This window comes from Streptomyces anthophorae (genome assembly GCF_049310305.1).
GTDB lineage: Bacteria > Actinomycetota > Actinomycetes > Streptomycetales > Streptomycetaceae > Streptomyces.
The window spans coordinates 1-57,671 of sequence record NZ_JBLWQQ010000001.1 but is presented as its reverse complement, the minus strand read 5'-3'; the positions used below and the strand labels follow the sequence as shown (position 1 = coordinate 57,671).

The 57,671-nt window shown below is 71.0% G+C and carries 42 protein-coding genes and 1 pseudogene; 16 read left to right on the top strand and 27 right to left on the bottom strand.

Features of this window, described 5'->3' with window-relative positions:
* Window positions 1-11 precede the first annotated feature (11 nt).
* The gene (locus tag ACNYS0_RS00215; RefSeq protein WP_422470542.1) at window positions 12-1,184 is read left to right on the top strand and encodes an acyl-CoA dehydrogenase family protein; all 1,173 of its coding nucleotides are present in this window, start codon (window positions 12-14) and stop codon (window positions 1,182-1,184) included.
* Complete coding sequence (locus ACNYS0_RS00210) at window positions 1,181-2,533, top strand: MFS transporter (RefSeq protein WP_422470541.1); 1,353 nt, start codon at window positions 1,181-1,183, stop codon at window positions 2,531-2,533. Before ACNYS0_RS00215 ends, ACNYS0_RS00210 begins: the two co-directional genes overlap by 4 nt.
* Before the next feature lie 6 nt (window positions 2,534-2,539).
* Here the strand turns inward: ACNYS0_RS00210 and ACNYS0_RS00205 are convergent, their stop codons facing one another.
* The 12 genes from ACNYS0_RS00205 to ACNYS0_RS00150 form a co-directional block, all read right to left on the bottom strand.
* On the bottom strand, window positions 2,540-3,523 hold the full coding sequence (locus ACNYS0_RS00205) for a glycoside hydrolase family protein (RefSeq protein ID WP_422470540.1): 984 nt from the start codon (window positions 3,521-3,523) through the stop codon (window positions 2,540-2,542).
* Window positions 3,524-3,548: 25 nt separating this feature from the next.
* A complete protein-coding gene (locus ACNYS0_RS00200; RefSeq protein WP_422470539.1) occupies window positions 3,549-4,832 on the bottom strand; it encodes a TRAP transporter large permease in 1,284 nt (427 codons plus the stop codon).
* Between the two features lies 1 nt (window position 4,833).
* On the bottom strand, window positions 4,834-5,424 hold the full coding sequence (locus ACNYS0_RS00195; RefSeq protein WP_422470538.1) for a hypothetical protein: 591 nt from the start codon (window positions 5,422-5,424) through the stop codon (window positions 4,834-4,836).
* A complete protein-coding gene (locus tag ACNYS0_RS00190; RefSeq protein ID WP_422470537.1) occupies window positions 5,421-7,547 on the bottom strand; it encodes a hydantoinase/oxoprolinase family protein in 2,127 nt (708 codons plus the stop codon). Before ACNYS0_RS00190 ends, ACNYS0_RS00195 begins: the two co-directional genes overlap by 4 nt.
* 42 nt (window positions 7,548-7,589) lie before the next feature.
* The gene (locus ACNYS0_RS00185) at window positions 7,590-9,188 is read right to left on the bottom strand and encodes an FAD-dependent oxidoreductase (RefSeq protein ID WP_422470536.1); all 1,599 of its coding nucleotides are present in this window, start codon (window positions 9,186-9,188) and stop codon (window positions 7,590-7,592) included.
* A gap of 66 nt (window positions 9,189-9,254) precedes the next feature.
* Window positions 9,255-10,343 (bottom strand): LacI family DNA-binding transcriptional regulator, encoded by a 1,089-nt coding sequence (locus ACNYS0_RS00180; RefSeq protein WP_422470535.1) that lies wholly within the window; start codon window positions 10,341-10,343, stop codon window positions 9,255-9,257.
* A 243-nt stretch (window positions 10,344-10,586) separates the two neighbouring features.
* Window positions 10,587-13,712 carry a discoidin domain-containing protein gene (locus ACNYS0_RS00175; RefSeq protein WP_422470534.1) on the bottom strand — a complete coding sequence of 1,042 codons (3,126 nt, stop codon included), beginning with the start codon at window positions 13,710-13,712 and terminating at the stop codon, window positions 10,587-10,589.
* A 167-nt stretch (window positions 13,713-13,879) separates the two neighbouring features.
* A complete protein-coding gene (locus tag ACNYS0_RS00170) occupies window positions 13,880-15,676 on the bottom strand; it encodes a sugar-binding domain-containing protein (protein ID WP_422470533.1) in 1,797 nt (598 codons plus the stop codon).
* A 47-nt stretch (window positions 15,677-15,723) separates the two neighbouring features.
* The gene (locus ACNYS0_RS00165) at window positions 15,724-16,335 is read right to left on the bottom strand and encodes a hypothetical protein (RefSeq protein ID WP_422470532.1); all 612 of its coding nucleotides are present in this window, start codon (window positions 16,333-16,335) and stop codon (window positions 15,724-15,726) included.
* 6 nt (window positions 16,336-16,341) lie between these two features.
* Window positions 16,342-17,178, bottom strand: a complete 837-nt coding sequence (locus tag ACNYS0_RS00160; protein ID WP_422470531.1) for a carbohydrate ABC transporter permease — start codon at window positions 17,176-17,178, stop codon at window positions 16,342-16,344.
* Complete coding sequence (locus ACNYS0_RS00155; protein ID WP_422470530.1) at window positions 17,175-18,143, bottom strand: carbohydrate ABC transporter permease; 969 nt, start codon at window positions 18,141-18,143, stop codon at window positions 17,175-17,177. Before ACNYS0_RS00155 ends, ACNYS0_RS00160 begins: the two co-directional genes overlap by 4 nt.
* Complete coding sequence (locus ACNYS0_RS00150) at window positions 18,140-19,477, bottom strand: ABC transporter substrate-binding protein (RefSeq protein ID WP_422470529.1); 1,338 nt, start codon at window positions 19,475-19,477, stop codon at window positions 18,140-18,142. The genes ACNYS0_RS00155 and ACNYS0_RS00150 overlap by 4 nt, the downstream gene beginning before the upstream one ends.
* A gap of 257 nt (window positions 19,478-19,734) precedes the next feature.
* On the opposite strand from ACNYS0_RS00150, the gene ACNYS0_RS00145 reads away from it, so the two are divergent.
* Window positions 19,735-20,778 (top strand): LacI family DNA-binding transcriptional regulator, encoded by a 1,044-nt coding sequence (locus ACNYS0_RS00145; protein WP_422470528.1) that lies wholly within the window; start codon window positions 19,735-19,737, stop codon window positions 20,776-20,778.
* A 15-nt stretch (window positions 20,779-20,793) separates the two neighbouring features.
* Here the strand turns inward: ACNYS0_RS00145 and ACNYS0_RS00140 are convergent, their stop codons facing one another.
* Window positions 20,794-21,471, bottom strand: a complete 678-nt coding sequence (locus tag ACNYS0_RS00140) for a GntR family transcriptional regulator (protein ID WP_422470527.1) — start codon at window positions 21,469-21,471, stop codon at window positions 20,794-20,796.
* Between the two features lie 134 nt (window positions 21,472-21,605).
* Between ACNYS0_RS00140 and ACNYS0_RS00135 the strand changes: the two genes are divergently transcribed.
* The 3 genes from ACNYS0_RS00135 to ACNYS0_RS00125 are packed head-to-tail and all read left to right on the top strand — an operon-like array spanning window position 21,606 to window position 25,792.
* Window positions 21,606-23,018: an amino acid permease gene (locus ACNYS0_RS00135; protein ID WP_422470526.1), complete on the top strand. Its 1,413-nt coding sequence runs from the start codon at window positions 21,606-21,608 to the stop codon at window positions 23,016-23,018.
* A 25-nt stretch (window positions 23,019-23,043) separates the two neighbouring features.
* Window positions 23,044-24,318, top strand: coding sequence for an aminotransferase family protein (locus ACNYS0_RS00130; protein WP_422470525.1), 1,275 nt, complete (start codon window positions 23,044-23,046; stop codon window positions 24,316-24,318).
* Between the two features lie 4 nt (window positions 24,319-24,322).
* The gene (locus ACNYS0_RS00125; protein WP_422470524.1) at window positions 24,323-25,792 is read left to right on the top strand and encodes a purine-cytosine permease family protein; all 1,470 of its coding nucleotides are present in this window, start codon (window positions 24,323-24,325) and stop codon (window positions 25,790-25,792) included.
* Here the strand turns inward: ACNYS0_RS00125 and ACNYS0_RS00120 are convergent.
* Genes ACNYS0_RS00120 through ACNYS0_RS00110 form a run of 3 tightly spaced genes read right to left on the bottom strand, consistent with a single transcriptional unit; the run spans window position 25,732 to window position 30,640 of the window.
* Window positions 25,732-27,840, bottom strand: coding sequence for an acetate--CoA ligase family protein (locus ACNYS0_RS00120; RefSeq protein WP_422470523.1), 2,109 nt, complete (start codon window positions 27,838-27,840; stop codon window positions 25,732-25,734). The genes ACNYS0_RS00125 and ACNYS0_RS00120 overlap by 61 nt on opposite strands.
* Window positions 27,837-29,003, bottom strand: coding sequence for an acyl-CoA dehydrogenase family protein (locus ACNYS0_RS00115; protein ID WP_422470522.1), 1,167 nt, complete (start codon window positions 29,001-29,003; stop codon window positions 27,837-27,839). Before ACNYS0_RS00115 ends, ACNYS0_RS00120 begins: the two co-directional genes overlap by 4 nt.
* A 56-nt stretch (window positions 29,004-29,059) precedes the next feature.
* Window positions 29,060-30,640 carry an APC family permease gene (locus ACNYS0_RS00110; protein ID WP_422470521.1) on the bottom strand — a complete coding sequence of 527 codons (1,581 nt, stop codon included), beginning with the start codon at window positions 30,638-30,640 and terminating at the stop codon, window positions 29,060-29,062.
* A gap of 145 nt (window positions 30,641-30,785) precedes the next feature.
* Here ACNYS0_RS00110 and ACNYS0_RS00105 point away from each other — a divergent pair, with 145 nt between their 5' ends.
* The 4 genes from ACNYS0_RS00105 (at window position 30,786) to ACNYS0_RS00090 (ending at window position 36,444) form a co-directional block, all read left to right on the top strand.
* A complete protein-coding gene (locus tag ACNYS0_RS00105) occupies window positions 30,786-32,180 on the top strand; it encodes a flavin monoamine oxidase family protein (RefSeq protein ID WP_422470520.1) in 1,395 nt (464 codons plus the stop codon).
* A gap of 6 nt (window positions 32,181-32,186) precedes the next feature.
* Window positions 32,187-33,065, top strand: coding sequence for a TetR/AcrR family transcriptional regulator (locus ACNYS0_RS00100; protein ID WP_422470519.1), 879 nt, complete (start codon window positions 32,187-32,189; stop codon window positions 33,063-33,065).
* A 165-nt stretch (window positions 33,066-33,230) separates the two neighbouring features.
* Window positions 33,231-34,604, top strand: coding sequence for a cation:dicarboxylate symporter family transporter (locus tag ACNYS0_RS00095; RefSeq protein ID WP_422470518.1), 1,374 nt, complete (start codon window positions 33,231-33,233; stop codon window positions 34,602-34,604).
* A 166-nt stretch (window positions 34,605-34,770) separates the two neighbouring features.
* Complete coding sequence (locus ACNYS0_RS00090) at window positions 34,771-36,444, top strand: APC family permease (RefSeq protein WP_422470517.1); 1,674 nt, start codon at window positions 34,771-34,773, stop codon at window positions 36,442-36,444.
* 411 nt (window positions 36,445-36,855) lie between these two features.
* Here ACNYS0_RS00090 and ACNYS0_RS00085 read toward each other — a convergent pair whose 3' ends face one another.
* The 5 genes from ACNYS0_RS00085 to ACNYS0_RS00065 form a co-directional block, all read right to left on the bottom strand.
* On the bottom strand, window positions 36,856-37,932 hold the full coding sequence (locus ACNYS0_RS00085) for a glycoside hydrolase family 130 protein (protein ID WP_422470516.1): 1,077 nt from the start codon (window positions 37,930-37,932) through the stop codon (window positions 36,856-36,858).
* An 83-nt stretch (window positions 37,933-38,015) separates the two neighbouring features.
* Window positions 38,016-41,078, bottom strand: coding sequence for an alpha-mannosidase (locus tag ACNYS0_RS00080; RefSeq protein ID WP_422470515.1), 3,063 nt, complete (start codon window positions 41,076-41,078; stop codon window positions 38,016-38,018).
* A 70-nt stretch (window positions 41,079-41,148) separates the two neighbouring features.
* On the bottom strand, window positions 41,149-42,057 hold the full coding sequence (locus ACNYS0_RS00075) for a carbohydrate ABC transporter permease (protein WP_422470514.1): 909 nt from the start codon (window positions 42,055-42,057) through the stop codon (window positions 41,149-41,151).
* The gene (locus tag ACNYS0_RS00070) at window positions 42,057-42,974 is read right to left on the bottom strand and encodes a carbohydrate ABC transporter permease (RefSeq protein WP_422470513.1); all 918 of its coding nucleotides are present in this window, start codon (window positions 42,972-42,974) and stop codon (window positions 42,057-42,059) included. Before ACNYS0_RS00070 ends, ACNYS0_RS00075 begins: the two co-directional genes overlap by 1 nt.
* Entirely contained in the window at window positions 42,971-44,347 is a 1,377-nt protein-coding gene (locus tag ACNYS0_RS00065) for an extracellular solute-binding protein (protein ID WP_422470512.1), read from the bottom strand. Before ACNYS0_RS00065 ends, ACNYS0_RS00070 begins: the two co-directional genes overlap by 4 nt.
* A gap of 275 nt (window positions 44,348-44,622) precedes the next feature.
* Between ACNYS0_RS00065 and ACNYS0_RS00060 the strand changes: the two genes are divergently transcribed.
* A complete protein-coding gene (locus tag ACNYS0_RS00060; protein ID WP_422470511.1) occupies window positions 44,623-45,864 on the top strand; it encodes an ROK family transcriptional regulator in 1,242 nt (413 codons plus the stop codon).
* Between the two features lie 42 nt (window positions 45,865-45,906).
* On the opposite strand, the gene ACNYS0_RS00055 is transcribed toward ACNYS0_RS00060, so the two are convergent.
* The 3 genes from ACNYS0_RS00055 to ACNYS0_RS00045 form a co-directional block, all read right to left on the bottom strand.
* Window positions 45,907-46,377 (bottom strand): DUF3291 domain-containing protein, encoded by a 471-nt coding sequence (locus ACNYS0_RS00055; RefSeq protein ID WP_422470510.1) that lies wholly within the window; start codon window positions 46,375-46,377, stop codon window positions 45,907-45,909.
* 78 nt (window positions 46,378-46,455) lie between these two features.
* On the bottom strand, window positions 46,456-47,091 hold the full coding sequence (locus ACNYS0_RS00050; RefSeq protein WP_422470509.1) for a helix-turn-helix transcriptional regulator: 636 nt from the start codon (window positions 47,089-47,091) through the stop codon (window positions 46,456-46,458).
* Between the two features lie 62 nt (window positions 47,092-47,153).
* Entirely contained in the window at window positions 47,154-48,692 is a 1,539-nt protein-coding gene (locus ACNYS0_RS00045; protein ID WP_422470508.1) for a serine/threonine-protein kinase, read from the bottom strand.
* A gap of 253 nt (window positions 48,693-48,945) precedes the next feature.
* Here ACNYS0_RS00045 and ACNYS0_RS00040 point away from each other — a divergent pair, with 253 nt between their 5' ends.
* Window positions 48,946-49,737 carry an SDR family NAD(P)-dependent oxidoreductase gene (locus ACNYS0_RS00040; RefSeq protein ID WP_422470507.1) on the top strand — a complete coding sequence of 264 codons (792 nt, stop codon included), beginning with the start codon at window positions 48,946-48,948 and terminating at the stop codon, window positions 49,735-49,737.
* 96 nt (window positions 49,738-49,833) lie between these two features.
* Here ACNYS0_RS00040 and ACNYS0_RS00035 read toward each other — a convergent pair whose 3' ends face one another.
* Window positions 49,834-51,405: an amidase family protein gene (locus tag ACNYS0_RS00035; RefSeq protein WP_422470506.1), complete on the bottom strand. Its 1,572-nt coding sequence runs from the start codon at window positions 51,403-51,405 to the stop codon at window positions 49,834-49,836.
* 177 nt (window positions 51,406-51,582) lie between these two features.
* Here ACNYS0_RS00035 and ACNYS0_RS00030 point away from each other — a divergent pair, with 177 nt between their 5' ends.
* Both ACNYS0_RS00030 and ACNYS0_RS00025 read left to right on the top strand, forming a co-directional pair.
* Window positions 51,583-52,218, top strand: coding sequence for a hypothetical protein (locus tag ACNYS0_RS00030; RefSeq protein WP_422470505.1), 636 nt, complete (start codon window positions 51,583-51,585; stop codon window positions 52,216-52,218).
* Between the two features lie 485 nt (window positions 52,219-52,703).
* Window positions 52,704-53,228: a hypothetical protein gene (locus ACNYS0_RS00025; RefSeq protein ID WP_422470504.1), complete on the top strand. Its 525-nt coding sequence runs from the start codon at window positions 52,704-52,706 to the stop codon at window positions 53,226-53,228.
* Between the two features lie 305 nt (window positions 53,229-53,533).
* Here the strand turns inward: ACNYS0_RS00025 and ACNYS0_RS00020 are convergent, their stop codons facing one another.
* Together ACNYS0_RS00020 and ACNYS0_RS00015 are read right to left on the bottom strand one after the other, a co-directional pair.
* Complete coding sequence (locus tag ACNYS0_RS00020; RefSeq protein ID WP_422470503.1) at window positions 53,534-54,289, bottom strand: alpha/beta hydrolase family protein; 756 nt, start codon at window positions 54,287-54,289, stop codon at window positions 53,534-53,536.
* Between the two features lie 598 nt (window positions 54,290-54,887).
* Window positions 54,888-55,073: a hypothetical protein gene (locus tag ACNYS0_RS00015; protein ID WP_422470502.1), complete on the bottom strand. Its 186-nt coding sequence runs from the start codon at window positions 55,071-55,073 to the stop codon at window positions 54,888-54,890.
* Window positions 55,074-55,825: 752 nt separating this feature from the next.
* Here ACNYS0_RS00015 and ACNYS0_RS00010 point away from each other — a divergent pair.
* Window positions 55,826-56,176, top strand: coding sequence for a hypothetical protein (locus tag ACNYS0_RS00010; RefSeq protein ID WP_422470501.1), 351 nt, complete (start codon window positions 55,826-55,828; stop codon window positions 56,174-56,176).
* 386 nt (window positions 56,177-56,562) lie between these two features.
* Window positions 56,563-56,951, top strand: a pseudogene (locus ACNYS0_RS00005) (hypothetical protein).
* The last annotated feature ends 720 nt before the right edge of the window (window positions 56,952-57,671 follow it).

Below are 57,671 nucleotides of genomic sequence, written 5' to 3'. Positions count from 1 at the left end.
GGGGCACTTCCATGGTCGACTTCTCGCTGTCCACCGAGGAACGTCAGATCAGGGACACCGTCCGCGCGTTCATCACCAAGGAGGTGATGCCGCTGGAGCAGGACGTGCTGCGCAATGAACGGGCCGGTCGGCGGGGTGTCGAACCCGAAGTCGTCGCCGAGCTACGCGCCAAGGCCCGCAGGTCGGGCTTCTGGGGTGTGAACACCCCGGAGGAGTACGGCGGGATGAACCTCGGCGCCGTCATGTCCGCGATCATCGCGATGGAGCTGGGCCGGACCTTCGTCCCCTTCAGCTTCGGCGGCGGCGCCGACAACATCCTCTACGCCTGCGACGAGGAGCAGAAGCGGCAGTACCTGCTGCCCACCATCGAGGGCGAGCGCCGCTCCTGCTTCGCCATCACCGAACCCGGCGCGGGCTCCGACGCCCGCAACATCCGCAGCCGCGCCGTCCGCGACGGCGACGACTGGCTGATCACCGGCGAGAAGACGTTCATCACCGGCGGCAACGAGGCCGACTTCGTGATGGTGTTCGCGGTCACCGACCCGGACAAGGGTGCCGACGGTGGTGTCACCTGCTTCCTCGTCGACCGCGACATGGGCTGGAAGTCGGAGCCGATCGAGACCATGGGGGAGTGGGGCCCGGCCGCGCTCGTCTTCGACGAGGTGCGTGTCCCCGGCCGCAATGTCCTCGGCGAGGTCGGCAAGGGCTTCCAGCTCGCCATGCAGTGGATCGGCCAGGGCCGCTACCTCATCCCCGCCCGTGCCATCGGCTCCGCCGAGCGCATGCTCCAGATGGGTGTCGACTACGCCCGCCAGCGGCACTCCATGGGCCGCCCCATCGCCGACTACCAGGCCATCCAGTGGCACATCGCCGACTCGCAGGTCGAGATCGAGTCCGCGAAGTGGCTGACCCTGTACGCCGCCTGGCGCGCCCAGCAGGGGATGGACGCCCGGCACGCCTCTTCCATCGCCAAGCTCAACGGCGCGGTGATGGCCAACCAGGTCGTCGACCGCGTCCTCCAGATCCACGGCGGCATGGGCTACACCAAGGAACTGCCCATCGAACGCTGGTACCGCGAACTGCGCCTTCTGCGCATCTTCGAGGGCACCGACGAGATCCAGAAGCGCACCATCGCCCGCAACCTCATCAAGGGGCACGTCCGACTCGGCGGGATCGGCGAGTGACCGGGCGGCGCCCGCGCATCCGGCTCTTCCGGGTGCGCGAGCTCGACCAGTACCCGGAGTCCGGACAGCGGATGCGCATCCTGTCGATGGCGGTCCTCGCGGTCCTCATCGCCTCCTACGAGGGCCAGATCGCGCCCGTGGTGCCCCTGCTCCTCGACGACCTGGACATCTCGCTGACCACCTACGGCGGTGTCTCCGCCCTGGCGCTCGTCGCCGGGGCCGTCGCGTCGATGATCGGCGGGCGGCTCACCGACACCGTGGGCCGGGTGCGGCTCATCGTGCCGCTCCTGATGCTCACCGCGGGCTGCTGCTTCCTGATGACGACCGTGCACTCGGCAGGCCAACTCCTCGCCGTACGCGCCGTGTTGTCGGTCGTCGACGGCATGGCCATGGCGGGCACCGCGCCGCTCGTGCGGGACTTCTCGCCGCGGATGGGCCGCGCGCAGGCCTTCGGCTTCTGGACCTGGGGCCCGGTCGGGGCGAGCTTCCTGGCCGCCGCGGTCGCCAGCCTCACGCTGCCGCTGTTCGACGACTCGTGGCGCTCGCAGTTCGTCATCATGGGCTCGGTGTCCCTCGTGCTCTCCGTGGTGATCGCCTTCAACATCGCGGACCTCTCACCGGAACTGCGCGCCCGGATCGTGCAGTCCGAGCGGGAGACCCTCGGCCGCGCCGACCACACCGCACCGGCCCGCGCCCGGGACCTGTTCGCGCACCGGAACATCTGGGCCCATGTCGTCGGCATCGCCTGCTGGCTGGTGCTGTACGTGACACTGGTCGTGTACGGGCAGACGATGCTCGCGGAGAGCTTCCACCTCGACGCCGCGACGGCCTCGAAGATCATGGCCGCGTTCTGGACGCTGAACATCCTCACCCTCGTCGCCTCCGGACGGCTCTCCGACCGGCTGCAACTGCGCAAACCCTTCTGCGTGGGTGGCACGGTGGGCAGCGTGCTCCTCACCGCGTACCTGGCGGGTCTCGTCGGCCGCGAGGACGTCTCGCACCTCCACATCGCGGTCACCGGGGCGCTCCTCGGCGGCGTGATGGGCTGCGCCTACGGGCCCTGGATGGCGAACTTCTCCGAGAACGCGGAGGACGTCGACCCGCGCCTGCAAGGCACCGCCTGGGGCGTGTTCACGTTCCTGACCAAGGCGATGGGCGTGGTGGTGCTCATCGCCGTGCCCCGTGTCGTCGAGTCCGACGGCTGGCGCGCCTGGCTCGTCGTGTGCGGCTGCTGCATGGCCGTGTTCGTCCCGGCGTCGCTGTTCTTCCGCGGACCGTGGCGCCGGGCGAGGACGGTGCCCGTGGCGTCCCCGCAGGACACCCCGGCCGCCGCCCCCGCCGGCGACTGACCCGGATCAGCCGCGGGCCACCGCGATCGCCCCGGCGAGCCGCTCCCCGGCCTCGTACACCATGTACGGCACCCCGCTCTGCGTGCCGAAGGAGGGGGCGGCCGCCCGGCCGTTCTCCGGGGCCGCGGCGCCGGAGTCGTAGAAGACGCCGAGGTGCTTGCGAAGGGAGAAGTCGGCGCCGACCTCCGTGATCATGAGGTCGCCGCCGCTCTCCTTGTCCTTGTTGTAGACGACGAAGGCGGAGCCGCCGCGCGTGAGCAGGTGCGGGCCGCCCACATTGACCGCGTTGACGTCCGAGTGCCGCACCAGCGGTGTCTGGTCGAACGTCCAGCCGCGGCCGTCGGCCGACCAACCCCAGCAGATGTCACGGTGGTTCGTCGTGTTGTTCAGCATGAACAGCATCACGTAGTGGGCACCGCGCGACGGCAGCTCGTGCGCGAAGACCCGGGCGTACGAGGTCTCGGTGGTGCCCGCCGGCATCATCGACGTCGACAGGACCACCTTGTCGTACGTGAAGTGGATGCCGTCCTTCGAGCGGGCGAGCCGCGTCGTGGTGTTCTCGCCGTGGAAGTACAGCCAGAACTCCCGGTGCTGCGGCATCCACATCACGTGCGGGGAGGAGACATGGCTGACCGAGTAGTGCGGCGACCAGTCGTTCGACACGATCGGGTTGTCCGCGTACTCGGTGAACGGGCCCTCCAGCGAGTCCCCGTACGCGAGGCAGATCCCGCCGGGCGCGTCGTGCGGGGCGTAGTACAGGTAGTAGCGGCCCAGCGGCTTCGCCAGCTTGTCGTAGACGCCGCGCACGGTCGGGAAGATGATCTCGCCCGTCGGGTTGTACTTCAGATCGGCGGGGGAGAGCAGCGTGCGGACGTAGGTGTAGTCGGGGAATCCGCCCGGCGCCGCCGAGGCGGAGGTGGCCGGGAGTCCGCCCAGGGCGATGGCGGGACCTGTGACGGCGGCGGCGCGCAGGAACGTACGACGTTGCATGGTCAGCTCCTCAAGTGCGTTGATGTCAGAGGTAGGTGGCGGCCGTGACGCACAGCCCGCCGAGCGCCACCGCCCACACGTACGGCAGCGTGCGCACCATCACCTGCTGCGGCGAGACGCCCGCGTACTGGGCGGCCCACACGGTCTGGGTGCTGGTCGGGTCGGCGACGCCGAAGACCTGGTTGTACGAGGTGGTCATGCCGAGCACGGCGACGGCCGGGTAGACGCCCGTGGCGATGAGGACGCCCGCGATGCCGGCGCCGAGGCCGAACACATTGAGCGGCCCGCGGTACAGACACAGCGGTACGAGCAGAGTGAAGACGAGGACGAACAGCACCGCGTTCTGCGGGCTGACGGCCTTCACCAGCGGCTCCAGCGCGTCGACAGCGCCGGGCAGGTTCACCGCGGCGAGCAGGATGCCGATCGCCACGAACAGGGTGATCGGCGGGGCGGCCACCTCGAAGCCGCCGTACAGGGTGCGCAGCAGGCGACGGTTCATCTCGCGCGGCCGCGTCGTCGTCACCAGCGCGTACAGCACACCCGCCAACAGCGAGGGAATGATGGCCAGTTCGAAGCCGAGGGCGAGGACCAGCGGAACGACCGGGGTGAGCAGCGCGTACCAGGGGGCGTCGCCCAGCGGCTTGCGCGCGCGGGCCCGCGGCCGGTCCTGCACCGAGCGCAGCGACCACGTGTGCTCCACCCCCCGCCGCCGCGACTCGATGAGCACGTACGCGAGGGCCGCCACGAGGGCGAAGGGGAACAGCTTCACCATGAAGCCGCGCACCGTCGGGATCGGCAGGTCGAGGGCGGTGGAGAAGAACTGCCACACCGGCAGCTCGAACGGAATGCCCACGGCGATGCCCATGAGGATCGTCCCCGCGGCGGTCACCTTCGGGACGCCCACCGCGATCATCGCCGGGATCCCGATGAGCCCGGCGAGCATCGCCGCGGGCGCGGACCCGGTGACCGTGCCCACGAGCGCCGACACGGCGAGCACGCCGAGCGCCACGAACACCGGCCGGTCACCGCCGAATTCGACGATCTTGCGGACCAGGGTGCCCGCGATGCCGGTCTCCTCCAGGAGCTTGCCGAGCCACGAGCCGAGCAGGATCGCGATCATCGTCGAGGCGAGCGCCGGGGCGCCCTCCTGGAGGACCGTGTCCAGCACGCTGTTCTTGCCGGTCAGCGGGGCGCCCGCGAGGAAGGCGATCACCACGGCGAGCAGCACGAGCGCGAACGCGGTGGGGAGCTTGCGGCTCAGCATGGCGGCCACTCCGGCCGCCATGACGAGCAGGATGACGACACCCATGTCACTTCTCGCTTCTGTCGGGGTGTACGGCTCTGTCGGGAGGTGTCACGGCGACAGCCACGGCCTCCGTGAGCAGCAGGGGACTGCGGCCCAGACCGCAGGCGACGCGGGCGTAGGCGTGCGCGGCCAGCTCGTCGGCGCCCGCGACGTGCGCGTACACGCGGCGCCGCCCGAGCCGCAGCGCCGTGTGGCCGAGCGCCCGCTTGAACTCGGCGCGCACGCGCGCGTGGTGAAGATGTTCGTGGGCCCGCTCGTGGGCGAGCGCCGCGGCCCGCACCGAGCCCTCGGGGAACCAGGCGCGCCAGCCCCGTTCCTCGACGAGCCGTTCGGCGCGCTCGATGGTGTCGACGAACAGCTCGATCTGCGCGGGCCGCGACCGATAGCGGGCCAGGAGCCCTTCGGCGAGGCCGCCGCCTTGGTGCTCGACGACCCGCGCGCTCATCGGACCGGGGGAGAGACGCGCCCCGAACTCCTCGGCGGCGAGCGCCCATTGACGCAACAGGAGGGGATCCCGGACCTCGTGCGTCGGGGTGCCCGCGAGCAGCCGAACCGCCAGGTCCAGGTCGTGGTCCCGGTCGGCGCCGCCGCTCATGCGCGGGACTCCACGACCGCCACCACCGGCTCGTCGGCCGCCCGCGCCCGCAACTCGCTGCGCGCCAGGGCAAGGAGCGCCTCCGGTTCGAGCACCCCCGACAGATCGGCGATCCGGCCGCCGACCAGCAGCCGCACCGCGGGCGCCCGCGTTCCGCCGTCCCCGTACGCGGTGGCGTCCCGCACCAGCGCCGCGAGGGCCTCGCCGGCCGCGCCCACGGTCGTCGTCTCCACCCGGGCGTCCGACGCCCCGAGCCGTACGACACCGTCCGCGTCGACCACCCGCACCGGCCGCCGCGTCGCGCGAAGGCGGCGCTTCACTTCGGTGCCGTACACGGTGTACGCGTCGGTGCCCGCCAGCACGTCGACCCGTGCCTGCTGCGTCTTGAGGCTGGTGGCGGCCGCCTTCAGCCGCTCCGTGTCGTCGGCCCGGTGCGCCCGGTCCTGCGTGCGCAGTTCGGTGGCGCCGGTGGCGACGGCCCGCACGGTGCTCGTCTGCGGGTCGACTGTCACCTCGACCTCGACACCATCGGCCGCCGCGCCCTGCGCGACCACCGCCCGCTCGGCCTCGGCGCGCACGGCGAGGATCTGCTCCTGCGTGGCGCCGGGCACGATCCGTTCGACCTGCTCGCGCACCAGCGCGAGGGCCACGCCGATCGGGCTGATCACCTCGTTGTGCCGGGCGATGCGCCCTTCCATCCCGCAGGTCGCCGCGAGGTGCGGGGTGACGGACGCGGCGCCGCCGCCCCCGCCGACCAGGACGGCGGTGTCACGGTCGAGCCGGTAGTCCTTGACCATCGCGTCCACGACCGTCCGCACCTGTGCGGCCCCCGCGTCGAGCACGGCACGCGCCGCGCCCGCCACATCGGTGCCGAGCCGGTCGGCCAGCGGTGCGAGCGCGGCTCGCGCCACCTCCCGGTCGCAGCGCGCGAAGTCACCTTCGGGCACCCGCCCGAGCGCGTTCGCCGCGCAGGTCATCGTGAGCGCGAACCGGCCGCCCGCGGCGTCGAGCACCACATGGTCGTCCGGATCGCCGGCCATCGGCGCCACCGTGTCGAGCTTCGCGTCCCGCAGCTCGTCGAGCGTGGCGAAACACGCGTACGGAAGGCCCGCGATGTGCGCGCTGCGCGGTCCGACACCCGTCACCTTCCCGTCCCCGATGCGCACCATCGAGCCACCGCCGACGCCGACGGTGCGCACATCGAGCGCGTTCAGATACGAGGTCTTGCCGAGGATGGTCGCGTGCCGCACCGCGACCTTGCCGCGCCGCACCACACTGATGTCCGTCGACGTGCCGCCCGTCTCCAGGAACACCCCCTCGCTGATCCGTTCCTGCATCAGCGCACCCGCGACCCCGGCCGCCGGACCCGACAGGACCGTGAGCAGCGGCCTGCGCCGCATCTCGGCGAGCGACATGACACCGCCGTCGCAGCGCATCACCATCAGCGGCGCGCTCACCCCCGCCTTGGTGATCGAGGAGTCGACGAGTTCCGCGGTCGCCAGCATCCGCGGCAGGATCGCCGCGTTCACCACCGCCGTCCGCGTCCGCTTGTGCAGCCCGTACAGCGACGTGATCTCGTGCGCCGCCGCCACCGGCAGGCCCGAGGGCCGTGCCGTGTCGAGCACGGCCTGCTCCCCGTCGGGCCGGTCGACCCCGAACGGCTCGGTGGCGACGAGGACTTCGGCACCCTCCTCCAGCACGCGGGTCACCGCGGCCCGCACCGCTTCGGTGTCGAACGGGTCCGGGACGTGCGCGTAGGCGAGCGGCAGCTTCTTGCCGGGGGTGAGGTCCAGCTTGCCGAGCGCGGCGAGCCGCCGGGTGAGCACCGCGCCCGCACCGGTGCCGATGCCGATGAGCCCGACCGTCGCCACGTCGCCCTCCAGGAGCGCGTTCGTGGCCTGTGTCGTTCCGTGTGCCAGGAAGGTGACATCGGCCGGGGTGCGGTCGACCTGCGCCAGGAGCCGGTCGAGCGCCCGCACGATGCCGTGTGCGACCCCGTCCTCGTGATGATGGCTCGTGGGCACCTTCACCTGGCCCACCAGGTCGAGCGTCGCGGCATCGACGGCCACGGCGTCCGTGAACGTACCGCCCACGTCGATCCCGACGCGTATCCGTGTGCTCATGTCGTACGCACCTCCTTGTGCGTTCGCGTACCGGATGGAGAGTCAGTAGCCCCGGACGTCGGGCCAGTGCCGCTGCACGCCCGAACGGTCGAGCAGCCGCCCGAACTCGTCGAACCGCTTGTCCTCCGCCTGCACCTGATGCGGCGTGACGTCCTCGGCCAGGCAGTGCGCGGCCAGCGCGCCCGCGACCTCGCCGATGTTCCACTCCACCGGGTGCAGCCGGTAACAGCCGTTGGTGACGTGGGTGGTGCCGATGTTCTTGCCGGCCGGCAGCAGATTGCGCACCCGCCGGGGCACCAGCGCGCCCAGCGGGATCTCGAACGGCACCGAGCCGACGTCGATGTAGTTGTCACCGCCCGTAGAGGGGTGCAGGTCGATGCGGTAGCCGCCGACACCCACCGAGTCCCGGTAGCGCGTCCTGCCGTACGGGCCGACGACATCGATGGAGACGTCCTGCTCCACGACCGTCGTCACCGCCTTGATGCGGCGGGACTCGCGCACGTACGGCGCCTTCGCGAGGCCGTCCGACGTGCCGGTCACATCGGGACGGATGCGCAGACCGGGGAAGCCGGTGCCGCCGTCCGCGCGCGGGGCCTTCGTCTGAAGCCAGTACAGGACGGACAGCGACAACTGCCGCGCCTCGCGCAGCGCTTCGGCCTCCTGCCCGATGTACGGCTTCAACCAGTAGTCGTTGAGCGGCCAGTTGACGAGCGTGATGTCCGAGTCGAAGGCGCCCGGCTGGTGCAGCTTGCGGGCGAGGATCCGGCGGAAGCCCCACAGTTCCTTGTCGCCGGCGTCGGCGCTCTGGTCGGCGCTCACGGCGAGCGGGTCGAGCTCCGGGTTCGGCACGAAGGTACGGGGGACCGGTTCGAGAGTGCGCGGGTCGGGGGCCTCGAAGCCGAGCAGCGGGCCCGGCCAGAAGTCCGGCCGGTAGGAGCGCCAGAAGTCGTAGTCCTCCGGCCGCTCGATGGTGTGGTCCTCGCCCTCGTGGTGCGAGAGCGCGAAGCAGACGGTGATGCCCTGCTGGTTCTCCGGCTGCGCCTCGGCCGGCGCGTGCGGCTCGCCGAACTCCGCCTGCGCCTCGGCGCCATTGGCGTGCTCGACGTCCGCGAGCGCGAGCAGCTCACCGGTCTCGGTGGCGTCGATGACATAGGGAGGGGTGAAGCCGCGGACGATGCCGGTGCGCAGATCGCGCACGGAGACGTCCGTGATGACATCGTTGTCGGACTCGGCGGACACGGCCTTGTGCTCCGTCAGAACGGTCAGCAGCCCGCTCGCCCGGTGCGGCGCGAGCATCCCCTCCAGGACCGCAAGGGCGATCCGCGGCTCGTGGCACAGCTTGCTGACCCGGCCCGCGCCCGGATTGAACTCGGGCAGCGCGAGCGCCTCGCCGCGCAGCGGATACCACTGCCGGTAGTACGCGCGGATGCCCTCCCGCAGCGCCCGGTACGAGGCCGTCGCGCCGAACCGCTCCACCCACGGGTGCTCGTCCGGCGGCACGGCCTGCGAGGTGAGCTGCCCGCCGATCCAGTCGGTCTCCTCGGTGAGGACGACACGGCGCCCCGCGCGGCAGGCGGCAAGCGCCGCGGCGACACCGCCGAGGCCGCCGCCGACGATGAGGATCTCCGGTTCGGGAAACACATGACTCCTTCGTGCTGTGCTTGTCGTCGTGTCGATGTCGCTCTGTGTGTGCCGTACGTGGGTGGTTCAGGCGCGGGGCGCGGGCCCGGCCGTAAGGCCCGCCCGGAACTCGCAGGCCACCAACGGCTCGTCCGCCTCCTCGCCGGCCACCTGGGCGGACAGCAGACGCACGGCCGCCGCGCCCAACTCGTGCCGTGGCACGTCGAAACCGGTCGGCACGGGTCCCGTGGCCAGTTCCGGCGGCGGACTGCCGAGCAGTGCCAGGGAGACATGACCCGGACACGAGAGCCCAGCCTCCGCCACCGCCCCCTTCAGCGCCTGCCACGCCGCCCCGGTGTCCGTCTCCTCCGCGACGAACGCGGTGACACCGTTCGCGACCAGTGCCCTGACCCGCTCGGCCGTCATCTCGGCCACCGGGTCGGCGCACCGCAGTACGGCGTCGGGTCCGCCCGCGAGCCCCGCCCCGTCGAGCCCGTCGAGGAAGCCCTGCTGACGGTCCGTGGAGGCGGGCGCGTCGTCGTCCTCGCGCACGAGCACGATGCGGCGATGCCCAAGGCCGGCGAGATGCGCCACCACGTCACGGCTCGCGCTCACGTAGTCGGCGCCCACCCACGCGAGCCCCTCCAGCTCCTCCCTGCGCCCGAGGTGCACGACCGGGAACCCGTCGGCGACGAGCCGCTTCAGCTCGGCGCGCGGCACGTGCCGGCCGAGGAAGAGACACCCGTCGGCGAGCCGCACACGGCTGAGCGCGTCGGGACCGCCACCGCTGGACGCGGTGAACAGGACCAGGTCGTAGCCGCGCGCGGCGGCCTCCTGCTCCACGCCCACCAGGAACGGGTAGTACGAGTGCTGCACATCCGTCGGGAACGTCGACGTGAAGCTGAAGACACCGAGCAGGTTGTTGCGGGCGGCCGCCAGGCGGCGGGCGGCGGGATCGGGAACGTAGCCGAGGCTGCGCGCGGCGTCGAGGACCCGCTGCCGCGTCTCCTCGGAGATCGTCGCGCCCTTGCCGTCGCGGCGGGCGTTCAGGACCAGCGAGACGGTCGCCTGCGAGACACCGGCGAGCCGCGCCACCTCGGCCTGCCGGGGACGGGACTTCCGGCCCGCCGGAGCGGGGGCACGCCCCGGCTTCGCCCGCTTCCTGGGTTGCTCCACGCCTGCCGCTCCTCGGGTGTGCGTAGGTGGTAATGCGTATTAGCTAATGCGCATTAACGGGTACTCTGCGGGCCCTGCCCGCGTGGGGTCAAGGGGTCGTGCGGAGAATTCCGAGGTTCAACGAGGCGGCCGGGCCTGCCGGTCGAGGCCGCCACGAGACCGCGTTGAGCCCGCCTTCAGGTACGCCGATGAACCCGGCCGCACGCGGGCGACCGGGTTCATCGAGCGGCGGCGATACGCAGGTCAGCGCACGGAGAGCCGCACCAGACGGGCGTCCGTGGCGCGCTCGCCGGTCACCTTGAAGGCGACGTAGCGGGCCTCGGCCGAGCCGAGCGGCAGCGTCCGGTCCGGCCGCTTGCCGTCGAGCCGGCCCGCGACCCGGTAGTCGAGGCCGTCGGCGCTGAGTTCCACTTCGGCGGCGGGTGCGCCGCCGCCCGTCCACTCCGCCTCCACGCTGCGCAGCGCGGCCACCTCGCCCAGGTCGACGACCAGGCGCCCACCGGGCCCAGGACGCCAGGAGCTGCCGCGGTCGCCGTCCACCACCGCGGCCGGATCGGACATGCCCTCGGGCAGCGGGCTGGTCGGGAACACGGTCCGGCCGAGCGCCCGGTCGTCCAACGGGAAGGCGGTCGCGCCGGGGAGGTGCAGCGTCGTCTCCCGCGCACGGGACACCGTGGCCACGGCGCCGCGGCCCTGCGCCTCGACCCGGACGCGGCACGCTGCGCCGGAGAGCCGGAGGGTGGCGCCGTCGACGACGCGGACGCGCAGACCGGCGGGCAGCCTCTCGCCCGGCAGCGGAGCCAGCGTGAACCGGGGAGCGAGCAGCACCGCCTCGGCCGCATCGAGGTTCGCCCGGTAGGTGACACCGTCGTCGGTGACGCTCTGGTCGCCTTGGAAGGCCGTCCGACGGTCACCGGACTGCGGGACCCGGACCGTGGCGGTGACCCGCCCGCCCGACAGATTGAACAAGCTCACGTAGCCGTCGGTGAGCGCCGCGTGCACCTCGTCCGACTCTGTCGTGGCTGAGGGTGTGCCGGCCAGTTCGCGCAGGGCGTTCGCCGACGAGTCCGCGAAGCCCTCGACCACGACGGGCGCCGCCGGGCCGTCCGAGGCCACGATGGTGTCCCCGTAGACCGCGAGCGGGTGCTTGCCCCCGCGGACGACGAGTCCGGCCCGGCCGTCGATGTCGAGCCACCCGCCACGGCTGCTCACGTCGGGCTTCGGCCACGTGGCGAGGTCCTTCCAGGTCTCGCCGTCGGCCGAGCCCTGGACGTGGTAGGCGCGGCCCGCCGCGGCCTCCCAGCGCAGTGTCACCCGGTCGACGTCGTGCGTCGCGCCGAGGTCCACCGCGAGCCAGCTGTCGGCGCGCGGGCGGTCGGCCTTGGACACGGCCCACCGGGTCGCCGCGTCACCGTCGACGGCCAGTCCCGGCCCCTTGCCCGTTTCGCTCGACGAGGCGGTCGCCGTGCCGCCGCGCGCGAGATCCGTCCCGTCGGCGCCGTCGCGCACTTCCAGGGCGAACAGCGAATACCCGTACGTCGGGTCGGGCCGTACGCCGAGCATCCGGATGTGCCGCACCGCCGTGCGCGGGACAGCGACCGTGTCGACGCGTGCCGTCGAACCCGACCCGTCCTGCGCCCGCACGGAGGCGCTGCCCTCCTCGAAGCGGTACGTGCGCGACCCGTCGAGCCCCGCCATGCCCGGCATCGTCAGGTTGTGGATCTCCAGGTGGCCCTCGCCCGCGCCGGTCCCGCTCGTCGCGTAGACGACCGAGCCCGTCGGCAGCGTTGCGAACCCCGCGTAACCGGCGTCGAGTTGGAGGACGCTCGCGCTGCCGTCGAAGCCGTCGCGCAGGGACTCGTAGAGCCGCACCGAGCGCCGGGTGACCTTGCCCTTGGAGGAGGGGAGGAACATCGGGGTGGCGCCGCTCAGCTTGAACAGCCAGTCGTCGTGCGCCGGTTGCCAGGCGAACTTCACGAAGCCGGGCTTGCTGACGGCGCCCGCCCACGCGGCCCGTGTCTGGTGCGAGACGAGACCGGGCCCGGTGCCGAAGTCCGTGACCCCGGACGCGTGGGCGAACAGCTCCTCCTGCGTGTACGGGCGGACCGGGGCACCTCCCGCCTCGGCCGCCCACACATGCAGCAGATAGCTGATGGCCAGCTCGGCGCGTGCCTCCGGCTCGTACTTCGGCTCCCCGGAGAACTTGGCGAGGCGGTGCTCCGGCGGATACTTCTGGTAGGCCTCCAGCCGCTCCGCGAGGGCCTGTTCGGCGCGCGCGGCCGCCCGGTCGCCCACCACCTGCGCGAAGAACGCGAGCGGGACGACGTCCCGGCCGTACAGGTGCTCGCGGTCGTTCACCATCGGCATCAACGGCTCACCGGCGTCGCTCATGACACCAAGGAGCGTGCGCCACAGCGGCTCGGCGTTCGGCTGCCTGGTCAGCACCTCGGGCAGGGGCCTGCCCGCCGCGAGGAAGTGTGCGGCGTTCCGCCCCGAGGTGCGCCACAACTCCTCCTGGTAGTGCGGGCCGAAGGAGCCGTGGTTCTCGACGATGAACGTGTCGTACAGGTTCCGCGCGGTGTTCCGCGAGACACGCACCCCGTCGACGAGCGCCGGGTTGGCGAGGTCCGCGGGCGGGAGCCCGGCCTCGTTGCGCGACCATGTGCCGTAGCCGGACTCCCAGTCGGAGTGGCGCGGATCGTCGGGGGCCCAGGCCAGGGCGGGCGCGAGGGTCTGCGCGTACAGGCCCATCTCCTCCAGCTTGGTGTCACCGACATGGCCGCCCTTGAGGCCGTTCGGCGTCCAGTCGCCCGAGTCGGGGTCGTCCCCCGTTCCCAACGATGTGGTGTACGCGGCCTGTTCGCGCGTGATGGTGTCGACCCGGTCGCGCGTGGCGTCGTCGAGCTCGTCCCACAGGAGGCGCGCGGCGAGCACGAAGTACGACTGGAAGGTGGTGTCGAAGAACAGCTTGCGGCCCCACTCGGTGCCGCCCGTGAGCCGGTTCGACGCCGCGAAGTGCCGGAGGGTGGCGAGCGTGCGCGCCTTCAGGGTGTCCCGGTCGATGCCGGCCCGTTCGGCGTCGTACGTGCCCTGTGTCAGCAGGACGGCGTTGCCGAGGACGACGGCGAAACCGAAGTCCTTCGCCGTGTAGTGGCCCTGCGCGGCGTCCCACTGGGTCTCGGACCAGCGGGTGTGGTCGAGCAGGACCCGGTGGTAGGTGGCCGCGATGTCGTCCGGGGGAGCGGACGAACGGCCCGCCGCCCGCGCCGGGTTCACCCCGGCGAGGGTCGGGAGGGCGGTCATGGCGCCGGTGAGGCCGACGGCCTGGAGGAATCTGCGGCGGTGCAGCCGCGGGAGGTGGTGCGGCATGGGCGGGACCTCTTTCGGGAAACACGAGACAACGTTGTCAGGTGGAAGGGGCTCAGTATTCGATCCGTGATCCGCCGGCGTCAACGGTCGTGCGGGGAGGGCGCGACGGCCGGTGAGGGCCCGAGGATGCTGCGTCGTCCGCGGTCCCACACCGGCCGTCACCGGGGTCAGCCGCGGGTCCGCGTGAGGATCGCGCGGAGTTCGGGAACGGGGAGCTTCGGTGTGCGGTCCGCCGTCAGCAGGCCGTTGACCTCCTGCTCGGTGTCGGTGAACTGGGTGTAGCAGAAGCCGGCCAGTCCCGATTCCACGGCGGCCCCCACCAGGGAGGACAGCCGCTCGGCGAACTCCTTGTCGGTGGCGACGGTGTCGTAGCCGAACCACTCGGCGCCCTCGGCCGGTTCGAAGGTGGCGCCGCCGAACTCGCTGAGCACCACCGGCTGCCCTTGGTGGCGCACCCCGTCCAGCGTGAGGCGCCGGACGCCCGGCCACCGCTCGGTCAACTCGCCCCGGCGCAGCGACGCATGGCCGTAGCGCTCGCGCAGCACATCGGCGCGCTGCGTGTAGTCGTGCACGCCCCACATGTCGGCGGCGGAGATCTCCCAGCCGTCGTTGGAGACGGCGGGCCGCGAGGGGTCGAGGGCCTTGGTCAGGTGGTACAGGGCGTCCATGAAGTGCCGTTGCTCGGGCACGAGCGCCGGGTTGGGCACGGACCAGGACTCGTTGAGGGGGACCCAGGCGACGATCGAGGGATGGCTCAGGTCGCGCGAGACCGCCTGTGTCCACTCGGCGACCACCCGCTCGACGGTGGTCGTGCCGAACGCGTACGCCGACGGCATCTCGCCCCACAACACGAGGCCGAGCCGGTCCGCCCAGTACAGGAAGCGCGGATCCTCGATCTTCTGGTGGATGCGCAGCCCGTTGAGCCCGATCTCCTTGGCCAGTTCGGCCTCGCGGCGCAGCTCGTCCGCCGACGCCGCGAGGTGCGAGCCCGGCCAGTAGCCCTGCTGGAGTGCGAGCCGCAGGAAGTACGGCTTGTGGTTGAGAAGGAAGAGCCCGTCGTCCCAGCCGATGTCACGCAGCCCGATGTACGAGGAGAACCGGTCGACGGTCGTACCGTCCGCCGGGTCGATCACCTCGACGGCCGCGTCCACCAGGTGCGGGCGCTCCGGGCTCCACAGCACACCGTCCAGGTCCTGGCCGTTGCGCAGCGCGGGCACCGCGATGTCGAACGTCGTCTCCTGGCCGTCGGCGAGGATCCGCTGGTCGGCGAGGACGCGTTCGCCGAGCGCGAGACGCACCGACACGTGCACGGGCGACGCGGGCCACCGGCTCAGGCGCACCCGGCACCGTACGCGGGCGTTCGCGACGTCGGGCGTCCAGTGCAGCGTCGTCACGTGCAGCTCCGGCACCTCCTCCAGCCACACGGGCTGCCAGATCCCCGAAGTGCGGTGGTACCAGATGACGTGCGGGTCGTGGTGCCAGTCCTGCTTGCCGCGCGGCTGAGTGGCGTCGAGCGGCTGGTCCTCGGCCCGCACCACGACGACGTGCGCGCCGTCCCGGTCGAGGACGTCGGTGACATCGCAGGAGAAGCCGGTGTGACCGCCCTCGTGGCGGCCGACCAGACGGCCGTCCACCCAGACCTCCGCGCGGTGGTCGACCGCGCCGAAGTGCAGCAGCAGACGGCGGCCCGCGGCGGGCCGGGTCACGTCGAGCGTGCGCCGGTACCAGAGCACGGGGTGGAAGCCGGCGTCGCGCACCCCGGACGCCTCGGACTCGGGCGGGTAGGGCACGGTCACCACGTCGGTGTACGGCGCGGTGACGTCGGGGTCCATCCAGCGCTCCGTGCGACCGCGGTCGGCGTCGTCCCGGGCGAACCGCCACGGACCGCCGAGGTCGTGCCAGTCCGGGTCCCGGACGAGTTGCGGCCGGGGGTGTCCTGCGAGGTCGAGGTGGGTGTGAGACAAGGAGAACTCCGGTGGTGTGGTGCGCTGTTCGGGGGAGGGGCGAGGCGTCAGGGCGCGGGGGAGCGGAGGTCGACGGCCGTGGCGGCGAACGCCAGCGGCCCTGGCAGCAGCGGGACGAGCGTCGGCATCGCCCACGCGAGGAGCACGGCCAGCACCACGGCGCCCGCGAGGAGCAGGCTGCCGCGCGGATCGGCGAGCGAGCGGACGAGCCCCTCCCGCGCGGACAGCCGGTCCGGCTCCTCCAGCGCGGTGGTCCGCAGTCCCACGACCGCGGCGCCCAGGGCGAGCAGCAGAAGCGCGGGGGCCAGGATCCGTGCTCCGGGCAGTCCGCTGCCGACCAGTTGACTGTCGAGGAACAGGAGCAGGGCGAAGAGCGGTGGCACCAGCCCGGCGAGCAGGGAGCGTCCGCAGAGTCGTGCGCGCAGCTCGCCGAGGTATCCGCGGACACTGATCTGGACGCCGCTGCGGGCCGTGCCCCGCAAGGTCGCCGACGCCGCCGAGAAGGCGGCCGGCGCCGTGATGACCGGCAGACAGGCGAGGGTGGTCAGCAGGCCGACGAGCAGCATGTCCGCGAAGAGCGAGAAGCCGCCGCCGAACACCTCACCGGGCTCCCGGCGCCGGCGTCCCGCGCCGCGCGGCGCGACGGGTGTGTGCGTCATGGTGTCTCAGCCCTTCAGCCCGGAGGTCGCCATGCCCTGCACGAGATAGCGCTGGAAGACGAAGAAGAACAGCATGATCGGCAGCACCGAGATCACCGACATGGCGAACATCGGCCCGTACGCGGAGGTGCTGCCCTGGTCGACGAAGCTGCGCAGAGCCAGGGTGATCGTCGACTTCTCCGGCGAGAACAGATAGATCATCTGCGTGAAGAAGTCGTTCCACGTCCAGATGAACGTGAAGATGGCGGTGGTGATCAGCGCCGGACGGCTCAGCGGCAGCGTGATCGCCCAGTAGGTGCGGAACGGGCCGCAGCCGTCGATCCGCGCCGACTCCTCCAGCTCCCGTGGCAGACCCCGCATGAACTGCACGATGAGGAACACGAAGAACGCCTCGGTGGCGAGGAACTTCGGCAGGATGAGCGGCCAGAACGTGTCCGTGAGGCCGAGCCGGTTGAAGATGATGTACTGCGGGATCAGCACGACGTGGTGCGGCAGCATCAGCGTCGCCACCATGAAGCCGAACATCGGCCTGCTCATCCGGAACCGCAGTCGCGCGAAGGCGTACGCGGCCAGCGAGCAGGAGAGCACGTTGCCGAGGACGGCGCCTCCGGCGATCAGCAGGGTGTTGCCGAGCAGCCGGCTCACCGGAACGCCCGACACACCTTCGAGGGCGGTGGTGTAGTTGCCCCACTCCAGATGACTCGGCCACAGGTCGAGGCTGGCGATGACCTCGTCCGCCGGCTTCAGCGACGTGGCGAGCAGCCACGCCAGCGGATACAGCAGCACCAACAGGCACACGGCGGCGATCGTGTGCGGCACCCACCGCTTCGCGGCGATGTTCATTTGCCCTCCTCGTCCGCGTAGAAGACCCAGGACCGGGACGTCCGGAAGAGGATCAGGGTGACCACGCCGATCGCGATCAGCAGCAGCCAGGCCATCGCCGAGGCGTAGCCCATGTGCGAGGCCGTGAAGCCGCGCTCGTACAGGTACAGCGTGTAGAACAGCGTCGAGTCCGCGGGCCCGCCCTCGCCGCCGCTGACGGCGAACGCGGGGGTGAACACCTGGAAGGAGTTGATGACTTCGAGGACCAGGTTGAAGAACACGACCGGGGACAGCATCGGCACGGTCACCGAGACGAACTGTCGCCAGCGGCCCGCCCCGTCGAGCGCTGCCGCCTCGTACAGATCGGGCGAGATCTGCTGAAGACCCGCCAGGAAGATCACCATGGGCGCGCCGAACTGCCACACCGTCAGCAGCACGATGACGTAGATGGAGAGGTCGGCGTTGCCGACCCAGCCGCCCGTGTGGATGCCGATCGAGCCGAGGGCGCGGGAGACGGTCCCGCCGTCGTTGAACAACGCCCGCCACACCAGCGCGATGGACATGCTCGCGCCGAGCAGCGACGGGGCGTAGAACGCGGAGCGGTAGAAGGCCCGGCCCCGGCTGAGGTTCTTCAGGAGCATGGCCACACCGAGGGCGAGCCCCAGCTTCAGCGGGACGGCCACGACGACGTACAGCATCGTGGTGCCGACCGACCGCCAGTAGCGGGGGTCGTCGGTGAGCATGTCGGTGTAGTTGCGCAGGCCGATCCACTGGGGCGGATCGAAGAGGTTGTAGTCCGTGAACGACAGATACAGCGACACCGCCATCGGGACGAGCGTCAGCACGACCGCGCCGATCATCCACGGTGACAGGAACACGTAGGCGGGCCACTGCTTCTCGCGCACCCGGCGGATCCGCCTGCCGGACGTCGGTCCCTCGGGGTCGTGATGTGCGGGGGCCGGCGCCTTGGTGGTGAGTGCGCTCATGACCTCAGCTCCTTGGTGGCCTCGTCGATGAGTTCGCGCGCCGCCTGCCGGGGCGTGGCCCGGCCGTACATCACGCGCTGGTACACGCGGTTGAACGTGGGCTGGATCGCCAGGTCGGCGGGCGGCGGCGCGGTCGGCGGAGCGTCGAGGCCGTACTTCTCCATCGTCTGCGCGTACTGGTAGATCTCCAGCTCGGGGCCCTTGAGGGTCCTGCCGACGCGGGCCGCGATCGACCGGTTGGGCGGGGTGGAGCGGGAGAACCCGAGGATGTCTCCCGCCCGCCGGTCGTTGAGCAGGAAGTCCACCAACTGGGCGGCCTCCTTGGGATGTGGGGTGTGCGAGCCGATCCCGAGGAGCATGCTCGGCTTGAAGTACGCGCCCTGTCTGCCGTCGGTCGTGGGAACGGGCGCGTAGTGCACCTGCTCGCCGAGCAGGTCGACATAGCCCGGGAAGGGCGCGTCCCACGTGAAGTCGGACGCGGCGAGCCCCCGGCCCATCGGGCACATCTCGGTGTTCGTGGCCTGCACGGTGTCGCGCGGTTCGGCGACGGCGCCGTCCTTGCGGAGCCGGTCGTAGAGCGTCCAGAACTCGGTGAGGTCGTCCTCGGTGAAGGCGCGTTCGGTCTGGCTCTTGTAGAGCTTCCCGCCGCGGCTGCGCAGCCAGTCCTCGAAGATGTCCTCGTTGCCGCCGCCGTCGTTGGCGCCGCGCAGCGGGCGGCCGTCGGGGGTCTTCAGGCCGAGCGCGGTGATCTTCTTGTTGGCCTCGGCCCACTCCTGCCAGGTCCAGTCGGGGCGAGGTGCGCCGATCCCGGCCCGCTTGAAGACCTTCGAGTCGTAGGCGAATCCGGTGATGCCGCGGCCCATCGGCAGGGCGAACTGGCCGCCCCGGTACGTGCCGGTGCGCAGGAAGCTGTGGTCCATGTCGGACGTGTCGATGGTCCCGCGCTCGATGGCGTCGTCAAGAGACATCAGGGCGTCACCGCCGGCGTACTGGGACACCTGCCGGTAGTCGAGCTGCACCACGTCGGGGACGCCGCCGCCCGCGGCCTGCGTCGCCAACTTCTGGAGATACGCACCGAATTCGCCGTTGGACGTGCGGACGGTGACGCCGGGGTGCTCCTTCTCGAAGAGGCGCACCGCCTTCTCGGTGCGCGCGGCGCGGTCGTCATTGCCCCACCAGGAGAACCTGAGGGTGACACCGCGGGACGTGCCGCCGCTCGCGGTGGAACAGCCGGACAGCGTTCCGGTCAGCGCGGCACCGACGCCGGCGGCCGCGGTGGTCAGGACGGCCCGGCGGCTGGGGCGGGGGCGCGGGCCGCTTCGGGGCTCGGGCATGGGGGCCTTCCAGGAAAGGAGGGATGGGTGAGGTGCGGTGGGGCCAGGTGACCTCTCGTGAGGCAGGCGGGTGGGGCACCGCGGTGGGCGTACACCTGCTCCGGTGCTCCTCGACTGCGACGGATTCCAACGTTGTAACCAGTGGGTGTCATCGAGGTCAACCCTCTGTCGCAAATGAACTCGGACCGGGCCCGGGGGCTGTGAATGGCCGGTGTCACATGCATAATCGGAGAGAACCAGGTGAGGGGAGTCGGCCGGTGGCAGCAGTGACGCTCAAGGACGTCGCCGAGCGGGCGGGGGTGTCGATCAAAACCGTTTCCAACGTTGTACGCGACGCCCCGCGGGTGTCGGAAGCGACGCGGACCCGTGTCATGCGCGCCGTGCAGGAGCTGGGGTACCGGCCGAATCCGTCGGCCCGCCGGCTGCGGACCGGGCGCAGTGGTCTGATCGCCCTCGCCGTCCCCGACCTGGCGACGCCCTACTTCGCTGAACTCGCCCACCACGTACGCACGGAGGCGGCGGCTCTCGGCTTCACCGTCCTCATCGAGGAGACCCTCGGTGACACCAAGGAGGAACTTCGCCTCGCGACCGGCGTCGGCGCGTCCCTCCTGGACGGAGTGATCCTCTCGCCGCTGCACGTCTCACCGGACGAACTCGCTCCCGTCACCGACCAGTTCCCCCTGGTACTCCTCGGTGAGCGCAGTTACGAAGGCGACCGGGTGGTGGCGGACCACGTCCTCATCGACAACGTGGCGGCCGCCCGCGAGGCGACCGCTCACCTGGCGGGCCTCGGCCGCACCCGCATCGCCGCGATCGGGGTCGACAAGTTGGGTTCCGCGACCAGCCGCCAACGCCTGGAGGGCTTCCAGCAGGCGCTGCACGACGCGGGCCTGACCTACGACCCGCGCCTCGCGCCCCAGATCAAGGACTTCGACCGCCGCAACGGCCTCCAGGCGATGCGCACCCTGGTCGAACTCCCCGCCGACCAGCGCCCGGACGCCGTCTTCTGCTTCAGCGACCTCCTGGCCGTCGGCGCCCGCCGCGCCCTGCACGAGGCGGGTCTCACCATCCCCGGCGACGTGGCCCTGGCCGGCGTCGACGGCTCGGAGGAGGCCCGCTACGGCACGCCGTCGCTGACCTCGGTCGTCCCCGACAAGTCGGCGATCGCCGCACTGGCGGTGAAGTGTCTCGTCGACCGCGTCCGCGCGGAGGTACCCCCGCCGTTCGAGGTGCATGTGGCGCCGCACTGGCTGGAGGTGCGGGAGTCGAGCGGGGGCGACCGGGAACCGTTGGACCCCTGAGCGCGCCCCCGCCCTTCACCCCTCGAAGGACGCCGCCAGAATCTCCTGCACCCGCGCCCCGTTCGACGCGATGTGATGCCGCACCTCCCGCTGCGCGCGCTCCGCGTCACCCGCGCGGATCGCCGCCATCAGCGGTTCGTGCTCTCCGAGCAGCCTGCGCGGATTCTCGTTCTCCCGCTCGTGGGCGGACAACGCCATGAGGTAGAAGCGCAGTTCACGGGTGAGGCCGGCGTAGAACGCGTCGAGGCGCGCGTTGCCGAGCGTCGCCACGATCGCCCCGTGGAAGGCCAGGTCGGCGGCGACGATGTCGGCGCGGCGCAGTGAGGCCGTGACCGTGACGAGATGCTCGTACGCCGCCTCCACGGCCGCGAGTTGGGCCGCGCCGAGGGGCGCAGCGAGGGCCGCCGCCTCCAGGTGCTCGCGCGCCGTGTAGAGCTCGTCGACGCTGCGCGGCGTGGGGGAGATGACCACGGCCCCGCGGTTGGCCTGGAACCGGATCAGCCCGCCGTGTTCGAGGAGCCGGACGGCCTCGCGCACCGTGTTGCGGGCGATGCCGAGCTCGGCGGCGATGGCGCTCTCGCGCAGCCGCTCGCCCGGCCGGAAGGACCCGGCGAGGATCCGCTCCGACAGACCGTCAGCGATCTGCTGCGCGGTCGTGGTTCGCTGGGCCACCAGCCCCTCAAGTGCCGTCATGGCGTCATCGTAGCCACCCGGTGACCTCTGGTGCCGAACAGTAGAACTGTTCTACAGTTGCGCACTGCTTCGGCCGATCACGGCCCGTCGCCTGCGTGACCCACTGAACCGATGCGGCAGGAGGGCCCTCAACAGTGTGGACAACTCGCGAGAACGACAGGATCGATCCGGGAGACGGCACGGCCCCGGAGCAGCGGCCCTCCGACGCGCCCCGCACCCTCAGGCAGCGCCACGTCCGGATGATCGCCCTCGGCGGCATCGTCGGCGCCAGCCTCTTCGTCGGCAGCGGCGCCGTCATCCACACCGTCGGCCCGGCCGCCATCCTGTCCTACGCCCTCGGTGGCCTCCTGGTCATCCTCGTGATGCGGATGCTGGGCGAGATGGCGACCGCATCGCCGACCCTCGGCTCCTTCATGGAGTACGCCAGGACGTCGCTCGGCGGCTGGGCCGGCTACACCATCGGCTGGCTGTACTGGTACTTCTGGGTCGGCGTCGTCGCCTTCGAGGCGGTCGCGGGCGCCAAGCTGCTGATGCTGTGGATACCCGGCGTACCGCAGTGGCTCTTCTCGCTGATCCTGATGACCTTGCTGACGGCCACGAACCTGGTGTCGACCCGTTCGTTCGGCGAGACCGAGTTCTGGCTGGCGTCCATCAAGGTCGTCACGATCGTCGTGTTCCTCGTCGCGGGCACCCTGTTCGTCCTCGGACTGTGGCCGGACGCGACGCTCTCGGTGGGCAACGTCGCCCTCGACGGCTTCGCCCCGAACGGCCTTTCCGCCATCCTGCACGGTGTCGTCCTCGTGATCTTCTCCTACGTCGGCACCGAGATCGTCACCATCGCCGCCGCCGAGTCCGACAACCCGGTGAAGTCCGTCGTCAAGGCGACCTCCTCCACGGTGTGGCGCGTCATCATCTTCTACGTCGGGTCCGTCACGCTGTTGGTGATGATGACGCCGTGGGACCGGATCCCGGTCGAGACCAGCCCGTACGCGGCGGCCTTCGGCAAGATGGGAGTCCCCGCGGCGACGACCGTCATCAACGTCGTGGTCCTCACCTCCGTCCTCTCCGTGCTCAACTCGGGCCTCTACACGGCCTCCCGGATGCTCTTCGCCCTCCAGCGCAACGGGTGGGCACCCCGCTGGGTCGCCCACCGCGGCCGCAAGGGCACCCCCTGGAAGGCCATCCTGGCCTGCACCTCCGTCGGCTACGTGGCCGTTGCCATGAGCTATGTCGCACCCGACACCATCTTCAACTTCATCATCAACTCGGCGGGCGCCGTAGGCCTGTTCGTCTACGCGATCATCGCCGGCTCGCAACTGCGCATGCGGCGGCAGCTGGAGCGCGAGGCCCCCGACCGGCTCAAGCTGCGCATGTGGGGCTACCCGTACCTGAGCTGGGCCACCCTCGCGGCCATCGTCGTCGTCCTCAGCTCCATGCTCCTGGTCCCCGACGCACGTTCGCAGCTCTACCTGAGCGTCCTGAGCCTGGCCGCGATCCTCGCCACCTACGTGCTCGTACGGCCCCGGCGACACGGCACCACACACTGACCCGCCACCCCTTACGGAGATCCCCATGGCCCAGGAGAACCCGCCCGTCCTGTCAGGACCCGCCCTGTGGAGCGCGCAGGCCCACCTTCCGTCCGTCCTCGGACGCCAGCTGACCATCGAACGCGCCGAAGGCAGCTACCTGTACGCGACGGACGGCCGCCGCCTCTTCGACGGCACCGCCGGACTGTGGCACGCCAACGTCGGTCATTCGCGCCCCGAACTCGCCGACGCCGCCCACGACCAGATGCGGCGCCTGGAGACGTACCACGTCTTCGGCCGCTACCTGAACGACCGCGCGGTAGCCCTCGGCGAACGTCTCGCCGGCCTGTCACCCATCGACGACCCCAAGGTCATCCTCAACAGCGGCGGCAGCGACGCCATCGACGTCGCCTGCAAGCTCGCCCGCCGGCACTGGCAGCGCGAGGGCCGCGCGGACAAGACCATGATCCTCAGCCGCGAGTACGCCTACCACGGCCTGCACGCCTACGGCACGAGCATCGCGGGCCTCGACTTCAACCGGACCGGCTACGGCACCGAGTCCCTGGTCCCGGAGACCGCGCGCGTGTCCACGGACGACATCGACGCCGTCGAACGCACCGTCCGGGAGATCGGCCCGGAACACATCGCGGCGATCGTCGCCGAACCCGTCCAGGGCACCGGCGGTGTCATCCCGCCCGCGCCCGGCTACCTCGAAGGCCTTCAGCGCATCTGTCGCGAGAACGACATCCTGCTCATCATCGACGAGGTGATCACCGGATTCGGGCGCACGGGCCACATGTTCGCGACCCAGCGCTACGGCCTCACACCCGACCTGATCACCTTCGCCAAGGGCGTCACCTCCGGCTACGCGCCGCTCGGCGGCGTCCTCGTCGCCCCGCACATCTGGCAGCCGTTCTACCGGGACGCCGACGACACGCCCGTGTTCCGGCACGGCGCCACCTACTCCGGGCACGCCACCGCCTGCGCCGTCGCCCTGCGCAACCTCGACATCCTCGACGAGGAGAAGCTGGTGCCCCGGGTGGCCGAGCTCGAACAGGTCCTCGCCGACGAACTGCGGGTCCTGAACACCCGGGAGTCCGTCGTCGAGACACGGGTCGCGGGACTGCTCGGCGGTGTCTCCCTCGTCGACGACATCAACGCGGAGGCGGTCACCGACGAACTCGTCGAGCACGGCTTCGTCACCCGCCCGCTGCGCGGCAACACCGTGCAGATCAGCCCGCCGTTCATCACCACCGACGACGAACTGCGCGGGCTCGTCGCCGCCATCGGCACGGTGCTCGCCGCACACGAAGGCCGGTGACGCGATGCCGACAGCGCAAGAGGAATCCTCGGGCGGCCTGGTCGAATCGCGCTCGATCGACGTGGTGCCCGACGAGGAACGCCACGGCACCGCGTTCAGCCAGTTCACCCTGTGGGTGGGAGCGAACCTTCAGATCACGGCCGTGGTCACCGGCGCCCTCGCGGTGGTCCTCGGCGCGACCGCGTTCTGGGCGGTCATCGGACTTCTCGTCGGGAACCTGCTCGGCGGTGCGGTGATGGCCCTGCACTCGGCGCAGGGGCCCCGGCTCGGCCTCCCGCAAATGATCTCCTCGCGGGCCCAGTTCGGGGTCCGCGGCGCCGTGGTGCCCCTGGTCCTCGCGGTGTTCATGTTCATCGGCTGCACCGCGAGCGGCACCGTTCTCGCGGGCGAGGCGGTCGGCGAACTGACCCACCTGGGCCCCGTGGCGGGCATCCTCGTCTTCACGGCGGTCACCGCGGTGGCAGCCGCCGTCGGCTACCGCCTGATCCACTTCCTGGGCCGCCTCGCCGGCGTGGTGTGCGGCGTGGCGTTCGTCTACCTCGGCGTACGCCTCCTCCAGCACGACGACATGGGCACGGTCCTCGCCGACCACAGCTTCGCCTTCCCGGCGTTCCTGCTCGCGGTGTCACTCTCGGCGTCCTGGCAGCTCTCCTTCGGCCCGTACGTCGCCGACTACTCGCGCTACCTTCCGCGCTCGACCTCGGCCCGCGCCACGTTCGGCTGGACGCTGGCCGGGACCGCGCTCGGCGCCCAGTGGTCGATGGCCTTCGGAGCCCTCGCCGCCGCGGCCGCGGGGGAGGCCTTCGTCGGCCACGAGGTGACGTACGTGGTGTCACTCGGCGGAGCAGGCCTGATGGCGGCGCTGCTCTACTTCGTCATCGCCCTCGGCAAACTGACCGTCACCGTCCTCAACACGTACGGCGCGTTCATGTCGACCGTGACGAGCGTGACCGGGATGCGGCGGCGGGGCGCGGTGCCCTACCGGCTCTCGCCGCGCGGGCGGGTCGGCTACATCGCCGCGATCATCGTGGTGGGCGCCGCCCTCGCCCTCGCCGGACGCGGCGACTTCCTCAACACGTTCTCGACGTTCCTGCTCATCGTGCTGGCCTTCTTCACCCCGTGGAGCGCGGTGAACCTCGCCGACTACTACCTGGTCGCGAAGGAGCGCTACGACATCCCGGCCCTCAACGACCCCGACGGCCGCTACGGCTCCTGGCGGGCCCCCGCCCTGGTGTCGTACGGGGTGGGCCTGGTGGTCCAACTCCCGTTCATGGCAACGGACCTGTTCACCGGCCCCTTCGTCGCCCCGCTGGGCGGCGCGGACATCTCGTGGATCGTGGGTCTGACACTGCCGGGAGTCCTGTACTGGTCCCTGGCCCGCCGCGAACGGGATCGGGTCCCGGAGCGGATGATCTATCCGGAGGAAGCGGTGCCGGCGCAGGCGCCCCGGGGAGCGACGGAGGTGCCGGCCTGATCCGGAGCCGAGGGGACCGCGGTGGCCACGACGAGCCCGTCCACAGCCAGCGCACCCTCCGGAGCGAGACGGACCGGGTTGAGCTCGACCTCCGCGATGTCCTCCCGGCAGGCGATCACCTCGGACACGGCGACGACGATGTCCACCAGGGCCTCCACGTCGACGGGCGAGCCACCGCGCCAGCCGTGCAGCAGCGGCGCCATCCGCAGGCCGCGCACCATGGCGTGTGCGGTGGCCCGTGAACAGGGCGCGAGTTCGAGGGCCAGGTCACGGGCGAGTTCGGCGCGGACGCCGCCCGCACCGACCACCACGACCGGACCGAACGACGCGTCCCGCCGCGCGGCGACGAGCACCTCCACCACGTCCGCACGCCGGTCCATCTCCTCGACCACATAGCGGTGCGGGCCAAGCCGCTCGACCATGTCGAGGTACGCGGCCCGCAGCGCGCCCGGGTCCCACAGTCCGGTCGCCACACCCCCGTGCTCGGTCTTGTGCTCCAGCCAGTCGGCCTTGAGCACGACGGGCGCCGAGAGGGCGGCCGCCGCGGCCACGGGATCCTGGGTGCCCGGCGCTATCTCCGCTGCCCGGGGGAACGGCACACCTGCCGCGCCCAGCAGGCGCCGGGCGGCCAGGTATCCCGTGCCGACGGGAGGCCCGGCCGGTGTCGGGCGCGGCGATGTGCGCAGTGGCCGCCGGGTCAGGCGGTGCGCCGTGGCGACGGCCCGCAGCGCGCGCTCGACGTCGGAGAACGTCGGCACACCCGAGGCCTCCAACTCCTGTGCCACTGCTGTGCGTTCGGCCATGGAGTGGACCACGACGGGCAGCGCCCTGTCCGTGGCGATGCGGCCCAGCGCACGCGCCGCGGCGGACTCCGCCGATGCCTGTGCGGGGATGTCCCGCCCGTAGCTGCCGAAGTACCCGCTGAGCACGACCGTGTCGGCGACGGACGCGTCCGCCAGGCACGCGGGGACCGAGGCGTACGTCGACAGGTCCCGCTCACCCGCGCCGTCGAGGTCGACGGGGTTCGCCCGCCCGGCGCCCGGCGGCAGATGCCGGGCGAGGTCCCGACGCACGGAGGGCGGGAACTCCGCGACCTCCAGGCCGAGCCGCGCCGCCGTGTCCGCCGCCACGGCGCCCTGCCCGCCGCTGTCCGCCACGATCGCCACCCGCGGCCCGCGAACCGGAGGCGCCCGGAGCACCAGGTGCGCGGTGTCGACCAGGTGTGACGGGGTGTCGACGCGGACGGCGCCGACCGCACGGCAGGCCGCGTCCACCACATCGAGGGCGGCGGTCATGGCGCCCGTGTGTGAACGGGCGGCCTGGCGCGCCGCCGGACTGGCGCCGACGGTGAGCAGCAGTACCGGTTTGCCGGCCTCGCGCAGCGCGGCCAGGGCGTCGAGGAGCGCCGCGCCGTCGCCGTAGCTCTCCAGGTAGAGGGCGACGGCGCGGGTGGTGTCGTGGTCGACGAGATCGGCGAGCACCTCGGCGGCGCCGACGTCGAGCTGGCTGCCCACGGACACGAACCGGGAGACACCGACCCCGGCCGCCGCGGCCAACTGGGCGATCTCGAGGCCGACCTGGCCGCTCTGCGATACGACCGCGAGCGAACCCGCGGTGAACCGGCCCCACGCCAGCTCGAGTTCGGCCGACGCGTCGTACAGGCCCAGGCAGTTAGGCCCCACCAGCCGGGAGCCGCCCGCCCTGACGGTCCGGGCGAGCGCGGCGGGGTCCTCGACACCTGAAGTGACGGCGAGCAGTCCCGGGGCTCCGAGGCCGACCGCGTGCGCGACTCCGGCGGCGAGGGCGGCCGCGGGCACCGCGAAGGCGACCAGGTCGGGCACCTCGGGCAGGTCGTCGAGAGACGGATGGCTCGGTTGCCCGAGGACGGTCGCGCCCCGCGCGTTGACGAGATGCACCCGGCGCCGGTGCCGCCCGGCCAGAGCCCCGCGTGCGAGCCAGTGGCCCCATTTGGCGGGGTTGTCGGTGGCGCCGACGACGGCGACGGAGCGCGGGGCGCGGAACACGTCGAGCGTCCGACGGCCCGTCATGAGGCGGCGAGCGCGCGGGAGATGATGAGCCGCTGGATGTCGGACGTGCCTTCCTCGATCTCCTCCAGTTTGGCGTCCCGCAGCCACTTCTCGGCGAGGAACTCCTGCGAGTAGCCGTTGCCGCCCAGCGTCTGCACGGCGGCCCACGTGGCGAACATGGCGTTCTCCGAGCCCACCAGCTTCGCCGTCGCCGCCTCGGACGTCACCCTGAGGCCCCGGTCGTGCAAGCGCGCGGCGCGCATCGTCACCAGGTGTGCCGTGTCCGCGCGGGTGGCCATGTCGGCGAGCCGGAAGGCCACCGACTGGTGCTCGATGATCGGCACACCGAACTGCACCCGCTCGCGCGCGTAATGCACCGCCAGATCGAGCGCGGCCCGGCACAGTCCGGTGCAGGACGCGCCGATCAGGATCCGGGAGGCGTCGAAGGTCCGCATGAGGCCGGAGAATCCCTGTCCTTCCTCGCCGAGCCGGTCGGCGACCGGGACCCGTACGCCGTCGAGGAACACCTCGGCGTTGACGATGGCCCGCTGGCCCATCTTGCGCATCGGCCGGCCGACGGAGAGCCCTGGTGTGTCCCGGTCGACGACGAACGCGGTGATGCCATGGGAGCGGAGTTCCGGATCGACCGTCGCGAACACCACGAACCGGCTCGCGTACGGGGCGTTGGAGATCCACGTCTTCTGTCCGCTGAGCACATAGTGGCCGCCCTCGCGCACCGCACGCGTGCGCAGGCCCGCCGCGTCCGAGCCGTGGTCGGGCTCCGTGACCGCGAGCGCGGTCAGCGGCGGGGTCGACGCGGTCAGCGGGCGCAGCCACCGCTCCTTCTGGGCTTCGGTCCCGAGCGCGAGGACCGGGTCCGCGAAGAAGCCGTTGGACGTCAGCAGATTGCCGATGCCGATGTCACCGTGGCACAGCTCCTCCTGGACGAGCGCCTGAGTGGCCAGGTCGGTGACACCGCCACCGCCGTACTCGGCCGGGATCATGAAGTCCGTGAGGCCGGTCGCCGCGGCCTTCTTCCACAGGTCGAGCGGTGACTCGACGGCGGCGTCGTCGACCGCGCGGGCGCGCGGCCGGATCTCCGTAGCGGCGAAGTCGCGGGCGAGGCGGACGAACTCCCGCTGTTCCTCGGTCAGTTCCGAGGGGTCGGGCACGGGGAGGGGCATGACGGACTCCTGTGTCGACGGTCGTTCGGTGGACGGTGGCGCGACAGGCCGAGGTGTCACCGCGGCACGGCCTCGTGCGGGGGAGCGGTCGGCACCTGCTCGTCCTGCCCGGCGGCGCGGTCGAAGAACTCCGGGGCGACACGTGCGCGGACGAGCATCAGCAGCCAGCCGAGCAGCGGCGTGCCGACACCGATGAGGAAGACACCTCCGATGTGCCAGTGCGGTGCGAACGGCAGCGTCCATGAGGTGTAGCTGTTCGCCGGGTCCCAGTCGTTGCGCAGGCTCCACAGCCCGGCGGCGAGCAGCACCAGGCCGCCGGTCGCGGGCAGCACGACCCGCAGCCACAGATCGCCCGCGCTGCGGCGCCACTGATCCCGGTACGCCCAGGCCGAGGTCAACCCGGTGAGCCCGTAGTAGAACGCGATCATCAAGCCGCAGGAGGACACCGCGTCGCCGATCACCTGGCCGTCGCTGAGGAAGTTCATGACGATGTAGCAGACCGCTCCCGCGAGCCCGGTGGCGATGGTTCCGTACTGCGGGATCGCATACCGCGGATGCACCTTCGCGAGCCCCCGCGGGGCGGCGCCGCGCCGCCCCATCGCCAGCATCGTGCGCCCCAGCGTGAGCACGGTCGTCTCGGTCGAGGCCGCCGCCGACGACAGCACCATCAGGACCAGCAGATGCCACAGGAAGGAACCGAGGCCACTGTCGCCGAAGACGGCGCGACCGATGGCGGAGAACACGTCGCCGAAGTTGTCGGGATTGCCGAGCCCGATCCCCGTCGTGCCGATACCGGCGAACGCCAGCGTCGCGACGGTGGCCACCAGGTAGAGACCGAGGAGGGTCAGCGTCGACCAGGCGGCGGCGCGGCCCGGTGTGCGGTGCCGGTCGGTGGTCTCCTCGTTGACGGTGAGCGCCGTCTCCCACCCCCAGTAGATGAACAGCATCAGGACCAGCCCGCTGACGAAGGCGCTCGGCGACGGGATCTCGAAGGGGTTCAGCCACGACAGTTGGGGGTGGTGTGCCCCCGGCCCCGCGCTCCCGCTGTAGACACGCACGAGCGCGACCACGGAGAGCACGGCCAGCATGCCGAACTCCAGGAACAGCAGGGCGCGTTGGACGGCGGCCGCCACCTCGATGCCGCGGTAGCAGACGGCGCTCATCAGGCCGATCCAGCCGAGGCCCACAAGCAGCACCCAGGGGCTCGACGGGTCCGCGCCGATGCCCTCGGCGCCGCAGAGGATGAACACGTACTGGCCCGCGACCTGCGCCAGGCTGGCGAGGACCAGGACGAACGAGGCGATGATGGCCCAGCCGCCCATGAAACCGACGCGCGGGCCGAGCACCCGGCTCGCCCAGGTGAAGATCGTGCCGCAGTCCGGTTCCTGACGGTTCAACGCCGCGTAGCCGAAGGACACGAACAGGATCGGCACGAAGGCCAGCACGACGATCGACGGCGCCTGGAAGCCGACGAACGCCACGATGAACGCGAGCGTCGCCGCGAGGCTGTACGCGGGGGCGGCCGACGCGACCGACAGGATCAGGCTCGTCGTCATACCGAGCGCATTGGCGCGCAGGCCCTGGCGGGGTGCGTCGCCCGAAGGTTCTTCGGTGGTGGTGCGTGGGATGTCCGGCACGGTCGAACTCCCTGTCCGGGGTAGGGGAATCGCAATATTGACGCGATGGTCAATGATGCGCTCGGCATCCGACATGTCAAGGGTTCAGGACGGCTTTCGCCGCAACATTGACTGACTGATCAGTCTTGCGACATGCTCTGCTGCCATGTGGGAACAGACCGAAATGAACCTGGTCGAGACCGAGGTCGTCATCGTCGGCGGCGGCTACGCCGGTCTCGCCGCGGCCCTCCGACTCCACGACCACGGCACCGACTTCGCCGTCGTCGAGGCGGCCGACCGGGTCGGCGGCCGGGTCCTCACCGAGTCCCGTGCCAATGGCCTGCGCGTCGACCACGGCGGACAGTGGATCGGCCCCACCCAGACCCGGCTGCACGCCCTCGCCGCCCGCTTCGGCTGTGCCACCTTCCCGACCTGGGAGACCGGAAAGCACATCGAGGTGTGGCAGGACGGCAGCACCGTCCCCTACCTCGGGGCGGCGCCCGCCGACGGACCCGGCATCCCCGCGTACACACACATCACCGAGGACCTCGACGCACTCGCCCGGACCGTGGACACCGCCGAGCCCTGGCGCACCCCCGGCTTCGCCGAATGGGACGCGCGGACCGCACAGTCCTACTTCCGCGCGCACACCGACGACCCGGACGCGCTGCGCCGGCTCGCGCTCGCCGTCCAGGGCGTGTGGTGCGCGGAGCCGTACGAGATCTCGCTGTTCCACGTGCTCTTCTACGTCGCCGCGGCCGGCGGCTGGGAGCAGCTCATGGAAACCGGTGGCTGCGCCCAGGACAGCCGTTTCGTCACCGGCGCCGCGGGACCGGCCCGCGCGGTCGCCGAACTGCTCGGCGACCGGATCCGCCTCGGTTCACCGGTCCGCCGGATCGAGCACGACGCGGACGGCGTGCGCGTCCACACCGCCGACACCGTGTACGAGGCCCGCCGGGCGGTCGTCGCGCTCCCGCCGCCCGCGGTCCGCGCCCTCTCCTTCGCCCCCGCCCTGCCGGTCAGCAGGGAGGGCTGGCTCTCGCACAGCCCGATGGGCCGCGTCGCCAAGGTCCACGCGGTGTACGACACCCCGTTCTGGCGCGCGGCGGGCCTGTCCGGCATCGCCACGCTGTACGACCACGGACCGCTCGGCGTCGTCTTCGACAACTCGCCGCCGGACGCCGAGCGGGGCGTGCTGGTCGGTTTCGTCTACGGAGACCGGCTCAGCGAGTGGAGCCGCCTCGACGCCGCCGCCCGCCGCGAGACCGCCCTGGCGAGCCTCGCCCGCGTCGTCGGCGACGGAGCGGCCCGCCCCCTCGACTACACCGAGAAGAACTGGTCACAGGACCCGTACGCACGCGGCGGATACGAGGCGTACGCGACCCCCGGAGCCTGGACCGGCTACGCACGGCACGGCTGGCGCACGCCGACCGGGACGCTGCACTGGGCGGGCACCGAGACGGCTAGTGTGTGGAACGGCTACATCGACGGCGCCCTCTCCTCGGGGGTTCGGGCGGCCGACGAAGTCATCACGGCACTCTCGGCACAGGCGGAAGGCTGAACCGGCATGGGCCCCGAAAGCGAGGGCGAGGACACGCTCGTCGAGCGGGCCCGCGAGGTGGTCCTGTGCGCACCCATGAGCCAGCGGGAGTTCGCCGACCGCGTCGGCATGGACCCCACCGCCCTGTCGAAGGCACTGCGTGGCAACCGCAGGCTGAGGGACGTCGAGATCGCCGCCATCGCGCAGGTCGGCAAGGTGTCCCAGCGTTATCTGCGGACCGGCGTCGGCCGCCCGCCCGTGCCGCGCAACGGGGCGAACGGCACGCAGGGCACCCGCAGGCGCGCCGACGCCGTGGACGCCGAACTGCGCCGCACGCAGATCCTGGAGGCCACGGCCCGGCTCATCGCCCGCCGCGGCTTCCACAAGGTGCGGGTCGCCGACATCGCCGAGGCCTGCGGCACCAGCACCGGCACCGTGCACTACCACTTCCCGACGAAGGACGACGCGCTGCGCGCCGCGCTCGTCTTCTACGCGGACCGCTTCCACACCCGCCTGGACGCCGAGTTCGCGACCGCCGACACCACCGTCGAGAAGCTGCGCCGGCTGATCGAGGTGCAGCTGACGACCACCGAGGAGGACACCGACGAGTGGTCGGTGTGGGTGCAGTCGTGGAACGAGGCGATCCTCGACCCGAGCCTGCGCGACGGCCAGCGCGGTGTGTACGCCCGCTGGCGCGGCGTCGTCCTGGACCTGGTGCGCACCTGCCAGCGCGAGGGCATGGCCGAGGGTGTCGACGCGCAGGCGCTGGCCGCCCGTTTCACCGGCCTCGTCGACGGCCTGGCGATCCAGGTTCTCGCGGGCACGGGCGACATGGACGCGGCGCGGATGCGCGAACTGCTCCTGGACGCGTTCGAGCCCTATATCAGCCTGCGAAAGGGCAGTTGAGCGGCGGTCGAGGCGCGCCATTCGCACGTGGGTTCGGGAGCAATCTCCAAGATCTGCGATCGGGGCGATCCGGGGTCTTCCGTGCCGGTAGGGCGTCAACGATAGTGATGCATCGCGGAATTGATCTTCCGCAATGCAGAATATCCGCCCATGTAGGAGTGCCCCATGGCGCACGCCAACGGAAACATCGCACGCCGCGCAGGCCGTCTCCTGCGCACCAGCCTCTTCGCTCAAGTACTGCTCGCCCTGTTGCTCGGCGTCCTCGTGGGCCGCCTGTGGCCGGACGCCGGATCGGCCCTTCAGCCTCTCGGTGACGGCTTCGTCCGGCTCATCAAGGCGATGATCGCGCCCCTGGTGTTCTGCGTCGTCGTCGCGGGCATCACCAAGGCCGGTGACCTGAAGGCCTTCGGCAGGATCGGCGTGAAGGCGCTGATCTGGTTCGAGGTCGCCACCACCGTCGCCCTCGTCATCGGCCTGCTCGCCGGCAACATCCTGGCGCCCGGCGCCGGCATGAACGTCGACCCCGCCACCCTCGACAAGGGCGCGGTCGACGAGCAGACCGGCGGCGGGCACCTCCCGTCCACCGCCCAGTTCATCCTGGAGTCCCTCCCCGACAGCGCGGTCGGCGCCTTCGCCGAGAACTCCCTGCTCCAAGTCCTGGTCCTGGCCTGCCTCGTGGGCGCCGCGCTGCTCCACCTCGGCCAGAGCAAGGTCCCGCAGATCCTGCCCTTCATCGAGCAGGCCCAGGACGTCGTGTTCACCATCGTCGGCTACATCATGAAGCTCGCCCCGCTCGCGGTCTTCGGTGCCACCGCCCACCTCGTCGGCGAATACGGCGTGGGCGCGATGTCGACGTACGGAAAGCTCATCGCCGTCTGCTACGGCGTCGCCCTGCTCTTCCTGCTGCTGCTCGGCCTCGCCCTCAAGGCGGTCACCGGCCTCAGCCTGTGGAAGTTCGTCCGCTACACCCGCGAGGAACTGCTGCTCGCGCTCGGCACCGGGTCCAGCGAGACCGTGATGCCGCGCATGATGCAGAAGCTGCGCGCGGCGGGCTGCCGGGACGACGCGGTCGGGCTCGTCCTGCCGACCGGGTACTCCTTCAACCTCGACGGCGCCTCCATCTACCTGTCCATCGGCACCCTCTTCATCGCTCAGGCCGTCGGCGTCGACCTGAGCCTCGGGCAGCAGGTCACGGTCGTCCTCGTGCTCATGCTGACCAGCAAGGGCATGGCGGGCGTGCCCGGTTCGGCGTTCCTCGCGCTGTCCGCGACCGCCTCCGCCCTCGGTGTCATCCCGGCCGCCGCGGTGGCCCTGCTGCTCGGCGTCGACCGGATCATGGACTCGATGCGCGTCGCCACCAATCTGCTCGGCAACTGCGTCGCCGTGTTCGCGGTGTCCCGCTGGGAGGGGGCCCTGGACCGGGTCACCGCGAAGCGCGTCATGAACGGCGAGGAACCCGGAGCGGCGCCCGTGAGTGCGACGAAGGACGCGGCGCCCGTGAACATGTCCAAGGACGTGGAACCCGTCAAGGACAGTTGACGCACAGGCCATCACCACATCAATCAACACCCTTGTCCCGCCCATCATTTGGCAAAACAAGATTCATGCAGCATGGATCTCGATCGCCAGGGCAGACGGCCGCCCAGTAGCAGATCAAGCGAGCGACCTCGAAAGAGTGGGCCGCAGATCAGGGACGGATGTGGTGATGGCCACGCTGACTGAGTCTTCGGGGCAGTCCTCGGAGCAACGAACAGCGCTACGCAGAGACATGGGTCGCATCAGCCTGCTTTTCACGGGCGTGGGATCCATCATCGGGTCCGGCTGGCTCTTCGGCGCGTTGAACGCGGCGAAGATTGCCGGACCCGCGTCCATATTCTCGTGGGCGATAGCCGCCGTGATGATTCTCCTCATCGGGCTGTGCTTCGCCGAACTGGGAACCATGTTCCCGGTGTCCGGGGGAGTGGTGCGCTTCCCGCACCTCTCCTTCGGCTCCTTCGCCAGCTACACCATGGGCTGGATCACCTGGATCGCCGCCGCGACGGTGGCACCCATCGAGGTCGAGGGCGCCCTGCAATACGCAACGAAGTGGGCGCACTTCACCGATTTCCACAAGGCCAACGGCGCCTACACGCTGACCACGCTCGGCTATGCCGTCGCGGTCGTCGCCATGGCGTTCTTCGTGCTGCTCAACTATTACGGCATCCGCTGGTTCGCCCGCGTCAACAACGTTCTCGTCTGGTGGAAACTGCTGGCCATCGCGCTGGTGGTCGTGGCGTTCTTCGTGACGGCATTCCATGCGCACAACCTCGGAGCCGCCGAATACGGTGGGTTCGCGCCCGGCGGCGCCAAGGGCATCTTCACGGCGATCTCCACCGCGGGCATCACCTTCTCCTTCCTGGGCTTTCGCCAAGGCGTGGAACTCGCGGGCGAGACCGACAATCCGCGGCGCAATGTCCCGTTCGCCGTCATCGGTTCCGTGCTGCTCACCGGCCTGATCTACGTACTCCTCGAAGTTGCCTTCCTCGGCGCGGTCCCCGAGAGCGACCTGCGGCACTCGCACGGCTGGCTCAACCTGGCCTTCGCCAACGACTTCGGCCCGCTCGCCGCCATCTCCAGCGCCATCGGGCTCGGCTGGCTCGCGTACATCCTCTACGTGGACGCGGTGATCTCACCGGCCGACACCGGCCTCATCTACACCACCGTCACGGCCCGTATCTCGTATGCGATGGCCCGCAACCGCAACGCGCCCGAAGGCCTTGCCAAGACCACGCCCAAGGGTGCGCCGCTGGTCAGCCTCGCCGTGACCTTCGTCCTCGGGCTCATCGTCTTCCTGCCGTTCCCGAGCTGGCAGGAACTGGTCGGCTTCATCACCTCGGCCACCGTCCTGTCCTTCGGCTCGGGGCCGCTCGTGCTCGCCGTGATGCGCCGTCAGATCCCCGAGCACGAGCGGCCGTACCGGATCCCGGGCGGTGACATCATCCCGTTCCTCGGCCTCTACTCGGCGAACCTGATCGTGTACTGGGCGGGCTGGAACACCAACTACAAGCTGTTCCTCACCATCTGCATCGGCTTCGTCCTCCTGGCGGTCTTCCAGGCGCTCGACAAGGGACATGCCCCGGCGATGGACTGGAAGTCGGGCGCGAGCTGGGTGCTGCCGTGGCTGATCGGCCTCGCCGTGATCAGCTGGATCGGCGACTACGACGGCGGACTCGGCTGGATCGGCCTCGGCTGGGGCTTCGTCGCCAACCTCGCGCTCACGGCGCTCGTCTACCTGCTGGCCCTGCGCGTGCAACTCCCGCGCGAGCGCGTCCTTGAGAACATCGAGGAGGCGCGCGAGGAGTCCCGCATGGAGGACGCGGAACTGGGCGCGACACACTGACCGACCCCGACCGGACCCCGGCCGACGCACCACAAGCGGTGCGTGGGCCGGAGTTCGGTCCACGCGTCCCAGAAAATCGCCCAGATGGCAATATCAGCGGCAATCCATAGCGTTACGGAATCATCACATCATCGCGCTCATGGGGGTCCATGCACGGGGCAGGCGAAAAGTGAGAAGTCGAGGAAAGGAAGCCACCGATGCTGATCGTGGCTCTTTTGCTCCTGCCGGCCATGGGACTGCTCCTGCTCGGCATGGACCGCATAGAAGACCGGATGGGCGGTGCGTCCCGCCCAGGATCCGGTAACCATCGACTGAGTCATCTCCGTCTCGTCCGGGGCGACGGCCGAAGCGACCCGGAAGCGAACGCGACCAGAAGGACCGACCGCGAGGCCGCCTGAGGGTGCGACACCCTCAGCCCGCTCGCCCGGGCCGCCACACCGCGACCCCCAGCACCGAGTCCGCCATGCCGTAGTACAGGAACCAGGCGTCGCGGAACCTCACCAACCCCTCGGTGAACACCACATGATTGACCTGGCCGTCCTGCTCGTCCGCCGATGTCGGAACCAGGAACGGCCGCTCCAGCCTGGCCACCGCCTTGGTCGGGTCGGCCGGGTCGATGAGGAGCTGTCCGGTGGAGTACTGGCCCTTGGTGTACCCGCCCTTGCCGTCCGAGCGGGCGTTGTAGACGAGCAGGATGTGTCCGTCGTCCGTGCGCAGCGGCGGCGGTCCCGGCTCGATCAGGGAACCCTCCCAGGGGTGCACGGGCTTCGCCACCGGATCGTCGTTCCCGACGGTCTCCCAGTGGATCAGATCCTTAGAGCGCGCCCAGAAGACATTGGACTCACCGAAGTACATCCAGTACGTGCCGTCGATGGGAGTACTGAGGATGGCACCCGACTTGTTCCACGGCTTGTCACCATGGATCGGGTCGTGCAGCTCGGGGAAGAGCGGCCCGTGCTTCTCCCAGCGCACCAGGTCCTTCGACGTCGCCAGGCACAGCAGCGCGCTCGTCCCGTCGTACCCGGTGTACGTCATGTAGAAGGTGTCACCGACGTGCACCACCCGCGGATCCTCGCACCCGCCGGGCAGCTCGTACGGCTCGCTCGGCGTGAGCACCGGCTCGGCCCTGCGCTTGAACGTGATGCCGTCGTCGCTCCAGGCCAGCCCGATGCTGGACCGCTTCCCCTTGTTCTGCGCCCGGTACAGCAGGGCGATCCTGCCACCCACCACGAGGGCACAGGGGTTGTACAAATACGCCGATTCCCACTCGTGCGACGGCTCGGGCCGCAGGATCGGATTCGCCTCGCTCTTGGTGAACGGCCCCATCGGGAAGGTCGCGGGCCCCCGCGGGAACCGCTCGGGCGCCTCCCCTGCCGCGGCGGCACTGCCCGCACCGGCCACCGACCCGCCGATCGCCGCACCGACGACGGTCACCGTGGCCTTGAGGATGTGGCGGCGGTTGTGTGCCTGACGGTCGTTGTCCTCCATGTCGAATGACCTCCTGGTCGTCGAGTGTTCGGAAGAACGGGGCCCCGCACGCACGCGGGGCCCCGTCGCGCACGTCCCGCCGCTCAGTCCCGCCCGGCCGCCAACCGCACCGTCAGGATCTGGAACGGGCGCAGCCGCAGTCGCACCCCGTCGTCCGTGACCTCGCACGCGGGCTCGTCGGCGGCGCGCGGACGCTCCAGCAGGTCCGTGGCCGTCGCCGACGCGAGGCGGAAGCCGGGCGAGAGGAGTGCGGTGGCACGGGCGCCCTGGGACTCGTACAGACGGACCACGACATCGCCCGAGCGGTCGTCCGCGAGCTTGACCGTCTCGACCACCACGGCCGGGTTGTCGACGGCGACCAGCGGCGCCACCTCCGCGGACCCGGACACCGAGCGCTCCGGCAGGTTGAGGTGGTAGCCCTCGCGGACCGCGTCGTCGACGTCCGCGCCGATCAGCAGGGCGTACCGCAGCCGGTGCGTGCCCTGGTCGGTGTCGGGGTCGGGGAAGCGCGGCGCACGCGCCAGGGACAGCCGGACCGTCGTCGTGGTGCCACCGTCCTCACGGACGTCACGCGTGACGTCGTGCCCGTACGTCGAGTCGTTGACCAGGGCCGCGCCCCAGTCCCGCTCGCCGACGTGCAGGAAGCGGTGCGCGCACACCTCGAACTTCGCGGCGTCCCAGCTGGTGTTGGTGTGCGTGGGCCGCTCGACATGCCCGAAGGGCACCTGCGCCGTGGAGTGCCCGGCCCGCACATCCAGCGGGAACGCGGCCTTGAGCAGCTTCTCCGTCTCGTGCCAGTCGAGAACCGTGTCGACGTCCAGGCGACGGGCGCCCGGCGCCAGCGCGAGGGTCTGCTCGATGCGCGAGTCACCGAAGACCCGCACCACGCGAACCCCGCCGTCCACGACCGTCACGGACTCCGCCGCCGTCAGATCCGTGACGGTGTTGCGGTAGAAGGCGTCCAGGTCCCAGGCGTCCCACTGGTTCGGGAAGTCCTGGTGCAGCTGGAGCAGGTTGGCCACCGCGCCCGGCGGCAGCGCCTCGCGCCCGCCCTCGATGTCGTACGCCGATGTGACCAGCCCCCGCTCGTCGATCACGACCCGCACCAGGCCGTTGTCCAGGACGTACCCGCCGTCCCGGGGCTGCGGGTCGACCGTGACCGCCGCCGGCTCGCGGCGCACCGTCGCGCCCAGTCCGGCGGCGCCCGCGCGGGCGTGCGGCGCGGCGTTGAAGACGACCCGCGAACCGTCCTCGGAGGCCGGGCCGGCCAGCGCGGTCTGCGCCGACTCGATCAACTCACCGAGTTCGGCCGCCACCTGACGGTACGTCTCCTCCGCCTCCCGGTGCACCCAGGCGATCGACGTACCCGGCAGAATGTCGTGGAACTGGTGCAGCAGCACCGTCTTCCACAGCCGGTCGATCGCCTCGTACGGATACGCCGCCCCCGTGCGCACCGCCGCCGTCGCCGCCCACAACTCGGCCTCGCGCAACAGGTGTTCACTGCGCCGGTTGCCCTGCTTGGTCGCGATCTGACTGGTGAGCGTGCCCCGGTGGAACTCGAGGTACAGCTCGCCCACCCACACCGGCGCGTCCGGATACTCCTCGAGGGCCTTGGCGAAGAAGTCGCCCGGCTTCTCGATCTCGACCCGCGCCGAACCCTCCAGGTCCTTGAGCCGCTCGGCGCGCGCCAGCATCTCCCGGGTCGGGCCGCCACCACCGTCGCCGTACCCGAACGGGGCGAGCGAACGGTTCGCCGCGCCCTTGTCCTGGAAGTTGCGCACACTGTGCGCGACCTCCGCACCCGACAGGTCGCTGTTGTACGTGTCGACCGGCGGGAAGTGGCTGAAGATGCGGGTACCGTCGATGCCCTCCCACCAGAACGTGTGGTGGGGGAACTTGTTCGTGGTGTTCCACGAGATCTTCTGCGTGAGGAACCAGCGCACCCCGGCCAGCTTCATCAACTGCGGCATCGCCGCGTTGTAGCCGAAGGTGTCCGGCAGCCACATGTCCTCGGTCTCGACACCGAACTCGTCGAGATAGAACCGCTTGCCGTGGATGAACTGGCGGGCCAGAGCCTCACCCCCGGTGATGTTGGTGTCCGGCTCCACCCACAGGCTGCCCGTCGGCACGAACTGCCCCGTCTTCGCCTTCTCCTGGGCCCGCTCGTACACCTCGGGCCGGTGCTCCTTGAGCCAGGCCAGCTGCTGCGCCTGGGACATCACGAAGCGGAACTCGGGGTGCTCGTCCATGAGCTGGGTGACATTGGAGACCGTGCGTGCGACCTTGCGCACCGTCTCGCGCAGCGGCCACAGCCACGCCGTGTCGATGTGGGCATGCCCGATCGCCGAGATGCGGTGCTCGCCGTCGGTGGCCGAAGAGGCGAGGGCCGGGGCGAGGATCTCGCGGGCGGCGGCCGCGGTGCCGCTGATGTCCTGGAGGTCCACGGCGTCCAGCGACGAGGACAGCGCCCGCAGGATCTGCCAGCGGCGCGGGGACTGCTCGGGCAGCTCCCGCATCAGCTGGTCGAGGACCTCCATGTCATGGACGAGGTCGTAGACCTCCGTGTCGAAGACGGCCAGGTCGAGACGGCGCAGCCGGTAGATCGGCTCACCGTTCGAGGCACCTTCCTCGTCCAGCCACGGGGCACGACCGCCCAGCGGTGTGATGGCGAAGGTGCGGTCCTCGGGCCCCGAGTGCATGACGAGCGGGTTCGCGGCCGCCTCGACGTAGCACACGAACTCCTCGCCACCGACGGCCGTTTCGGCCACCGGCAGCCACGTGTTGCGCGGGTTGAGCGCCTTCACGGCCGTGCCGTCGGGACGGTACGCGAGGCCCTCGGCGGAGAATCCCGGCTCGGTGGTGCCGAAGCCGAGGTCGACGACGGCCTCCACGCGGCGGCCGGCCCACTCCTCGGGGACGCGGCCGCTGACCTTGAACCAGCTGGTGGTCCAGGCGGGGCCCCACGAAGCCCCCACTTCCACGGGCCGGTAGTCGGCGGCCAGGCCCTCGGCCACCGGCACCGGCTCGCCCGGCACCTGCCAGATCCCGATCTCCAGGGGGACGGAGGTGGCGTGGACGGCGGGCCGGATGCGTTCGTCGAGGACGCGCCGCAGGCGGTGCTGGACGATGTCGCGGTCGGAGTGCACAGAACACCTTTCGAAGAGCGTTGAACAGGACTGCACGGGAGGGGAGTTGGTCCGCCCCGAGGGTGCGGAATCAGCCCTTGAGGGCACCGCCGAGGGCGAAACCGCCGCCCAGCTTGCGGGTCAGCAGCAGGTACAGCATCACCACGGGCAGCGTGTACACGAGGGAGAACGCGGCCAGCTGCCCGTACTGCGTCTGGTCATGGGCACTGAGGAACGTGAACACACTCACCGACGCCGGCAGCTTCTCCGGCGACAGGAGCAGCACGAACGGCACGAAGAAGTTGCCCCACATGCTGATGAAGGTGAACACGGTGACGACGGTGACACCCGGCCACATCAGCGGCAGCACCACGCGGGCAAGGGACTGCATGGCGTTCGCGCCGTCGATCCGTGCGGCCTCCTCCAGGACGATGGGCACACCATCCATGAAGTTCTTCATCAGCCAGATCCCGATGGGCAGCGCGGAGGCCGCCAGGAACAGCGTCGTCGCGAACATCGAGTCGATCAGCTCGACCTGCACGAACATGCTGTAGACGGGGATCATCACGGCCGTGATGGGCAGCCCGGTAGTGAACAGCACGGTGTACAGGAACGGTCGGCGCAGCCGGGAGCGGTAGCGCGAGAGCGGATACGCGGCCAGGATCGAGGTGACCACGCACAGCAGAGTCGCCCCGCCGCACAGCAGCAGCCCGTTGAGCAGCGGCCGGTATGTCGTCTCGGCGTTCATGATCGCGTGGAAGTTGTCCAGCGTCGGCGGCGACGGCACGCTCAGCTCGAAGCTGGCGGTCGAGCTGAACGACGCGAACACCATCCACACCAGCGGCAGCACGAACAGCAGGCTGATCACCAGCAGGACGACATTGACGGCGACGCGTCCCGGCCGGAACCGGCGGCGTGCCGTGCCCGTCCCGGAGGCGGGGCGGGCGCCCCCGTCGGCGCGGCCGGCGTCGGCGGCGGGCAGCAGGTCGGTGGCGGCCATCAGTCCTCCTCCACCTTGAGCAGCTTCAGGTACACGACGGAGAACAGCGCACCCACGACCAGCAGCACCAGCGCGATCGCCGTGCCGTAGCCGATCATGCTGTTCTGGAACGCCTGCTGGTACATGAAGACCGGCAGGGTCTGGCTCTTGTTGCCGGGACCGCCGCGCGTCATGGCGTAGATCAGCCCGAAGACGGAGAGCGTCTGCAAGGTGATCAGCATCAGGTTCGTCATGATGGTGCGGCGGATGACCGGCAGCGTCACGTGCCACAGCCGGTGCCACACACCCGCGCCGTCCATCTCCGCGGCCTCGACCAGCTCGCGCGGCACCTCGTTGAGCGCGGCCGAGTAGACCATCATCGAGAACGCGGTGCCCCGCCACACATTGGCGAGACACACCGCGAGGATCGGCAGCGTGTACAGCCAGTTCTGATGCGGCAGACCCAGAAAGCCGAGGACGTCGTTGAGCGCGCCCTGCTTGTAGAAGAACGCGTACATCAGGTACCCGGCGACGACCTCCGGCAGCACCCAGGCGGCGATCACGACGCCGTTGGTGAGTGTGCGCAGCGGCTTGGTGGCCTTCTCGGCCATCACCGCGAGGCTCAGGCCGAGGGTGTTCTGCCCGATGACGGCGGAACCGACGACGAACACCAGGGTGAGCCACAGGGCGTTGAGGAAGTTCGGATCGTCCAGCGCCCGCGTGAAGTTGTCCAGGCCGACGAAGTTCGTCTCGGCGGCCCCGGTCAGCTGGGCGTCGGTGAACGCGTCGTAGACGCAGTACAGGATCGGTCCGGCCAGGAACACGGCCAGCAGGACGATCGACGGCAGCAGCGGCATGCCGCGCAGCAGCGAGCGACCCGCGGCGGTGCGTCCGGCCGCGTGCCCACCGGGGGCGGCGGTGGCGACGGCGGATTTCATCGCGCGCCCTTGACGGTGGCGTCGGGGCCGACGGCCGTGGACAGGTCCTGGTCATAGGTCTTGGCGGCCGCGTCCACCGAGGCCTGCCCGGTGGTCACGGACTCCATCGCCTTGGTGACGGCGTTGGACACCTGCGGGTACTTCGGCAGCGCCGGACGGAAGTGGGTGTACTTCACCAGGTCGGTGAAGAACTTGTTGGTCGGCGTGGCGCCCAGGTACTTCGGGTCGGCGGCCACATCGGTGCGCACGGCGGTCGTGGACTCGATGACGTTCCACTTCACCGAGTTGTCCCTGTTCTTGATCGCCTTGACGAACTGCCAGGCCAGATCGGGGTTCTTGGCCTTCGAGGGGATCGACCAGGCCCACCCGCCCGACATGCTGACCTTGCCGGGCGCCTGACCGTGCTGGGTCGGCATGGCGGCGGGCTTCATCGTCTTCGACCAGTCGGCCCACGGACTCGGGCCGGTCTTCAGCCAGTTGTTGGCCATCCACGAACCGTCGATGTTCATGGCGAGCTTGCTCTTCGGCAGCAGCTTCGTGCCGACCTCGGTGCCCGCGTTGGGGCCGAGCGCGGTGGACTTGTCGAGCCCCAGGTCCTCGTCGTACACGGTGTGCACGAACTTCAGCGCGTCCTTGAACCCCTGCGAGCCGACGATCCACTTCTTCTTCTTGGCGTCGTACAGGGAGTCACCGGCGGCATCGGTGCCGTACAGGAGCATCTCGAAGCCCTGCATGGTGGACTGCTCGCCGCCTGCCTGGCCGGTGTACAGGTTCATCGGGATGACACCCGGCAGCTTCTTCTTCAGCGTGCGCGCGGTGTCGAGGAGCTCCTGCCAACTCTTCGGCTGCCAGGGAGTCTTGATGCCCGCCTTCTTCAGCAGCTTCTCGTTGTACCAGATGCCGCGGGTGTCGGTGTCGTCCGGGACGCCGTACGTCTTGCCGTCGCTGGGGGAGGAGACCGCGGACTTGGCGGCCTTCGCGAACTTGCCCCAGTCCGACCACTTGGCCACGTAGTCGTCGAGCGGCTTGAGGTAGCCGCTGGCGATGTCGGAGTTGATGAGCGCGGTGTCCTCGTAGACCAGGTCGGGCGCGGTCGAGGGCGAGCGCATCATCAGCTGGATCTTCGTGTAGTAGTCGTTCTCCGAGGCCGTGACCGGAACGATCTGGACCTTCTTGCCCGGGTGGGCCTTCTCGAACGACTTCTTCATCGAGGCCAGGAATTTCTGCTGCTTGTGGTCGTTCTGGTCCAGGTGCTGCCAGTAGACGACCTTGATCGAGTCGCCGCCGGCGGAGGGTCCGGAACCACCGCAAGCGGTTGCGGACAACGTTGTCGCGACGGTGACCGCGAGAGCGGCGAGAAGCTTCTTGCGCAAGGGGTTCCTCCAGGAGGTGGCGGCTCGGCACCCGGCATGGGGCGCTCAACTGCAGGCGGTACCAGAGGTGCTGCGGTGCACCGGCCGAGCGACGATGCGGACGTCGCCGACGGTGCGGGCATGGTGCGCGGTGGTGCGTGGTGCGTTGGCGATTACCTAAATCCAATGGATGGACTAAGTCAACGCCTGCTGCATAATCTCGACGCCGAACCCTGGCGCACCGACCACGAGTTGGCGGAGCCCCCAGGGCGGACTTGCGCGAAGGAGGGGACGTCATGGCGCGCAGCGGCACCAACCTGCCCAGGGTCGGCGGCTACAACCAGGCCGTCGTCCTGGCCGCCATCCGCACCAAAGGGCCGGTGAGCCGCGTCGAACTGGGCCCGCTGACCGGACTCACCAACCAGACGGTCTCGAACGTCGTGCGCCGCCTGCTCGACGAGGGCCTGATCGCCGAGTCCGGACACGCGCCCTCCAGCGGAGGCAAACGCCGCACCCTGCTCACCCCGCGTGCCGACGGCGCCTATGCCCTCGGGGTGCACCTCGACCCGGACGCCGCCGTGATCGTCCTGGTGGACCTCGCCGGATCGGTGCTGCTCAGCCGCCGCTTCGCGCTGCCGCGCCCCAGCGACCCCACCCAGGTGGTCGACCGGGTGGCGCGCGCGGCGCTGCGACTGCCGGGGCGCGCCGCGATCGACCGCAGCCGGCTGCTGGGCCTCGGGATCGCGGCGCCGGGCCCCATCGACGCGCGGGCGGGCGCGGTCGTGGACCCGCCGAACTTCGACGGCTGGGGACGCGTGCCCCTGGTTGACATGTTCGCGCAAGAGACCGGCATGCCGGTGGCGATGGACAACGACGCGACGGCCGCGGCGATCGGCGAGCGCTGGATCGGCGGCGAGGAACGCGCGGACGGGTTCCTGTACCTGTACATGGGGGCGGGGATCGGCGCGGGAGTCATGCTCGGCAATCACGTCATGCGCGGCGACTCGGGCAACGCCGGAGAGATCGGCCACGCCCAGGCCGAGCCCGGAGAGCGTCGCTGCGACTGCGGAAGCACCGGCTGCCTCGGCCCCTACTGCAACCCCGCCGCCCTCGTCGAGGACCTGTACGCCCGACACGGCGAGAGCGCCGCGCGCCGCATGGGACTCAGTGGCACCCGCGACACCGTGCGCGCCGACTGGAAACTGCTGCGGCGCGCGGCACGTGCCGGGGACGAAGCCGCCTGCGACGTGGTGCGCCTCGCGGGTCGCCGGATGGGGCAGGCGGTGCGGGGCGCCGTGGCGCTGCTCGACGTGAGCCGGGTGGTGCTGGGCGGCGAGGCACTGGTCGGCGTGGAGGAATTGCTCGGCGAGGAGATCGACAGGGCCGTCAACACGACATCGGTGGCCCGCGCGTTGGGCGGGGTGACGGTCGAACCCAGCCTGATCGGCGAGACGGCCGGAGCGGTGGGCGCGGCGTCCCTCGTCCTGCACGGGCGCTACGCCCCCGGGTGGCGGATGCTGACGGAGGTTCCGGGCTGAGGGACGCGTACGCGGGGGAGGGGAGGTGTGGTCGGGCCCCGGTCACCGTCCGGCCGTCGCGGCCGGTGCCGGGTAGGGCGCGCGGAAGGTGAACGCCTCCGGCCCCGGCCCGTGTCGACGGATCAGCGCGACCCGCTCCATCGCCTCCGCGATGCTCGGACGATGACCGGCCGGCACCCACCACAGCGCCTGATGTGCCTCGGCCATGCGCTGGAACCATTCACGGCGGCGGCTCAGCACCCGCAGGTGATCGCTGTGGTACGTGAAGGCCCGCAGCGCCTCCACCGACTCCCAGGTCGAGCAGTTGATCAGGATCATGTCGTCGGCGTCGTCGGGACGGAACCCGGTCGCGTCCTCCCCGGCGTCGTCGACCATGCGCCAGACGAATCCGGGGCTGCCGTCGGCGAGCGCGTTGATCTCGGGAAGCTGGGCGACGAAGTCGGCGAGTTCGGGTCCGGTGAGCGGGGCGACGAGGCGGCCGATGTTGACCTGCGCGAGGTGAAAGCCAGTCATGGGCCCAGCATGGCCGAGCCCGCTTCTATAGTCAACGCTCATTTGTTTTAGAAACCGGCCGAGGCGCCGGCGGGTGGCTCAGTCGGAGCTCCTGGTGAGCGCCACGCAGCATCCGCCCGGGCAGGGATCCATCGCGGGTTGCCACGTCGCGGGCGCAATCCCCTCCAGGAGCGCGAGGTTCATCCCGCAGATCAGGGCGGGGAACTCCTCGGCCAGCGCATGGAACGGGCAGTTGCGAAGGCGCAGCGTCCCCTCGTCCCAGTAGGGCTGGTAGCCGCGCTCCGCCAGGGCGTCGACCAGATCGTCGGCGTCGATGTCCGGCTGCGCCGCACCCGCGGCCCGGGCCACCTCCTGCAACTCCCGGTCCAGGCCCGCGTTCTCCACGGTCGAGGCCAGCAGGTGACCGACGGAGTCGTAGGACCGGGGCGGAACGGACACGGAGTGCTCGCCCTCGGCGCGCCGGTACACCTTCGCCGGCCGCCCGGCGCCCGGCCCGGTGCGCCCGGACAGCCGCCGCGAGGACGCGGTCAACAGCCCCGCCTCGACCAGCTTGTCCAGATGGAACGCGGCCAGCGACCGGGACACCTCGACCGCCTCCGCGGCGGCGTCACGCCCTACGTCGTCCGGCTGGGCGGCGACGTATCGATAGAGGCGACGGCGCACGGGATCACCCAGCGCGCCCAGTGCTGCGAATGCGGAATCGTCGTTCGTCACACGCCGATTCTATGACCAATGGAGGTGTCCCATAGAGGTGTGGAGCCGGGACTTCCGGACGCTCAGCAGACCGCGAGCCCCGGCACGGGCTGATCGTTTCGGCCGCCGGTGAGATAGACGTCGCTGACGAACACACCAGCGTTCCCGGAGTCGTCATCGGTCTTCGCCCACCAGACATTCGTCCACTCGCCGTACGTCTCCCGCCGCGTGAGCTTGGCCTGGCAGTAGAAATAGTTGGTGCCCGGGCGGATGGTGCCGACGGGACGGTGCCGGGAGTCGTACGTGGTGGCGGCCCGCCACACGCGGCAGTGGGACTTGCCGCCGCCGATGTGGGTGCAGGCGGGGGAGGAGGCACTGGGGGAATCGCCGGCGGAGCTCGACGGCGAAGGACCGCCCGACGGCGCACCGGACGGGGAGTGCGATGGTGTCGTCGCCGACCGGGTCCCGTCGGCGACAGGACCCGCCGCACGTCCGCCCGTGTCGTCGCCGCCCTGACTGGTCACGAGGTACGTCACCCCGCCGCCGACGAGCAGCGCCGCTGCCACCGCGGCCGCGACGGTCCCACGTCGGCGTGCGCTGCCGCGCTGAGCGGTGACGGTTCGCGCGCCATCCACTGGCGGATGCGTCAGTGAGGCGGGCGCGGGAAACGCCCCGGCGGCGAAGCCACCGGGACCGCCACCGGGCGCCTGCCCCTCTCCTTGCCGGCGGCGCAGGCGCATGGTGTCGGGCGACTGGGGCGGCAGCGGCTCGCCCGCGGCGGTGGCCCGCAGCAACTGCGCGGCGCGCGCGGCGTCGGCCCGCAGCGCAGGGTCCTTGTCCAGCAGTTCGGCGAGCGCGGGCGCCAGGGGGCCGGCCTGCCGGGGCTCGGGGAGCGGCTCGGTGACGATCGCGGTGATGGTCGACCAGGTGGAGGCGCGCCGGAACGGCGGCGCTCCCTCGACGGCCGAGTACAACGAGGCACCCAGGGCCCACACGTCCGCGGCGGGCCCCACCTCGCCGCCGCGAGCCTGCTCGGGTGCGAGGTAGTCGAGCGAGCCGACGAGTTCGCCGCTGCGCGTGATCCGGGTGGCGGCGCCGTCACCCGGCTCCTGGAGCGCGGCGATCCCGAAGTCCGTGAGCACGACCCGGCCACCGTGCTCCAGCAGGATGTTGCTGGGCTTGACGTCCCGGTGCCACACCCCGGCGCGATGCGCGGCCGCGAGGGCGTCCATCACCTGCGCGCCGATCCGGGCCGCCTCCAGCGGATCGAGAGGGCCGCGCCTCTGCAACCGCCCCTGAAGCGACTCCCCGTCGACGAACTCCATCACGATCACCGGACGCCCCTCGTGCTCGGTGACATCGTGCACGGCGACCACCCCGTGGTGCCGCACCCGCGCGGCGGCCCGCGCCTCGCGCTGCATCCGCAGCCGCTGCTCATCCGGATCCGGGCCGTCGGCACCGTCGAAGGACCGGAGTTCCTTGACGGCGACCTCGCGCCCCAGCCGCTCGTCGACGGCCCGCCACACCGTGCCCATCCCGCCACTGCCGAGCCGCCCGACGACGCGATAGCGCCCCGCGATCACCCGCCCGTACCCGGCGCCGCCCGCACGCTCGTCCCCCATGGCCCGCACTCCACCTGTCTTCTGTCGGCCCTTCAGGTCCTGCCGCTCCCTCGGGCCTCGCCAACCTCGGGACCACCGTAGACACCGAGGGGCTCGGTGGGTACACCGGGCCGGGGGAGAGCGAGTGGAGACCGGGAGCCGCCACTGGCAACCCGGTCCAACCCGGCTGAGGAGTCCATCAACTCCACGACGGTGTCCGGTTGTTGTCTCATTGTGGTGGTGTGGCAGGTCATCATTCGGTTTACTCGGCGCCATGAGCGATCGAATATCTCCGGTGCATGGCGTCGGCCTGCTGACCGGCAGGACTGTGATGATTACCGGCGCGTCGAGTGGGATCGGAGCGGCCGCCGCACGGTTGTTCGCCGATGAGGGGGCGGCGGTGGTCCTCATGGCGCGCCGCGAGGACCGGCTCGCGAGCCTCGTTCAGGAGATCGAGGCGTCTGGTGGACGGGCGGCCCGCAGCGTTGGTGACGTGGCGCGGGCGGAGGATGTCGAGCGTGCGGTGACCGTGGCCGTGGAGCGTTTCGGCGGTCTGGACGGTGCCTTCAACAATGCGGGCTATGCCGGTTCCGTCTTCGGTCCGTTGCACGAACTGCCGGAGGGTGACTTCGACCGGATCATGGACGTCAATGTCCGGGGGACGTGGAACTGTCTGCGTCGCCAGATCCCCGTGATGCTAGCCGCCGGCCGCGGTTCGATCGTGAACACGGCCAGTTCGGCGGGTCTGATCGCCACGGGTGCGCCCTCACCCTATGTAGCGGCGAAGCATGCCGTTCTCGGTCTGACGAAGGCCGCGGCCGCGGAGTACGGCGAGCACGGTATCCGCGTGAATTCCCTGGTGGTGGGGACGACACGAACGGAAATGATCAGTGCGGCGGTGGAGGCGGAGCCGGCGCTGGAGGAGGCGTTCGTGGCACGCCAGGTCCAGAAGCGGATGGCGGAACCGAACGAGGTGGCGGAGGCGGCGCTGTGGCTGCTGAGTGATCGTTCGTCGTTCGCCACGGGGAGTCATGTGGCGGTGGACGGCGGCATTCTGGCGGTGTGAGCGGGAGGCCGGGGGCGGGACGCAGTCGTCTGCGGACCCGTCCCGTCGGCACCCGGGCTGTTGACCAGGGCCGGGTGCCGACGGTTGGGGCTCAGGTCACCCGCTTCCGCTGCTGTTGTCTCCCACGGACGGCAGATAGCGCGGTGCCCGCCATGCGGCGAGGCGGGACTCCATCGACGCGCCGAGCGACAGCAGCGTGTCGTCCTGGTGGTCTCCGGCCATCAGCAGGATGCCGACGGGCAACTCACCCACGGAGCCCGCGGGCACCGAAAGGGACGGGTATCCGGAGACGGCCGCCGGGGTGGACGACGGGATCACGTCGTTGTCGCCCCGCGCGCAATCGGTCGTCCACGCGGGCGGGTTGGTCGGCGAGGCGATGGCGTCGAGGTGGTGGGTCGCCATGGTCTCGTCGATGGAACGCCGGGAGAGGTCCTTCAACTCCGCCCGCATGGACCGGTACTCCGGGTCGTTGGTCGACGGGGCGGCGAGGGCCTGCTCGAACAACTCCTGTCCGGCAAAACACGTTTGCTCTTGGGGGTGGGTGCGGTTGAAGTCGATGAGCTCGGCGAGGTTCCGCGGTCCGTCGCGGGTGGCGAGGTAGGCGTCGATGTCCCGGTGGAACTCGCTGAGCAGCGCCGGGAATTCGAGGTCGGCGAGCCGTTTCTGATACGGCGGGGTCACCTCGACGACCTCGGCGCCCGCGGCGCGCAGCTTCTTCGCGGTACGGGTCATCAGCGCGTCCACGCCGGAGCCGAGCGACGGGAGCCGCCACAGACCGATCCGCTTGCCCCGCAGCCCGTCGGGGCTGGGCGGCATGTCGACGCGGCCGGCCGCGCCGCCGGTGTCACCGCGGATGACCGACAGGGTGAGGGCGGTGTCGGTGACGTTGCGGGCCATGGGGCCCGCGGTGTCCTGTTCGGCGGAGATCGGGACGACGCCGTCCTGGCTGACCAGGCCGAGACTGGGCTTGTGGCCGACCACCCCGTTCATGCCGGCGGGGCACACGATCGAGCCGTCCGTCTCGGTGCCGATCGCCACTTGGGTCAGCGACGCAGCGAGCGCTGCGGCCGAACCGGAGGAGGACCCGCAGGGGTTGCGGTCCAGTACGTACGGGTTGTTGGTCTGCCCGCCCACCGCCGACCACCCCGACGTCGGCTTCGACGCACGGAAGTTCGCCCACTCGGAGAGGTTGGTCTTACCGAGGACGACCGCCCCGGCCTTGCGCAGTCGAGCGACCAGGTCGGCGTCGGCACGGGGCGGCTTCCCGGCCAGCGCCAGCGATCCGGCCGTCGAGGACAGCCCGCGGGTGTTCACGTTGTCCTTGATCAGGACGGGGATGCCGTCGAGCGGGCCGCGGACGTCGCCGCGCCGATGTCGGGCGTCGCTGGCGGCGGCCTGGCGCAGCGCGGTCGGGTCGATGCGCAGCACGGCGTGGATCTTGGGGTCGACGGTTCTGATCCGCTGTAGATAGGCGGCGGTCAACGCCGACGAGGTCAGCGCCCCCTTCGCCATGCGCGCCTGCAATTGCGGGATCGTCACCGTGTCGAGGTCGACACCCAGCGACCTGTCCGCGCCGGCGGCCGAAGGTAACGGTGCGGCGCCGAGAAGGGGCACCGCCAGCAGCAGGGCTCCCAGCGCGGTAACGCCTTTCTTCCTCACGTTCCTCATGAGGCGTAGCGCACTACATACCGACACGCCCCCGCAAGGCCACGGCGTCGGCCACTCGTTCATTGGTGCGCCTGACGGGTGGGCTGGTTTGGGTGTGTTTGGGTGGGTGTGGTGGTGGCTGTGTGTGTTGTTCGGGTTGCGGGGGGTGTGTGGTGCTTGCAGGGTGGGCGTGGTGTAGTGCTCGTCGACCGTGAAGAGGATGGGTTCATGCGTATTTCCCGGAATGCTGGCGTGCTTGTGTCGGGCGCGTTGTGCGGTGTGCTCGCGTTGGGTTTGGCGGGCCCGGCGTTTGCTGTGGTCGCGGAGGGGCCGGCTCGTGGTGGGGTGGGTGTGTCGGTTGCGCCTGTGCCGGGTGCTGAGGCGCTGGCCAAGCAGAATGCGGCGCTGGCGGGGGCGGGTGCGGTCGTGGAGCCGGTGACCGGTCTGGTCGCGGGTGTGCTGAAGGCGCCGGATGGCAAGTTGCCCAAGGAGGAGGCGGCCAAGCATGCGGCCGAGGTGAAGAAGGCGCTGGACTCTCTGGTGGCCGGGGCGAAGGCTTCGACCGGCAAGGCGCGTGCGCAGGCGCCCGGTCCGGAGCTGGTGGCGAAGGCGGCGGCGGATCTGCAGACCAAGGTGGACGCCCTGGTGAAGGCCTCCGCCGCCGGGGACGCGAAGGCGACCGCCGCCGCGCTGCAGGCGACGTTGACCGGGACGGTGAACGTGGTGGTCGCGATCGTGCTGGGTGGCGATCTGCCGGCGCCGGATCTGGAGGGTCTGCCGAAGCTGCCGACGCTGCCGGGTGTGGATCCGGCGCAGACGCTGCCGTCGCTGTAGGCGTCTGAGGCGTCTGAGGCGTCTGAGGCGTTTGAGGCGTCTCGAGGTGATGGGGAGGGGCCGGCCCTGTTCGGGGGCCGGCCTCTTTCTTGGGTGCGTCCGTGCGGATCGGTGTGTTCATCGGTGCGTGAGGGGGTGTTCCGGCGGGGGCTGCCGGCTGGGCGGGCGGGCAGGCGGCGTCCGGTGCCGGCGGGTGTGGCCCGGCTTTCGGTCCCGGGGTCGGTTCGCCGTGTGTTGCTGCTGGGGGTTCCAGGGGTTGGGGGGGGCTTTGTCAGGGTGTCTGTGCGGGCAGTGAGGCGCTTGTGGAGTGTTCGGGTGTGGCTGTTGTGGGTTGCTCAACAGGGGCGGGATAGCGTGGGGTTGCAGTGGCGTCGCGGTGCGGTGGCAGCTGTGTGCGGGTCGTCGGGTAGGGCGGTGGGTGCGTGGGGGCGCATTCGCGGCTCGCTGGCCCGGACCGTTCACTGCCCGAGGGAGCCCACGTCCAGATGACCGCCACCGCGCCGCCCGGCGACCCCGGCCTGCTCTCCCGCCACGAACTCACCGTTCTCGCCGACTACTCCACCCTGCTGCTCCAGGACGACGACGCCCGCCTGGGCGAGCCCGGACACGCCTGGTTCGACGCCCTGGCCGGCAACTGGATCAACACGGCGCCCGGCGTCGTCGCGATCGGGGCCGCCCGCCCCTTCACCGTGCCGGTCACCGTGGATGTGCGCCGCACGCCCCCGGCCGGCGACAGTGAACTGGAGCGGGCCGACCACGTCACCCAGGCCCGTCTCGCGCTGCCCTCCGGGCGCCTGCTGGTCTCCATGCAGGACACCCGCGACGAGATCCCCCGCATCCCCCTGGCCCCCGGGAACTATGCCGTGCGTATCTGCTCCCACGGCCTGAACACCCTCTCCGAGGACGCCTTGGACGGCGAGGACCGCTACCACGTGGTGCTCTGGCCCACCGACGAAGACCAGCCGGCCCAGGTCCTCAAGCGCTACCCCGACCCCCTTCCCGGCGGCTAGCCCGAAACCACCGGGCAGGTCGCAGGAAGCCACCCGTGACAACGAGACCGCGGCCGTCTGCTTGTCACGGGCGGCGATGGTGGTCCTGCCCACGAAGGCGATGCGCAGCCCGGTCGCAAGTGGTGGCGGGCCGTCGCCGCGCCGCACCCGACGGCGGTGGCGGGGCCGGCGGGGGCCGGTATGGCGGCGCACGGTCCCGCTCACCTCGCATGACGGTGGTGCCCGCCCACCTTCACCTTCTCGCGGGGGCCGGCCGGTGCTCTGCACCAGTGCAGACGTTCACACAACGGCGCGGGACCGTGAGGTCAGGGGCGTGGTTCGTCGAGGTACTGGTCGGCCCAGGCGCTGATGATGTGTGCGGCGCGCTGCGCCTGTCCCCGCGCGGTCAGCAGGTGGTCCGCGCCTTCGAGGGAGATGAAGCTGCGGGGGTGGCGGGCTTCCTGGAAGATTTCTGCGGCGTTGTCGATGCCGACGGTGGAGTCGGTGGGGGAGTGCGCGACCAGGAGGGGAAGGTCGAGCTCGCCGATCGTCTCGCGCAGGTGGGCCTTGCGGACGTCCTCGACGAAGGCGCGTTTGAGGACGAGGGTGCGCCCGCCGACGAACCACTGGTGGGAGCCGTCGCTGAGGACGCGGTCCAGCACCGAGTCGTACTGGCGCTCGACGTGGCTGGGGTCGACGGGTGCGGCGATGGTGGCCAGCGCGCGCAGGCCGGGGATCTCGCGGGCGGCGGCGAGGGCGGCGGCGCCGCCCCAGGAGTGCCCGACGAGGAGGTCGACGGGGGTGCCGCGGTCGGCCATGAAGGCGGCGGCGCGGATGGTGTCCTGGACTTTGACGGTGAAGGAGCCATCCCCCCAGTCGCCGTCGGAGTCGCCGATGCCGAGGTTGTCGAAGCGGAGTGTGCCGATGCCCTCTTTGGCCAGCTGCTTGCTGACGCGGGAGGCGGCCGGTGAGTCCTTGCCGAGGGTGAAGCCGTGTGCGAAGAGCCCCCAGCCGCGAACCTCGCCGTCCGGCAGGTCGATCACCCCGGCCAGTTCGGGGCCGACGACGCTGGGGAATCTCACTTTTTCTTTCACTGTGGTGCTCACCTAGGCAGGAACTGATCAGGGGACGGGTGGCCGCGCGTGGCACCGGCCGGTGCCACGCGCGGGCCGGTGAGCAGCATGCCATGTACGGATCACCACTTTCGACAGACCGGATCCGCTCGGAGCCCGGCAGTCTCCGCCGGTGCGCACCGGCCCGAGGGCTTCGCTGGAGGTGGCTCCGCTGGAGGTGGCTCCGCTGTATCTCCTCACGGATGGTGTGACGCGGGGGAGTGAGGGGGACGCCCGTGGGACAGTGAGCAGACCGCGACCCGTCTCGCCGCCCGCACGCGCCCGGACCTGGACCTCCTCCTCGTCGACGCCGGCGACGGCGTCGACGAGCGGCAGGTCTTGCTGTCCGTGCCGGGCCGCGGCCCGGGCGACGTGGCCCCCCGACGCGAACGTCACGTACGGCCAGGACATGACGAACTCGCCCTCCATGCCCGCGACAACTGGAAGATGTTCCACCGGCCCTGGGCCTGCGGCCCTGCTCCTGACACCCCGCCGCCAGCCCCTGCCCCCTGGGGTAGTGCGTGGAGACAGGTCGGTGACGGCTCCGGGCTCCGGGCTCCCCATGGTGTTACCGGGTGATCGGTACGCCCCCGCCGAGCAGGGCGTCGACGATCGACGTCGCGGCTTCCAGGCCGGCCTGCTCTCTGGGGGTGAGTTCCTGGGGGCCGTCGTCGTCGGCTGCGGCCATACCGGCGCCGCCGAGGACGGCGCAGGCCGCCAGCAGGGTGGACACGAACAGGGTGCGGATGCGCATGGGGGTTCTCCTGTCTCTGCTCGCCCCGTGTCTCCGGTCCGGTGACGGGCAGTGGTGCGGGGCGGGCACGTCGCCGGTCAGTGGTTTTGGCACGGTCATTGAACCGGGGCGGGCCGGGGCGGCCGGTGACGACACGGCTGGGGCGCCCTCAGAACCCCACGGCCGGGGGCTGCGCGGCTTGCGGGTGCGGGCCCGTGGGCGGAAGCCGGGAGCTCTCGGCGCCTCCGCGCTCGCCCCGGGCGGAAGCTGGGCAGGGGGTGGTTTGCGGCGTGTGGATCGGCGGCAGGGCGGGCCGGGCTGGCTTGCGCCCTCTCGCGCGCGGCCGGCGGCATGGCGCGGCGGACCGTGGGGCGGCGGGTTCGCGGGGAGGGCGGCGTCGAGTCGGTACGGGGAGGAGTCCGGGCCGGGAGCTGTCCGGACTCCTCGCCCCCCTTGGGCGGGTGTGAGACCCGTAACGAACTCCCGTGATCAGTTTCCTCCGCGGCCGGCTCGCCGCCCAGCGTCCCCTGGGCACATCGACAGCCTTGCTGTACCGGTGGTGGGACCGCCGCACCGCCCGGCCGGACGACGAAGGCGAGGGGCGGGGATGGAGAGGCGGGCCCTGGCGAGGGTTGTCGCGATCGTCGTCTGCGGCGCCCTGGGCCTCACCGCCGGCCACGGGGCAGTCCGGGCGGTACGGCGGTGAGGGCCGCCCTGCGGCGCCCCCGCTTCGGCCGGTGGCAGTGGCACGCCGATACCCCGGGGGGACGAGGGTGATCAATAAGGTGCTCGTCCGGGTCATGTACGCGCTGTTCCTCGGCGGCATGGTCGCCTACGTCGCCCAGGGCCTCTTCCGTGACGGCGGGGTGTCGGCCGCCTTCGGGGCCGTCACCGTGGCCGTCTGCGCGGTCTGGAACCTGCGCCGGGCCACGGTGCCGCGCGGCCGGCGCCCCGGCCGCACCGGGACCCGCCTCGGCCGGTTCCTGCTCACCCGTACCGGCCTGGTGGTCGTCCTCGTCGTGCTGGCGCTGTGCGCGGCGCTCGTCATCGCGATCGGCGACGACGACTGCCCCTCGACGGACTTCGCCGGGAAGTGCCGTATGCCCCGCCACATGAACTGGTAGCCGCACGGGCCTGCAGCCCCCCGGTTCGGCCGTGGTGCCCGGGCGTCTGCCGTGACGGCCGCGGGGCCGGTGTCGGTCGCCGGCTTCAGTGCGGTGACGGTGTCGTTCGCGCGGTCCGGGTTTCGGGGTGTCCCGATGTGCCCGGGCTCCGAGCCGTCGGGGAGGAGGTCCGCCGCCTGAAGCGTCGTTGCCCTCGCAAGCCGTGCCGGTGATCTGGCGGGGGTTGGCGTCCGAATCACTCCGAATCACGGGGGAGCGCCCCAACGGCCCTTCCGCAGCGGCTTCCTGGCGGCTGCCGTCCCGTGGCCCCGCCCGCTCTGGCATGGCTTCGGCACGGCCTGGAGAACCCCCTCCCGGCGCCGGCACGCGCGTGGCAGGATCGGGTGATGTCCATCGAGTATGTGCGGTTCCAGTCGGCCGTGTCCGATGAGCGGGGCCAGTTCAAGGGTGTGTTCGGGCTGGTCAACAACCTTGCCCGCACCGGGCGGCTGACGGCGGAGCAGGATCGGTTCCGAAGCGAGAACAATGCGTGGTACGACGCCGCCTATCCGGACCCGTCGACGGTGGACCCGAGTGTGTACGACCCGGCGGTCCATCCCGGGGCCGCGGCCCTGGTTCAAGCCCTCGGCGTCCCATCTCATCGAGCGGGTGGCGGGGTATCTGGAGATCCTGTCAGCGCACGGCGTGGACTGCCGCGCGGTGAAGTCGACCGACCCGGGGGCGCGTGATCTACGAGGACGACGTGCAGATCGTGGTCCTGCCTCACACGGGCTGACCTGCGGGAACATTCCGTCGAACCCCGCCCACGCACCCCGGGATCCCGCCACTCGACCCCGGCTTCCGGCTTCCGGCTTCCGGTTTCCCGCTGGGCTCTGCCTGGCCGGAGGGTTTCCTTCCCGGCCGCGTCCCGTGCCGCTGATGCCGTCGGCCGGCAGTGCGAGGCGAGGGAGCGGGGGAGTGCCGGACACCCGCGGGCATCCCCGCGGGCCTGCGCCTGGATGCCGGCCCGGCCGCGGCGAGTGCCACGACAGGGCCGCCCGCTGCTGACGGGAGCAGTACCTCTGGGAGCTGCGGCCTACGTCGATGTCGTCGGCGGCGCCTCCCCTGGCCGGCCCTCTCGCCGCCGGTGTCTTCCGGGTGTTCCGGGTGAAATCACCAGCCGTCGGCCGGAGGTCGGCGGCACGCGGTGTGCGCCACCACGGGGAGCAGGCCGGACCCCGTTCTCGTGGACAAGCCGCCCCGTCAGGTGGCGGGGGTCTGTCGGGCGGTGCTGCGGGTTCTTCGTGCAGCGGACCTCGTCCCACCGGATCGCGGTCGACGGGCGGTGGTGGGGGCGCTGTCGGGTTTTGCGTCACGACTGTCCTGCGGGGCAGGTGCCCGGACGGCGCGTTGCCTTGTCTGTGCCAGGCTGCCGCCCGATTATCACCGTTATGCACGAAAACTACACGTATTTTAGTCGTGGGGGCCTGCCGGCCGGCGTGCGCAGGGTGGTGGT

Bases quoted from the DNA above. Each gene is read 5' to 3' on its own strand.
- ACNYS0_RS00215 (WP_422470542.1), top strand. From the start codon at position 12: ATGGTCGACTTCTCGCTGTCCACCGAGGAACGTCAGATCAGGGACACC.
- ACNYS0_RS00205 (WP_422470540.1), bottom strand. From the start codon at position 3,523: ATGCAACGTCGTACGTTCCTGCGCGCCGCCGCCGTCACAGGTCCCGCC.
- ACNYS0_RS00200 (WP_422470539.1), bottom strand. From the start codon at position 4,832: ATGGGTGTCGTCATCCTGCTCGTCATGGCGGCCGGAGTGGCCGCCATG.
- ACNYS0_RS00195 (WP_422470538.1), bottom strand. From the start codon at position 5,424: ATGAGCGGCGGCGCCGACCGGGACCACGACCTGGACCTGGCGGTTCGG.
- ACNYS0_RS00190 (WP_422470537.1), bottom strand. From the start codon at position 7,547: ATGAGCACACGGATACGCGTCGGGATCGACGTGGGCGGTACGTTCACG.
- ACNYS0_RS00175 (WP_422470534.1), bottom strand. From the start codon at position 13,712: ATGCCGCACCACCTCCCGCGGCTGCACCGCCGCAGATTCCTCCAGGCC.
- ACNYS0_RS00165 (WP_422470532.1), bottom strand. From the start codon at position 16,335: ATGACGCACACACCCGTCGCGCCGCGCGGCGCGGGACGCCGGCGCCGG.
- ACNYS0_RS00160 (WP_422470531.1), bottom strand. From the start codon at position 17,178: ATGAACATCGCCGCGAAGCGGTGGGTGCCGCACACGATCGCCGCCGTG.
- ACNYS0_RS00155 (WP_422470530.1), bottom strand. From the start codon at position 18,143: ATGAGCGCACTCACCACCAAGGCGCCGGCCCCCGCACATCACGACCCC.
- ACNYS0_RS00150 (WP_422470529.1), bottom strand. From the start codon at position 19,477: ATGCCCGAGCCCCGAAGCGGCCCGCGCCCCCGCCCCAGCCGCCGGGCC.
- ACNYS0_RS00140 (WP_422470527.1), bottom strand. From the start codon at position 21,471: ATGACGGCACTTGAGGGGCTGGTGGCCCAGCGAACCACGACCGCGCAG.
- ACNYS0_RS00130 (WP_422470525.1), top strand. From the start codon at position 23,044: ATGGCCCAGGAGAACCCGCCCGTCCTGTCAGGACCCGCCCTGTGGAGC.
- ACNYS0_RS00125 (WP_422470524.1), top strand. From the start codon at position 24,323: ATGCCGACAGCGCAAGAGGAATCCTCGGGCGGCCTGGTCGAATCGCGC.
- ACNYS0_RS00120 (WP_422470523.1), bottom strand. From the start codon at position 27,840: ATGACGGGCCGTCGGACGCTCGACGTGTTCCGCGCCCCGCGCTCCGTC.
- ACNYS0_RS00115 (WP_422470522.1), bottom strand. From the start codon at position 29,003: ATGCCCCTCCCCGTGCCCGACCCCTCGGAACTGACCGAGGAACAGCGG.
- ACNYS0_RS00105 (WP_422470520.1), top strand. From the start codon at position 30,786: ATGTGGGAACAGACCGAAATGAACCTGGTCGAGACCGAGGTCGTCATC.
- ACNYS0_RS00100 (WP_422470519.1), top strand. From the start codon at position 32,187: ATGGGCCCCGAAAGCGAGGGCGAGGACACGCTCGTCGAGCGGGCCCGC.
- ACNYS0_RS00095 (WP_422470518.1), top strand. From the start codon at position 33,231: ATGGCGCACGCCAACGGAAACATCGCACGCCGCGCAGGCCGTCTCCTG.
- ACNYS0_RS00090 (WP_422470517.1), top strand. From the start codon at position 34,771: ATGGCCACGCTGACTGAGTCTTCGGGGCAGTCCTCGGAGCAACGAACA.
- ACNYS0_RS00085 (WP_422470516.1), bottom strand. From the start codon at position 37,932: ATGGAGGACAACGACCGTCAGGCACACAACCGCCGCCACATCCTCAAG.
- ACNYS0_RS00075 (WP_422470514.1), bottom strand. From the start codon at position 42,057: ATGGCCGCCACCGACCTGCTGCCCGCCGCCGACGCCGGCCGCGCCGAC.
- ACNYS0_RS00070 (WP_422470513.1), bottom strand. From the start codon at position 42,974: ATGAAATCCGCCGTCGCCACCGCCGCCCCCGGTGGGCACGCGGCCGGA.
- ACNYS0_RS00060 (WP_422470511.1), top strand. From the start codon at position 44,623: ATGGCGCGCAGCGGCACCAACCTGCCCAGGGTCGGCGGCTACAACCAG.
- ACNYS0_RS00055 (WP_422470510.1), bottom strand. From the start codon at position 46,377: ATGACTGGCTTTCACCTCGCGCAGGTCAACATCGGCCGCCTCGTCGCC.
- ACNYS0_RS00045 (WP_422470508.1), bottom strand. From the start codon at position 48,692: ATGGGGGACGAGCGTGCGGGCGGCGCCGGGTACGGGCGGGTGATCGCG.
- ACNYS0_RS00040 (WP_422470507.1), top strand. From the start codon at position 48,946: ATGAGCGATCGAATATCTCCGGTGCATGGCGTCGGCCTGCTGACCGGC.
- ACNYS0_RS00035 (WP_422470506.1), bottom strand. From the start codon at position 51,405: ATGAGGAACGTGAGGAAGAAAGGCGTTACCGCGCTGGGAGCCCTGCTG.
- ACNYS0_RS00025 (WP_422470504.1), top strand. From the start codon at position 52,704: ATGACCGCCACCGCGCCGCCCGGCGACCCCGGCCTGCTCTCCCGCCAC.
- ACNYS0_RS00015 (WP_422470502.1), bottom strand. From the start codon at position 55,073: ATGCGCATCCGCACCCTGTTCGTGTCCACCCTGCTGGCGGCCTGCGCC.